Raw genomic sequence first — 56834 nt, 5'->3', positions numbered from 1 at the left:
ACAATTGAGTTAGCAAAACAGATTGTAGATAAATTTGTTAAGAACACGAAAAAAGAACTGTCTATTGATTACATTCAAAAAGTAGTATCGAAATACTTTGATATGGATGTGGCAACCTTACAGTCAAAAACACGTAAGCGTCATATTGTACAGGCTCGTCAGTTAGCGATGTACTTTGCTAAACGTATGACAAAATCATCGTTAGCAAGTATTGGAAGTCAAATAGGTAAAAGAGATCACGCTACTGTATTGCATGCGTGCAAAACTGTAGATAATTTGACTGAAACTGATAAGCAGTTTAAAAAGTATGTAGAAGACTTAACAAAAAAGTTAACTTTATAAACAACGAACCTCACCTAGTGAGGTTTTTTTATGAGTATGAAAAAAATATTAATGGTTTGTTTAGGTAATATTTGCCGATCTCCTCTTGCTGAGGGGATTTTGCAATCTAAATTATCATCTAAAAGTTTTATAGTTGATTCTGCCGGTACTTCGGGTTATCATGTAGGTGAATTACCTGACGGACGCTCTATTGAAGTAGCTAGAAAATATGGGATAGATATTACCAATCAACGTTCAAGAAAATTTACAAAAGCTGATTTTGATAAGTTTGACATGATTTTTGCAATGGATCAAAATAATTATGCAGATATTGTAGCTTTGTCTGAAAATGAAGAGCAACATGAAAAAGTAAAGATGATTTTGAACGAATTGTATCCTGATGAAAACAGGAGTGTTCCAGATCCTTACTATGGAGGAGATCAAGGTTTTGAAAACGTGTATAAAATGTTAGACGAAGCGTGTGAAATTATAGCTTCAAAATTAGAACAGAAATAATGAAAGGTAAATTATACTTGATTCCCACAACTTTAGGTGATACTGAGCCATTAGAGGTAATGCCATTATCAGTAAAAAAGGTAGTAGAACAATTAGATTATTTTATTGTTGAAAACGAAAAGTCTGCTCGAAGGTTCATTAAAAGAATTACACCAACAAAATCACAACCTTCATTGGAGTTGATGTTGTTAGATAAGTATTCTGATGATTTAGAAACTAAGAATTATTTAGATGCTTGTGAAAGAGGGGTATCAGTAGGTTTGCTTTCTGAAGCAGGAGTGCCAGCAGTAGCAGATCCAGGTGCAAGTATTGTTAAGTTGGCGCATCAAAAAGGGATTCAAGTAGTTCCGTTAGTGGGGCCTTCATCTATTTTATTGGCAATTATGGCGTCTGGTATGAATGGGCAAAGTTTTGCGTTTAATGGATATTTGCCTATTGATAAATCAGATAGAAAAAGGGCTATTAAGGACTTAGAAAAGCTTTCAAAAGAAAAAAATCAATCACAACTTTTTATTGAGACTCCTTATAGAAATGAAAAAATGCTGGATGATTTACGTGCTACTTTATCACCAGATACAAGAGTTTGCGTGGCGTGTGATATTACACTTCCTACAGAATATATTAAAACACTAACGGTAAAAGAATGGAAGCATGTAAAGACTGATTTACATAAGCGACCAGCAATTTTTATCATTCATAAATAAAAAAGCATCGATTTAATCGATGCTTTTTTAATATCTTTAGTTATTGGTTAAACCGTTGGTTTTTTATTGGCTTTGATGTTGGAAACATCATAACCAGCAAACTTTTTAAGGTATGATTGTATAGAGGTTCCGTAAGCATCGTTAAAACGGATAGATCCATTTGAACGTAAGAACTTTTTTACATTACCGGCACCACTTAAGTGTGCTGCTGCTAAAATACCAGATTCGGTTATTTTAACTCCATTAATGGTCTTTCCAACACTTCTCTTAATATCTTTTCTTAAAATCCATTTGTTTAATTTACAATAAGCAACAAATGTGCGTTCTTGTAATTCTGGGGTTCTAAGAAAATGAGTGGTGTTGTAAATTCTAAATCTCTTTAGGGTTTCTTTACCAAATTGGTATTTCCCTAAATATCCAAGTGTGTTAACTACTCTATACTTACCTTGTGATTCTTTAAAAGCTAAGGCTTCTTTAAATCCTACAAAATCATTTAATAAAAAAGGAATGTTTACCTTTTCTACCTTGTGAATTGGTATTGGCGTTGTTGTAGTAGTTTTTTCTTTTTTAGCTGTAGTCTCTGTAAAACTGGTTAATAATACAAATCCTAAAAATACTAATACTAAATGTCTGATAATTAAAATACTTTCTGTTTAGCGCAGCAAAGATACGGTAAATTTTTATAACAGACTATAAATCAATAATTTACAGTTTTTTAACTATTGATGATAAAGTTGTTTTCCTGTGTTTTTTTTAGGTAAAAAACAAAAATAATTATCTTTTATTAATCTTTTGGTAATGTTTTGTTGAAAAAGATGAGAATAAAATTTTGTTAATTTATCTCTTTATGCCTTGTTGATTTATCCATTGTTGATATTTCACAGCATTTCGATTATGCTGAGCTAAAGAGTTAGCAAACTCATGAAAACCAATCTTGTCAACACTTGCACACATATAGTAATAATTGTGTTTTTGATGGTTTAAAACAGCATCAATAGATGAAATATCTGGCATTGCAATCAAAGTAGGAGGAAGTCCTGTGTTTTTATAAGTGTTGTAGGGAGAGTTTATTACTAAATCTTTGTTTAAAACCCTTTTTACAACAAAATCTTGCCCTTTAATTTCTTTAATCGCATATATAACTGTTGGGTCAGCTTGTAAAGGCCAATTATCTTTTAATCTATTTAAATATAAACCAGCAACAATAGGACGCTCTACTTTTTTAGCTGTTTCTTTCTGAACTATAGAAGCTAATGTAATTACCTCTTCTTTTGAAAGGTTTAGCTTTTTAGCTTTTTCTAATCTAGCAGAAGTCCAAAAACGACTGTATTCGCGTAACATTTTATCACGGAAGTTTTCAGCAGAAGTATTCCAATAAAACTCATAGCTATTCGGAATGTACATTCCTAATGCAGATTTTTCAGTAAATTTATTGGTAGCTAAAAAAGCAGGATCTTTCATAGCCTGTAATAAAGCAATAGAGTCTGCTTCAATTTGTTCAGCTATTCTTCCTGCTAATTTTTCTAAAGTATCTTGATTGTTGAATGATAGGGTGATAGGTGTTTGATTTCCACTGCGTAAAAGATTTACAACATCATTCATGTTCATCCCTTTTTTTAATAGGTACTTTCCTCCCTTAGGTTGTGTGAATTTTTTCTTTTCTGCAACCCAAACAAAATTTTCAGGATTTTTAACAAACTCAGAAAGTTGTTTTTTTACATCTATAAAAGAAGCGTCAGAGCTTATATAGATAGCGCCATCTTTAGTAACAGCTTTACCAAAGATTTTTTGATAGTAGTTAAATCCAATAATTCCGCCAATTAAAAAAATAGCAGCAATACCTCCTAAAATAATTTTCTTATTCATTTATTAATTGAAATAATAGTTCGTCTTTATATGTTCCGTTATGAAATATCCAATCTTTTTTAATACCAGTTTGCTTAAAATTTTGTTTTTCAAAAAGATGTAAGCTACTAGTATTATCTCTAGTGATATTTGCATATAGTTGATGTAAATGCAAATGTGTAAAACAGTACTTTATTAGTAACTGTAAAGCTTCAGAAGCAAATCCTTTCTGTTGAAAGTCAGGATGAATTAATATCCCGATACCAGCTCTTTTATGTTGCGGGTTAAAATCGAACAAATCTATCATCCCAATAGATTTACCAGTCAATTTATCATCAATAACTAATCGTAATTGTTTAGCTTCATAAATATCTAAGTGAGCGTTTTCTAAATATTGCTTCAGTAAAAATTTAGAAAAAGGAGTCTGTGTATGACTCACTTCCCAAAAAGATTCATTATTTTCAATTTGAAATAAAAACTCTAAATCTTCAGGTTCTAAAGCTCTTAACTTGATATGTGTTCCATTTAACGTGTGCACTAAATATTTATTTTACCTTCAAATACAAATGTAGCAGGTCCTTTTAAAAATACATTCGAATAAACTCCGTCTTGTTCTTCAAAAGAAACTTCTAACTCTCCACCTTCAACAGGCAAGGTTATAGATAAACTGTTTGTTTTTTTAGTTGCATGCATGGCTATAGCAACGGCAGTAACACCAGTACCACAGGCTAAAGTCTCATTTTCTACACCACGCTCGTAAGTGCGTACTTTAAAAATGTTATTTGTTATTTGTTCTACAAAATTAACATTGCTACCTTCGGTACCATAAATTTCATTCCTGATTTTTTTTCCATTTGAAAACACGTCATAATTAGCAAGATCGTTTACCAACTGAACATGGTGTGGAGATCCTGTGTTGGTAAAAACGTATTTGTCAAAAATATTCACCTTGTTAACATCAATCATTTGTAAAGAAACAAGGTTGTTAAAAATAGAGGCATGATGCAGCCCGTCAATAGCAATAAAAGTAGTTTCAGTTTCAAAAAGTCCAAGTTTATGTGCAAAAGCTACAATACAGCGTCCACCATTACCACACATAGTACTTTCATTACCATCAGAGTTATAATATACCATTTTAAAATCGGTAGTATCATCTTCTTCAAGTAATATAAGACCATCAGCTCCGATACCAAAGTGTCTATCACATAATTTTGCAATTATGTCAGTTTTATTTTTTGGAAAGGTTTTTGAACGATTATCAATTATGATAAAATCGTTACCAGTTCCTTGGTATTTGTAAAATTCTAAATCCATAATAAAGGACAAAGATACATATTTTATGAAGTAAAGAGGACTGTTAAATAGCGGTTAAAATCAGTTAAATAGAAGTTAAACACATTTACTTGAAATGTTAAAATTGTATATTTGAAGTATAAAATTTTGTAAGCATATGAAGAAAATTATTGGAACTTTAGGAATTGCGATTTTAGGAGGCGCAATAGCACTTGCAGGATATAAAACATTGATAGAAGAGCCGCAAGTGATTGTAGAGAAAGCGGTAGAACCAACAATGCAAACTGTAAAGGCAAGTTACACGCCAACAGTAATAAACTCAACATCAACACCAACTGACTTTACGGAAGCAGCAGATAAAACAGTACATGCAGTGGTGCATGTTAAAAATACATCAATAAGAACACAACAAAACCCGTTAGCAGAATTATTTTATGGTAGAGGAAGTGGAACAAGAAAGTACCAGCAAGTAGGTACAGGAAGTGGTGTAATTATTTCTCCTGACGGGTATATTGTAACGAACAATCATGTGATTGAAGGAGCTAGCGATATTGAAATTACATTGAATAACCAAAAAAAGTTAAAGGCAACTTTAATAGGAGCAGATAAGAGTAACGATATCGCTTTGTTGAAAGTTGAGGCAGACTTTGAATTGCCTAATTTACCTTTTGGAAACTCAGATAATATTAAAGTAGGAGAATGGGTATTGGCAGTAGGAAACCCATATAACCTAACATCTACGGTTACTGCAGGTATTGTAAGTGCAAAAGGACGTGACTTAGATGGAAATACTAATATCGACTCATTTATTCAGACAGATGCAGCTGTGAATCCAGGGAATAGTGGAGGAGCGTTAGTAAATACTAGAGGAGAGTTGATAGGAATAAATACAGCTATTTCATCAAGAACTGGTTCTTTTATTGGATATTCGTTTGCAGTACCATCAAACATCGCTAAAAAAGTGGTAGATGATTTACTAGAGTTTGGAATGGTACAACAAGCTGTTTTAGGAATTAATGTAGATATTGAAGCAATAAATATTGAAGGAGTAAAAATAGGAGAGGTTTTAGAAGAAGGAGGTGCTAAAAAAGCCGGTTTAGAAGAAGGGGATATCATAACGAAAGTAAACAATGTAAAGATTTCTAAGTTTTCTGATTTAAAAGGGCAGTTAACGGCAAAAAGACCTGGAGAATATGTGAATGTGACAATTGATAGGGATGGAGAAGAATTAACTAAAGTGGTTAAGTTAACCAAACTTATAAAATTACCAGTAAGTAAAGTTTTGCAAACCGAGTTTGAAGATCTTACAAAAGAAGACAGAAAGAAGTTTAAAATAGAAGGAGGAGCTAAGATTAAAAGAACACAAAATATAGCATTCAAACAGTTTGATGTTGGGGAAGGGTACATCTTAACCAAAGTTAATGGAAAGAAAGTTAGCTCAGCAAAAGAAGCTGTTACCATGTTAGATGGTATGTATGGAAGTGGAAATAGGCTTTTATTGGAGATGATTAGTCCATCAGGTCAAATAGAAAGATTTAGATACTAGATTAATGTATAAAAAGTTTCCCAGAAGAACAAAGTATATATCTTAAAATAAAAAGCCTTGTTAAAATCGTTTTAATAGGGCTTTTTTCTTTTGTAAAACCAACAAGAAATAAAGAAGAAATACCTATTTTTGCACAAATTTTTTAATTTTAGTTAACACACAACTATGTCAACAATAACAAATTACGAAAAAGAAGTAGTAAATCAAGCGCAAGTTCGTAGAGCAACGGTTGAGTTTATTAATATCGTTAACGATTTATGGTACGATAAATCTATCGAGTTAGTATTATTTAGAAATCCATTAGTAGATAAAAGAGCTAGTGAGGTTTTAAACTTAATCGATTACGCTAAAGAGTTTGTAGCGAAGCCAATAACAATAGAAGATGCTTTAGAAATAGCTAAAGCAATTCAATCAATTGATTTACCACCATCAAAATTAGATATAGGTAAATTAGCGTACGAATACCATTTGCAGGATGATGCATCGGCAGATAAAATAGCTTTTGTAAAAGAGCAATTAAAAGATGCTACAGAAGCAGATAATATTCAGCCAAAAGACGTAGTGTTATACGGTTTTGGACGTATTGGTCGTTTATTAGCTCGTGAGTTGAGCAGCAAAATGGGTAAAGGTTCTCAATTACGATTAAGAGCTGTAGTAACTCGTGGTAAAATAGATCAAACAGTATTAGAAAAAAGAGCTTCTTTATTAAGTGTAGATTCTGTACATGGAGATTTCTTAGGAACAGTTCAGGTAGATGCTGATAACAACGCTTTAATCATTAACGGTACAACTGTTTACATGATTTCTGCTGCACAACCAGAAGATATTGATTATACGCAATATGGAATTAACGATGCGTTAATTATTGATAATACTGGTGCTTTTAGAGACGAAGAGGCATTAAGTCGTCATTTAAAAGCAAAAGGAGCTAGTAAAGTGTTATTAACAGCTCCAGGTGCGGGTGTGCCAAACATTGTTCATGGAGTAAATCATGAAGAAAATAATCCTGATAATATCGATATTTTCTCAGCAGCTTCATGTACTACCAATGCTATTACACCAGTATTAAAAGTGTTAGAAGATAACTTCGGAATTAAAAAAGGACACTTAGAAACAATTCATGCATATACAAACGATCAAAACTTGGTTGATAATATGCATAAGAAGTACCGTAGAGGTAGAGCTGCTGCGTTGAACATGGTAATTACTGAAACAGGAGCAGGAAAAGCAGTAGCAAAAGCATTACCTGCATTAGCAGGTAAGTTAACTTCAAGTGCTATTCGTGTACCAGTACCTAACGGGTCGTTAGCAATCTTAAACTTACAATTAAATACTCCAGCAACAGTAGAATCTGTAAATGCAATTATGAAACAGTATGCGTTAGAAGGAGATTTAGTAGAGCAAATTCAATATTCATTAAGTAATGAATTAGTGTCTTCTGATATAGTAGGAACAACAGCGCCATCTATTTTTGATAGTAAGGCAACAATTGCAGACGGAGATACTATCGTAATCTATGTATGGTATGATAATGAGTATGGTTATTCACACCAAGTAATGCGTTTAGCAAAGCATATTGCTAAAGTACGTCGTTACACTTATTATTAAAATAAAAAGTTAAAAACAGATAAAAAAAAGCCGAAGCATTGATTTGCTTCGGCTTTTTTGCTATATTTGACTAAGAGTAACCCCTTAAATAATGTCCCCTCAATGAAAAGAGTAATAATATTACTATTCTTAATGCTTGGTACAACTTCACTAAGCTATTCTCAAGAGTTAAAAACGCTAGTTTCTGGTAAATGGTTTGTCGATTCAATGAAAATTGGAGACGAAAAATTTGAATTCTCAGATGGAAAGAACTGGTTAGAGTTAAGTCCTGACGGAAGATATCAGGTTATGATGAGTAATAAAGAAGAAAGTGGGACTTGGAAGTTAATAGCGGGAGCAAAGGAGCTTGAGTTCGATAATGAAAGCTTTGAAGAAAATTTAAAAATTGAAAAAATAACCGAAACAATGTTGTTAGTTTCAGCAAGAAATAAAGAAACCATCTATACTATGTGGTTAAAAAAATAAACTATCATACATAGTTTGTTTTTTAACGACCGAGGTAAGGGATTGCCTCGGTTTTTTTATTTTTAATAGATAAGTATTTTGCTTATACTACATAAATCTTTTCCTTAAATTAGCGTCAAAAAATAAAATTAAATGAAGGCAGTACTTACACCTATGCTGTTGCTATTTGCAACAATAACAACAAATGCACAATCTAAATTACCATACTACGAAATACCAAAAGAAGCCAAAGAATTTACTACGGGATCTGTAATTAGTAGAATGATAGATGGATTAGGTTTTCGTTATTATTGGGCAACTGAAGGTTTAACAGAAAAAGATTTAAAGTATAAGCCAAGTGCAGAAGCAAAAACTGCAGGAGAAACAATAGATCATGTGTTAAGTTTATCGCAAGTAATTAAAAATGCTGCATTAAAAATTCCTCATAAAGAAGCAAAATCAGGAATGACATTTGTTGAAAAAAGAAAAACAACTTTAGAAAATTTAAAACAAGCTAGTGATATTTTAAGAAGTAGTGATAATGTGTCACAGTTCAAAATAATCTTTGGAGAAAAAGAGTTTCCATTATGGAATGCAATTAATGGTCCAATAGCAGATGCTATTTGGCATGCAGGTCAGTTAGCTTCATTCAGAAGAGCATCAGGAAACCCAATCAATTCAAAAATAAATCATTTTACAGGTACCGTTAGAAAATAATTTAATGACAGTTCAGGAGAAGATACAACAATTAAGAGAAGAGTTACACAAACATAATCATAGTTATTATGTGTTGGATGCACCAACCATATCAGACTATGAATTTGATATTAAGTTAAAAGAGCTTCAGCAGTTAGAAGACGAAAATCCAGAATATTTTGATCCAAATTCCCCAACGCAACGAGTAGGAGGAGAAGTAACTAAAAACTTTGAAACGGTTACTCACAAACATAGAATGTATTCGTTAGACAATTCGTATTCTAAAGAAGATTTGTTAGATTGGGAAAAACGTGTCCAGAAAATTTTAGGAACCGATGAAGTTGAATATACCTGTGAATTAAAATACGATGGAGCTTCAATAAACCTTACTTATGAGAATGGTGAGTTTGTACAAGCAGTTACTCGTGGAGATGGTTTTCAAGGAGATAATGTAACAACCAATATTCGTACAATAAAATCCATTCCACTATTGCCAAATAGTGATTTTGTGAGAGATTTTGAAATGCGAGGAGAAATCATTTTACCGTTAGACGGATTTAATAAAATGAATGAAGAACGTATAGCGAATGATGAAGAACCATATAGAAACCCGCGTAATACAGCTAGTGGAAGTTTAAAATTACAAGACAGTGCAGAAGTTGCAAAACGACCACTAGATTGTTTATTGTACCAAGTTGTGACAAATGAACGAAAATATAGTTCGCATTTTGAAAGTTTAGAAGCAGCCAGAAAAGTTGGGTTTAAAGTTCCAGGTACCATTGTTTTAGCTAAGTCGATTGAAGAAGTGTTAGATTTTGTAAACGAGTGGGATGTTAAACGTCACACATTACCTTATGAAACAGATGGAGTAGTGGTAAAAGTAAATTCGTTTCAGCAACAAGACGAACTAGGTTATACTTCAAAAGCACCTCGTTGGGCAATTGCTTACAAATTTAAAGCAGAGCAAGTTTCAACAGTATTAAATGAAATTACCTATCAAGTAGGTAGAACAGGAGCAATAACACCTGTAGCAAACTTAGAACCTGTACAATTAGCTGGAACGATTGTAAAAAGAGCTTCATTACATAACGCAGACCAAATAGCAAAGTTAGATGTACGAGTAGGAGATACTGTTTTTGTAGAAAAAGGAGGGGAAATTATCCCGAAAATTATTGCTGTTGATTTAACGAAAAGACCAGTAGATTCTGTTCCTACGCAATATGCAACCCATTGCCCCGAATGTAATACTGAATTAGTTAGAACTGATGGAGATGCAAAACATTATTGTCCGAACGAATTTGGATGTGCGCCTCAAATTACAGGTAGAATCAAGCATTTTATCAGTAGAAAAGCCATGGATATTGATGGCTTAGGTGGAGAAACTGTTGATTTATTACGCAAAGAAGGACTGATTAAAAACTATGCGGATTTATATGACTTAACGGTAGAACAAGTTATTCCGTTAGAGCGAATGGCTGAAAAATCAGCACAAAATATGATTGAAGGAATTGAAAAATCAAAAGAAATTCCGTTTGAAAAAGTGTTGTTTGCTTTAGGAATCCGTTTTGTTGGCGAAACTGTAGCTAAAAAGTTAGCAAAACACTTTAAGTCAATCGATAATTTAATGAACGCTGATTTTGAAACACTTGTTGCAGTTGACGAAATTGGAGATAGAATTGCACAAAGTATTATTGACTTTTCGAATGATTTAGGAAATATTGAATTGGTTAACCGATTAAAATCACATGGAGTTCAACTAGAAGTTTCAGCAGAAAGTTTAGAAGGGCAAACTGATAAGTTATCAGGTAAGGTATTTGTGGTTTCAGGAGTTTTTCATCAAATGAGTAGAACAGAACTTAAAAAAGCAATTGAAGACAACGGTGGTAAGGTATCGAGTTCCATTTCTAAAAAAACGAGCTATATTGTAGCAGGTGATAATATGGGACCGAGTAAGCTTACTAAAGCTGAAAGTTTAGGTATTCCAATTATTTCTGAACAAGATTTTATTGATATGATAGCTTAATTTTTAATTAAAAAAGGAAAACATGACCAAACAAACTAAAATAACCCTAGCTTCCATTATTTTTTTATTGGTTGCTATTGCTGACGTATATGCAGTAATAACACAAACTAAAAACATAGAAATGATTTTTAAACCGTTACTAATGACATCACTAGCGGTAGTGTATTTGGTATCGGTAAAAAAGCCTAGTTTTTGGTTGTTGTCAGCCTTGTTTTTTTCGTTTTGGGGTGATGTTTTCCTGTTAGATAAAACAAACTTTTTTGTGTTTGGTTTAGCCTCGTTTTTAGTAGCACATGTTGTTTATATTAAAATAACGACAAGCTTTTTGTATAAAGATTCAGTAGTTAAAATACTAACATCAGCAATTCCCTTTGTATTGTTATTTGTGGTACTCTTAGGTTTAATTTATAATAATTTAGGCGAGATGTTACTACCTGTATTGGTGTATGGAATAGCTATTTCAACATTTGGAACAGCGTCATTACTAAATTATCGTCAGCAAAAAAATACAGCGAATTCATGGTTGTTGTTAGGAGCTATTTTGTTTATTGCTTCTGATAGCCTTATAGCATTGAATAACTTTTATACACCAAAAAGGTTGTTTGATATTGCTATAATCATTCTGTATATCGTTTCTCAATACTTAATTGTTAAAGCAATCATAGCTAAAGAAAATTAAAAACTACTGACATAGGGTTGACATAGTGAGGTTTTAATTTTGTTGAAAATAAAAAAACAAAAGATGAGTACAGGAGAAAATGAACCGTTTTACGTGATAGGAATTTCAGTAAGAACTACTAACGAGAATCAACAAGCTGCAAAAGATATACCTGCTTTATGGCAGCGATTTATGTCAGAAAATATAGCTGAACAAATACCTAATAAACTTTCAAGTGAAGTATACGCTGTGTATACGGATTATGAATCAGATTACACTAAGCCATACACAACAATCATCGGTTGTAAGGTAAGTGAAATAGGTAATGTTCCAGAAGGTTTTATGAGTAAAAAAATAGCAGCACCAAATTATAAAACATATGTAGCAAAAGGAAGCTTAGTCGAGAATATTGTCTATAACAAATGGTTAGAAATTTGGGATGAAGATATAAATAGAGCTTATACATCCGATTATGAGGTATATGGAGCGAAATCTACAGACCCAACAAATGCAGAAGTAGAAATATTTATAGGAATAAATTAACCAAAAGGGCAGTTTTAAAACTGCTCTTTCTAATTTAAATTAATGTTTACTTCTAACAAAAGGTATATTATTTCTATTAAAAATTAATAGAATAACTCCAGAGATAAAAGTTACGATAGCGCTGATAAACAGAGTGCCACCATCGCCATCATGTTCAATACCTAAAATAGTTAAGTGGCTCATAATTGCTCCACCCATTAAACCAATAGTTAACAAGGCACCTAGCCAAGTTTTTTTAGGGATAAACAAAAGTACGGAAGCAATTAATTCAAAAACACCTGTACCTATTCGCATATAAGTCTCATTATCTCCAGCTATTTTAGTAAACAAATCAATACTTTCTTGAGCTCCAGTAAATTTAAAAAATAGTGTTTGAAGCATTATAAAGGCAGCTATCAACTTTAAAAATAAAAGAATATATTTTTTCATGATTAATTAAATCTACTTGATTAGACGTTACAATTTTTAATGCTTACATAAACTAAAAACAATACTTTTGTAAGTATGAAAAAAATAGTACTAGCCCTATCAGTTTTTGGTTTATTAGCCTGTAAACAACAAAAAACAACACTTAAGTTTTTAGATGAGTATTTGGTAAAAGATTCTTTAATTGTTAATAACACTGTTATCGGTGGAATTTCTGGAATTGATTATTACAATAACAACTACTATATGGTAGTAGATGATGCTACAAATCCAAGAATTTTAGTAGGAGATATTACTGTTAAAAATGATTCGATACAATCGGTAAATTTTGAAGATGTTATTATAGTTGATACTATAAGTCAGTTTACTAAAAACCACGTATTAGATTTAGAGTCTATTTTTGTAGATAAGGGAACCATAAATTTAGTAAGTGAAGGGTCTATTCAATATAAAAAAGACCCAAGTATATTTGAAATAGACACAAAAGGAAACTTTAAAAAAGGAGTAGAAATACCTAATTATTTCAAAGCAACATCCAAAGCGAAGCCAAAGCATAACGGTGTTTTTGAAAGTTCTTCAAAAAGTTTTGACGGAAAAGGTTTTTGGGTAGCAATGGAAGCTCCTTTAGAAGCAGATGGAGAAGAGCCTACATTTCACGAAACACAATCTCCTATCAGAATTACCTATTTTGATAACGAATCAAAAAAAGCGACCAAACAATTCGCGTATCAATTAGAAAAAATTGATAAACCAGCTAAAGGAAAAATAAATCTAAATGGAACTACGGCTATTTTAGAATACCGAAAGAATCAGTTTTTTATAATTGAAAGAGCATATCAAAGTGGTTATGGTAGCCATGGAAATGTAGTTAGAATTTTTAAAGCAACTATAGATAAAACTTCAACAAATACATTAGAAAATCAATCTTTAAAAAACGAAAAATATACACCATTAAAGAAAGAGCTGTTATTTGATTTTAGTACTGTTAAAAATCAATTAACCGATGGGATAATAGATAATATTGAGGCGATTACTTTTGGTCCAATATTACAAAACGGAAATAAATCGTTAATCTTGGCTGCTGATGATAATTTTCAGCTGTATGGAAGGCAATTAAATCAATTTTTATTATTAGAAATTGATGAGAAATAATATAAATTAGCTACTCGTAATTTTTACAGATGATAAGTACCCTAAAGAAGAAATCTATTCAGAAAGTATACGACAAACTAGTTGTAAAAAAAGAGAATATCCCTCATAAAGAAACCAAAGTTAAAAGTGTAGCAATATTGCTAGATAATGAAGCTTTAGTAAATGTAGTAATAGCCAACTTAACAAACATTTTTCCTTTTCAAAAAACAGACATAAGAGTACTAGTTTGTAAAGAGTACTCAAAAAAGGAGGAACCCTCTCCAGAGTTTTTTACCGAAAAAGATTTTGGTTTTAAAGCGAGTTTAAAATCCGACAATTTAAAAGATTTCGTTAAAAACAAATACGACCTACTTATAAACTATACAAAAACGTCAAACTTATTAACGAATATGGTAACTTTGTTGTCACAAGCAGATTTTAAAGCAGGTTTTGCAGAAATTGACGATAGATTGTACGATATAGTAGTATCTGATGCTAGTTTTAACGAAGCTGTTTTAAACCAAGAATTAAAAAAATACCTAACGATTTTAAATAAAATATAATGCAAAAGTTTGTAGGAACTGGAGTAGCTTTAGTAACTCCTTTCAATGAAGATTTAAGTGTAGACTTTGAAGCACTTAAAAAGTTAGTAAATTACAATATTGAAAACGGTACAAACTATTTAGTAATAAATGGAACTACTGGAGAAAGTGCAACAATTACTAAAGAAGAAAAATTAGAAATAATAAAAGTAATTGCTGAAGAAAATAAAGGACGTTTACCTTTAGTTTTAGGAGTTGGAGGAAACAACACACAAACTGTTGTTGAAGAACTACAATCTTTAGACCTATCGGAAATAGATGGAGTTTTATCAGTAGCTCCATACTATAGCAAACCAACGCAAGAAGGATTCTATCAGCACTATAAAGCAATTTCTCTAGCGAGTCCTAAACCAATTATTATGTATAATGTTCCTGGTAGAACAGCAAAAAACATGGAGCCAGCAACAACGTTACGATTGGCAAAAGATTTTGAAAATATAGTTGCAGTAAAAGAAGCGGGAAACAATCAACAACAATACTATGAGTTGTTAAAAGATAAGCCTGAAGACTTTTTAGTAATTTCTGGTGATGATGATTTGGCTGTTGGAGTAACTTTAGCAGGTGGAGCAGGAGTTATTTCTGTAATAGGGCAAGCATTACCAAAAGAGTTTTCAAAAATGATTCAATTAGGATTAGAAGGAAAAGCAAAAGAAGCTTATGAACTTCACTATAAATTAATGGATATAGTAAGCCTAATTTTTGAAGAAAACAATCCAGCAGGAATTAAAGCAGTATTGCAAAAATTAGGAATTTGTTTAGATGAAGTACGTTTACCATTAGTAACAGCTTCAGAAGAATTACAAACAAAAATATCAGATTTTATAGATAATTTATAAAAGAGTTATATATAAAAAAGGAGTTAAAGAGACCATAGTTTTATCATGTACTATGGTCTTTTTTTAGTTAGAATATTATTTCCATTGTTTTTAAAAACTATAAATTATTAAATAAATAAGTTTTTATTTTTTTAATTACTAATTAAAAAGCCCCTAAAAAGGGGCGTTTGAAACTGTAAAATATAGAATAGGATTAGTTTGGGTTGTCTTCACAAACTACTTCCATAACCCAACCCCAACCGTTATGAACCATTCTTTCATAACAACATACAGATTCGTCACAAGCTTTTTTGAGGTTATCTAAACCACCATACACGGCTTTTTGCTCATTACTGTTTAAAATTTTCCCTAAACTTTTTAAATTTTTCATATTAAAGTTTTTATAATTAGATATACTTTGGTCATTTTAAGGCACCCAAAGTTTATGCCTATAATTTTCAAAACCCATTTATCATGAAATAAATAAGTTTTGCTAGGTTATTCTTTTATTAAAATTTGTTTCCAGAAAATAATTTTTGATTATTTATTCTTCAAGAATGCAATTTTATTGCAATAAATGTATGGAAACAAAATGAAAGTTTTTCTTTTTTTAATAAAATTTAACGTTTGTTTAAAAGATTAAATTACTTTTTATTTTTAAGCCAATACAAAAGGTATAATAACAGACATATTTTAAAAAAACAGCATACTTTTTATAATTGTAGAGTATGGTATTTGCTTTTTATCTAAGCATTTTTTTAGCATCTTTGTATAAAGAGTAATTTTTAAAGTAGAAAATATGTTATCAAAAGTAATAGAACAAGCATTAAATGATCAAATAAGAGTGGAAGCAGAGTCTTCTCAAATATATTTAGCTATGGCATGTTGGGCAGAAGTTCAAGGTTTTGAAGGTGTATCACAATTTATGTATGCACATTCAGATGAAGAGCGTATGCATATGCTAAAATTAATAAAGTTTGTAAACGAACGTGGCGGACATGCTCGTGTTTCTGACTTAAAAGAGCCTCCAGCAAAATTTGGGTCTTTTAAAGATATGTTCCAAACATTGTTTGATCATGAGGTAATGGTATCTAAATCGATAAACGATTTAGTACATATCACGCTACAAGAAAAAGACTATGCAACACATAACTTTATACAGTGGTATGTATCTGAGCAAATAGAAGAAGAAGCATTGGCACGCAACATTTTGGATAAAATCAACTTAATTGGAGACGATAAAGGAGGATTGTATTTATTTGATAATGATGTAAAGCAAATAGTAGCTCAATCTGCATCAGGAGCACAGGAATAAGATTAACAAACATTTAGGAGTTCTTTGGAAAAATTATAACAGATTTTGTAGTTTCTTGTAAATCTCATTTATGAGATAAAAAATCGTTTTAATAATCCATAATTAATCACTAATTTTGCCAGATGCAAAAAATGAAAAATCTAGCGTATATTGCTGTAATGCTTTTAGTACTTTCTTCATGTGGAGAGTATCAAAAAGTATTGAATAAAGGAACTGTAGAAGAACAATACAAAATGGCTGTAAAAATGTACGAAGCTCAAAAGTACGGTAAAGCTTTACGTTTGTTCGAAAAAATAACACCTTCATACAGAGGTAAACCTCAAATGGAGCGTATTCAATTTATGGTTTCTCAATCTAACTTTAATGAGAAAAATTATGGGTTAGCAGGATATTACTTTAATAGATTTACAGGGAATTATCCAAAAAGTTCAAAGAGAGAAGAGGCCGCTTTTTTATCAGCTTTAAGTTATTACAAAGCAGCACCAAGCTTTAGTTTAGATCCAACAGATACAAACAAAGCCTTAGAGGCTTTTCAGAAGTTTATAGATAATTATCCAGATTCAGATAAGATAGAAGAAGCTAACAAGTATCATGCTGAGTTAAGAGCAAAACTAGAAAAGAAATCTTTTGAGATAGCAAAAACATATTATAGAACTGCAGACTATGATTCTAGAAATTACAAAGCAGCAATCGTTGCTTTTGATAATTTATTAGAAGATTATTTAGGAACGAAGTATAAAGAAGAAGCTTTGTACTACCGTTTAAAAGCAGCTCATGATTTTGCAATGAAAAGTACGCAACGTAGAAAAGCAGAAAGAATTAAAGAAGCAGTTAAAGCGTACGATAAGTTAAAAAGAAACTTTCCTGAATCAAAATTCATGGAAGAATCAAACGAAATGTTAGCAACATTAAACAAAGAACAAGAACAATTAGCTAAAAGTTAAAAAATGGATTATAAAGAAACGAAAGCGCCGTTAAGTACCGTAACTTATAACAAAGAAGCTATCGAGGCTCCAACACATAATATTTATGAAGCTATTTCTATCATAGCAAAGAGAGCTACACAAATTAATTCTGATTTAAAAAAGGAATTAGTTGATAAGTTAGATGAGTTTGCTACTTACAACGACAGTTTAGAAGAAGTTTTTGAAAACAAAGAGCAAATCGAAGTTTCTAAATTTTATGAGCGTTTACCTAAACCACATGCTATTGCAGTAGAAGAGTGGTTAAACGACAAGGTATATTATAGAACTCCAGAGACAAAATAATATGTCTGTACTAAGCGGTAAAAAAGTTTTACTTGGTGTTACCGCCGGTATAGCGGCATACAAAACAGCGAGCTTAGTTCGCTTATTTATAAAATCAGGCGCAGAAGTCAAAGTAATTATGACTCCTGCGTCTAAAGATTTTATAACACCTCTTACACTTTCCACCTTATCAAAAAATCCAGTTCATTCTACTTTTTATGATAAAGAAGATGAAAATGAACTGTGGAATAATCATGTAGATTTAGGTTTGTGGGCAGATTTAATGTTAATTGCCCCAGCTACAGCAAATACCTTGTCTAAAATGACAAATGGTACTTGCGATAATTTATTATTGGCAACCTATTTATCAGCAAAATGTCTAGTGTATTTTGCACCTGCAATGGATTTAGATATGTACCAACATCCATCAACAAAAACTAGTTTAGAAAGTTTACAAAGTTTTGGGAATATCTTAATTCCTGCTACTTCAGGTGAATTAGCAAGTGGATTGGTTGGAGAAGGTCGTATGGCTGAACCAGAAGATATTGTTGACTTTATAGAGAAAGATATTGTATCTAAATTGCCACTTCGTGGGAAAAAGATGCTAATTACTGCAGGTCCAACCTACGAAGTGATAGATCCTGTACGTTTTATTGGAAACCATTCCTCTGGTAAAATGGGATTTGAAATTGCAAAAACAGCGGCAAATTTAGGAGCAGAAGTGTTTTTAGTAGCAGGACCTTCTCATCAACAAGTAAACCATTCATTTATTCATAGAATAGATGTGAAGTCAGCACAAGATATGTATGAAGCGTGCCATAAGTATTTTGATGAGGTTGATATAGCTGTGTTATCGGCAGCAGTTTCAGACTATCGACCAAAAAATGTAGCTACTCAAAAAATAAAAAAGAAAGAAGCAGCGTTAAGTATTGAGTTAGAACCTACTAAAGATATCTTAAAATCTCTAGGAGAAATTAAGAAAAAACAGTTGTTAGTTGGTTTTGCATTAGAAACGAACGATGAGGTACAAAACGCAAAAAGTAAGCTTACACGCAAAAATTTAGATTTTATTGTATTAAATTCGTTACGTGATAAAGGTGCTGGTTTTGCAACCGACACCAATAAAATTACAATTATTGATGCTGACTTTAATGAAAAATCATTTGATTTAAAGTCGAAAAAAGCAGTATCAAAAGATATCGTTAACGAAATAATACAAAAATTAAATGCGTAAGTTTTTCTTTATAGTTTTTCTTCTTTCAGTTGCTTTTTCTTCTTATTCACAAGAGTTGAATGCTACTGTAATTATCAATTCAGATAAAGTACAGAGTAGTAACAAGCAAGTTTATCAAACGTTACAAAAAGCATTAACAGAGTTTATTAATGATAAACAATGGACGAATAGAAATTTTAAGCAACAAGAACGAATTAACTGCGCATTCAATATTATTATAAACGAACAAAACGGAAGTAATTTTTCGGGAACTATACAAGTGCAGTCAACACGACCTGTATATAACTCAACTTACGCTACACCTGTTTTAAATATTAATGATACAAATTTTAACTTTCGTTATAATGAGTTCGATCCGTTAATTTACAATCCAACTATTTACGAATCTAATTTAATTTCTACAATTGCTTTTTATGTGTATACAATCTTAGGAGTTGATGCAGATACCTTTGCTTTGAAAGGAGGAGAGACTTATTTAAAGCAAGCGGAAAACATTATGTTGTTAGCACAATCTAACGGAGAGTCTGGTTGGCAAAATCAAGTAGGAAAACAAAATCGTTTTGCTTTAATAGATAATTTATTGTCTTCTAAATTTAGTGCCTTACGAAGTATTTACTACAATTATCACCGTAACGGTTTCGATAATTTTGCTGATAATAAAAATTCAGCTAAAGAAGCAATTGAAAAAAGTGTTTTAGATTTAGACAAACTACACAATATTACTATTGGTAATTATATGATTCGCGTTTTCTTAGATGCTAAAGGAGATGAAATAGTAAATATTTTTTCTGATGGAGGTGCATCGAGAAATCAATCACAAATGATAACAGTTTTAAATAAAATTGCTCCTACTTATAAAGATAAGTGGAAGAATTTACAGTAATATTAGACTTGTTATAGGTTTAAATGTAACGTTTATAAGCTGTTGAAAAATCAATAGACTTCCTTTGTTTTAGTTTGACTTAATTCATTCAAAATCCTTACTTTTATTTTTTACAAAAGAATAGAATTTGCTTACACATTTATCTATACATAATTACGCATTAATCAATCAGTTAACGATTGATTTTACGAACGGTTTATCTATCATAACAGGTGAAACTGGAGCCGGAAAATCCATTTTATTAGGTGCTTTAGGGCTAGTAATGGGGAACCGTGCAGACTTGGCTGCTTTAAAAGACACTGAAAAAAAATGTGTTATAGAAGCACAGTTTTTGGTGGAAGGATATGCTTTACAAGAGTTATTTGAAGAGTTAGACCTCGACTATGAACAAGAAACCATAATTCGAAGAGAAATTTTGCCCTCGGGCAAGTCGAGAGCTTTTGTTAATGATACACCAGTTACTTTATCGGTATTAAATGCTTTAAAAACAAAGCTAATTGATATTCATTCGCAACATCAAACGATGCAGTTGTCAGATGTGTCTTTTCAATTCTCTGTGATTGATGCCTTAGCAAAAAATCAGGCTAAAATAGCATCGTATAAAAGAGGTTTACGTACGTATAACAAATTACGAAAAGAGCTGAAAGTACTTCAAGAAGAAACTGAGAAATCGAAAGAACAATACGAGTACAATTTACACTTGTTTAATGAGTTTGAAGAGGCTAATTTAAAAAATGGAGAACAAGAAGTTTTAGAAGAAAAGTTAGATAAATTAAACAATATTGAAGAGATAAAGTTGAATTTATCTGAAGCTTTAGGTGTTTCGATTAATGAAGAAATAGGAATTCAAACGTTGCTAAATTCTTTAGAGAGCAAACTGCAAAAAATCAGTTCTTTTTCAAAACAGTATGAAGAATTAGCAAACCGTGTCACAAGTGTAAAAATTGAGTTAGATGATGTAGTTACTGAGTTAGAAAGTGCGAATGAAGAAGTTGAATTTAATCCGAATGAAATTGAAGAGTTAAATGATAGGTTGCAACTTATTTACAATCTTCAAAAAAAGCATTCAGTATTAACTATAAATGAATTGCAAGAAATTCATGTGTCGCTAGCAGAAAAAGTAGCACAGGTTGAAGATGCAGGAGGAGTAGTGACTCAAAAAGAGGCAGAAATTAAAGAGGTAGCTAAGAAGTTAGATGACGTAGCGAAAATGATTACGACATCTAGAAATAAAGTAATTCCGAAGTTGAAAAAAGAGTTAGAATATCTTTTGTCAGAATTAGGAATGCCAAATGCTCGTTTTGCTATTGAATTACTATCATCTGAAGAATATTTATCAAACGGAAAAGACAATTTACAATTTTTATTCTCAGCAAACAAAGGAGGTAATTTTGGAGAATTGAAAAAGGTAGCATCAGGAGGGGAATTATCTCGTATCATGTTGTCGATTAAAAAAATACTATCAGAAAATATACAATTACCTACCATTATTTTTGATGAGATTGATACAGGAGTTTCAGGAGAAGTATCTAATAAAATTGCAAAAATAATGCAAGATATGAGTGCTCATATGCAGGTAATTACCATAACACACTTACCTCAAATAGCTTCAAAAGGCGTGCAGCACTATAAAGTGTTTAAAGGAGAGGAAAAAGGAGTAACAACCTCTAATTTAAAGTTATTGTCAGAAGACGAACGTATCAGAGAAATAGCGGAGATGTTAAGTGGAAAAGACGTTTCTGAAAGTGCATTGACTCATGCAAAGGAATTATTAAATTAAGAGTATATTTGCTTTCAAAACAAACAACGATAGACTAAAATATTTTAAATATGTATAATTTATTAAAAGGAAAAAAAGGAATCATTTTTGGAGCATTAGATGAGAATTCTATTGCATGGAAAGTAGCAGAACGCGCTCATGAAGAAGGAGCAGAGTTTGTATTAACCAACGCACCAATAGCAATGCGTATGGGAGGTATTAAAGACTTAGCAGCAAAAACCGGATCTGAAATTATTCCTGCTGACGCCACTTCTATGGATGATTTAAACAATTTGGTTGAAAAGTCTATGGAAATTTTAGGAGGGAAAATCGATTTCGTTTTACACTCTATCGGTATGTCAGTTAATGTACGTAAAGGTCGTCATTATACAGATTCTAAATACGATTTTACTACGAAAGGATGGGATGTTTCAGCGGTGTCTTTTCATAAAGTAATGAACGTTTTATATAACAAACAAGCCATGAACGAGTGGGGAAGTATTGTTGCATTAACGTATATGGCAGCGCAACGTGTATTCCCAGATTACAATGATATGGCTGATAACAAAGCGTATTTAGAGAGTATTGCACGTAGTTTTGGATATTTCTTCGGAAGAGATCACAAAGTACGTGTAAACACAATTTCTCAATCACCTACACCAACAACTGCAGGTCAAGGAGTAAAAGGGTTTGACGGATTTATTTCGTATGCTGAGAAAATGTCTCCATTAGGAAATGCAACAGCTTTGGAATGTGCAGATTATACAATCTCATTATTCTCAGATTTAACTAAAAAAGTAACTTTACAAAACTTATTCCACGATGGAGGTTTCTCTAACATGGGAGTGAGTGATGCCGTAATGGAAAGATTTATTGAAGAATAAGATCTTTACTGAAATAGAATATAGATAAAATGCAAATCGTTAGATTTGCATTTTTTATTGATAGCTACAAAATGAACAATATTTTACAGATAGAAAAGGAGTTAGCACCATTAAGACAACAGTTAAAAGAGCACGAATTATACAATTCGTTAAAGCATATTGACGATGTAAAACTATTTATGGAATCACATGTGTTTGCTGTATGGGATTTTATGTCATTGCTAAAAGCGCTACAGCGAGAGCTTACTTGTGTAACCTTACCTTGGTTGCCAGCTGTGAATACCAAAACAGCACGTTTTATCAATGAAATTGTGTTAGGTGAAGAAACAGATGTAAATGAATTAGGGGAGCCTAAAAGTCATTTTGAGATGTATATTGACGCCATGCGTCAAGCTGGAGCTAGTACAATTCAAATTTCAAGCTTTATTTCAGATATTATTGACGGAAAACCTGTTGAACAAGCAATAGAAAATTGTTCAATTATTGAAGAGGTAAAAGATTTTGTAAACTTTTCTTTTGAAGTTATCAAAACAAGACAACCACATATCATAGCATCTAGTTTTACCTTTGGAAGAGAAGATGTGATTCCAGATATATTCTTAGAAATTGTAAAAAACACAGAAGAGAAAGAAGGAAGTTCATATAGCAAGCTTACTTATTATTTGAATAGGCATATTGAGTTAGATGGTGATGAACATGGACCGTTATCATTACAAATGATTGAAGAATTGTGTGGTGAAGATCAACAAAAATGGGATGATGTGTTGTTTTATGCCAAAGAATCTTTACAGAAAAGAATACAACTTTGGAATGGAATAGCTCAACAAATTAAACAAAGAGCTTAAGTTATAATGGACTTGAAGTTTTCAATAATAGTACCTGTTTATAATCGACCTCAAGAGATTGATGAGTTGTTAGAAAGCTTGACTAAACAAGAGTTGAAAGACGACTTTGAGATACTTATTATTGAAGATGGTTCTGAAAACTCATCCGAAGAAGTAGTAAAGAAATATACTTCAAAACTTAATATAAACTACTTTTATAAAGAAAATAGTGGAGCAGGAGCAAGTCGTAATTACGGAATGGAAAGAGCATCAGGAAATTATTTTATTATTCTAGATTCTGATGTTATTATTCCATCACAGTATCTTTCCGAAGTAAAAAAAGCACTAGAATATAAATATACGGATGCTTTTGGAGGTCCAGATGCTGCACATCCTAATTTTTCTGCTTTACAAAAAGCAATTAATTATTCAATGACTTCGGTATTAACTACAGGAGGAATTCGTGGAAAAAAGAAATCGGTTGGTAAATTTCAACCCAGAAGCTTTAATTTAGGCTTGTCAAAAGTTGCTTTTGAAAAAACAAATGGTTTTTCTAAAATGAAAGCAGGAGAAGATATCGATTTAACTTTCCGCCTTTGGGAAAATAGTTTTGAAACACAATTAATAGAAAAGGCTTTTGTGTATCATAAACGTAGAAGCACAATAAAACAGTTTTTTAAGCAAACTTTTGCTTTTGGTACAGCTAGACCTGTTTTAAATAAAAAGTATCCTGAAACAGCAAAATTAACCTATTGGTTTCCGAGTTTGTTTATTATAGGAATTGATATTGCCATCATCGTGGCTTTTTTCGGGTATTGGCAATTATTGGCTTTTTATGGATTTTATTTTACCTGTATCTTTTTAGATTCTCTATTTCAAAATAAAAATCTACAAGTAGCTCTGTTGAGTATAGTTACAACTATTACTCAGTTTTATGGTTATGGATTGGGTTTTTTAGAATCTAAATTTTTAAAAAAATAAAAGCTCCCAATTTCTTGAGAGCTTTTGTTAATTATAATTTCTTTAAAATTATTTTTCAGGGTTTAAAACACCTAAAATATATCCATTAGTTAAATATTTCTTAGCTACTTTCTGAATATCTTTTATAGTTAAAGAATTTACTCTGTCTTCAAAAGAGGCTATGTCAGAAACATCATTGTTTTGATAATCTACATTTTTAATAGTTCTTAACCAAAAACGGTTCTTTTTAAGGTCTTCTTTGTAGTCAGCAATCATTCCTTTTTGAGCTTTCATTAAGTCTTCTTTAGTAGGCCCATTTTTAACAACAGAAGCAACTTCAGCAACAGAAATATTTTTTAGTTTTTCAACATTTTCAGGAGCACAAGGGTATGAAATGGTAAAGTTATACCACCCATAAGGCATTTTAGAAATGCTACCACGAGTTCTTGAAGAATATACACCGCCTTCTTGTTCACGTAACTTTTCTGTTAATTTAATACCAACAACTTCACCTAAGATTTTAAAAGCTAAAGCATCTTTTTTGTTGTATTTAGCTTTTCCTTGATAGGTAATACGAACATTACTTTTAGGGTCTTTACCTTTTGTAACTGTTTTAGAATGAGAACCAGATAAAGGTCTGAAATCTGAAACCTTATATGTTTCATTAGAGTTTTTTCCTGGTAATCCAGCAATATATTTAGTTGCATACTCAGCAAGTTTCTTTTCATCAACATTACCAACAAAATAGAAGTTGAAATCACCAGCATCAGCAAAACGCTCTTGATACTTTTTATATGCTAAGTTGTAATCAGCTTTTTCATATTTTTCAGGAGAAGGAAAACCTGTATAACGAGGATCTTTTGCGTAAACAAATTCACTCATTTCTTTTTGGAAAAAGAAATTAGGACTAGCTAGTAGATTTCCTAAGAAACTTTTTTGTTTATTTACATAAGAGTTAAATGCTTTTTCATCTTTATTTAAAGAGGTAAAGTATAAATACACCATTTGGAATAATTCTTCTAGGTTTTTAGGAGTTGCAGAACCTTTAAAGCCTTCACTTAACCCAGAAATATAGGGAGAAACACGAACAATTTTACCAGACATCATTTTAGATAAATCTGTTTTAGAAAAACCATTAATTCCAGCTTCAGAAAGTCCTCTGTTAGCAAAAGAAGTAGCTTTTAATTCTTCATCAGAGTATAAAGAAGTTCCTCCGAAGCTAAATGCTTCAAATAATACTTCATCATTTTTAAAATCGGTTTTTTTGTAGGTAACTTTTGCTCCGTTACTTAAGGTCATGGTTTTTGTACCTAAATTTTTATTTTCAGTAACGTTTACTATAGATCCAGGTGTTGGTTGTTTTGTTATTAATGAAGCCGCAACAGCTTTGTCTTCATAAGGTTTTAACTCTTTTGTTTTAACATTATTTAAAGCATCTATAACTTGTTGCTCGGTAACAACTTTTTTAGGACCTGTAATAACAACTACACGATTGTCATCATGTAAATAACTTTCAATAAGTTTGTTTACTTCTTCTAGTTTTACTGAAGGTAATAGTGTTTGATGAGCTTTGTACTCCCATTCAATACCAGGAATTGGCTCTTGTTCTAAGTAGTTGTTTACATATTCACCAACTATTCTTCTAGATTCTCTTTTATCTTTGTCTTTAAATGCTTTTTCCATACGAGCAGAAATATTCATTTTTGCTCGATCTAATTCACCTTGTTGGAAACCGTATCTTTTAACACGCTCACTTTCATCTAATAAAGCTTGTAAACCTTTTAATTGTCCGTCGGCACTCACACCAGCTCTTGATTGGTAAGCTTCTTTACCGCGAGCCCAAGTTCCTCCGTGATAACTAAATCCGTATACAAAAGGTGGATTTTCGCTATTACGTAACTCATCTAAACGATTGTTAATCATCTGAGCAAATAAAGACTTTACAATTGAATTTCTGTAATCAGTAATGGTAATATCTGGGGTAGCTTCACCATAATCTTTGTACATTAATTGGACACTAGAAAAAGGAGCTTCTTTATCAGCTTCAATAGCGATGAAAGTTTCTTTATGGTTTTTTAATGGGGAAACTTCTCTTTTACGTGGGTTTTTAACAGCTGGTATTTTATTAAAATGTGATTTGATTTTTTCTTCTAATACATCAACACTAACATCACCTACAGCTACTACAGCCATTAAATCTGGACGATACCAATCTTTGTGAAAACGACGAATACTTTCATGTTTGAAGGTTTCTAAGTTCTCTTTAGTACCGATAGGTAATCTTTCAGCATACTTTGAGCCGTGCATTACTTTTGGTAAGTATTTCTCTAGCATGCGGCTATCAGCCCCTCTACGAGAACGGTACTCTTCTAAAACAACACCACGTTCTTCATCAATGTCTTTCCCTTCCAATAAAGCACCGTGAGCCCAATCTTCAAGAATTTGAAACCCTTTTTCAAGCTTTTCTTTATCATCACTAGGGATAGGTAAGATGTATACAGTTTCATCAAAACCAGTATAAGCATTCAAGTGGGCACCAAATTTAACTCCGATAGATTGTAGGTAATCTACTAGTTCGTTCTTTTTAAAATTTTTGGTACCATTAAAGTTCATGTGTTCCATGAAGTGAGCTAAACCTAATTGATCATCATCTTCTAAAATTGAACCTGCATTTACAACTAATCTTAATTCTACTTTGTTAGCTGGTTTCGGGTTTTGTTTGATGTAGTAGGTCATCCCATTAGATAGCTTCCCTATCTTAACCGAAGGATCGGTTGGGATTTTCATAGCACTTACTTTTCCTTTTTTTGGTAGCTTTTGTTGTGTTTCTTTTAAAGCTTGACTATACCCTGTAGATATAAAGAAGGCCAGGGATAGTCCTAATAATGTTTTTTTCATAGTATATGAATTTTAATTTGTAGGCAATTTACGGTGAATTATTAATAAACTAAAGAATTAGTTATTTAAATTGTGTTAAAATAAAAAAGCTCCCAAATTTTTGAGAGCTTTTAAGTAGTTAAATAATTTCTTTAATAGTTTCTGGCGGACGACCAATCACTGCTTTATTACCATTGATAACAATTGGTCGTTCTATTAATTTAGGATTGTCAACCATAGCTTTAATGATTTCAGCATCTGATAGTTCTTTTCCTTTATATTCATCTTTCCAAATTTTTTCATTTTTACGAACTAAGTCGATTGGAGAAATATCTAATAAACTGATAATTTCTTTTAACTCTTCAGTAGAAGGAATACTTTCTAAATACTTTACAGTTTCAAACTCTTTACCAGAGTTTTCTATAATTTCTAAACCTTGTCTTGATTTAGAACAACGTGGATTGTGGTATATTTTAATCATTATTAAGAGTTTTATTGTATTAATCTTCTTTTTGCCCCATCATCATTAAATAGGCTTTTAAAAACGGATTGATATTTCCATCCATAACAGCATCAACATTTCCTGTTTCATGAGAAGTACGGACATCTTTTACCAGTTTATATGGATGCATTACATAGTTTCGAATTTGACTTCCCCATTCGTTCTTCATCTTATTTGCTTCAATTTCATCTCGAGCAGCTAAACGTTTTTGAAGTTCAATTTCGTATAGTTGGGACTTTAACATTTGCATTGCAGTAGCCCTATTATCGTGCTGCGAACGTGAGTTAGAACACTGAATTTGAATTCCGGTAGGTTTGTGTACTAATTGAACTTTTGTTTCAACTTTGTTTACATTTTGTCCTCCAGCACCACTTGAGCGTGCTGTTGTTATTTCAATATCAGCAGGGTTTACTTCAATCTCGATAGAATCATCGGCTACAGGGTACACATATACAGAGGCAAATGAAGTATGGCGTTTTGCATTACTATCAAAAGGAGAAATACGTACCAAACGGTGGACCCCATTTTCACCTTTTAACCACCCAAAGGCATAATCTCCTTCAAATTCTAAAGTAACCGTTTTAATACCAGCAACATCGCCTTCTTGGTAGTTTAAGGTCTTTATTTTATAGCCTTGTTTTTCTGCCCACATAGTGTACATTCGAGTTAACATTTCTGTCCAGTCACAACTTTCAGTTCCACCTGCACCTGCTGTAATTTGTATTGTTGCACTTAAACTATCACCTTCTTCTGAAAGCATGTTTTTAAATTCAATATCTTCTAAAAAAGTAGCGGCTTTATTAAATTGTTCTTCGACTTCGTTTTCATCAACATCACCTTCTTTATAAAAGTCAAAGAGTACAGTTAAATCGTCATTCATAGCTACAACAGTATTGTAATCTTCTACCCATTTCTTTTTAAATCGAAGAGATTTCATTACAGCTTCTGCTTCCTTCGGATTGTTCCAAAAATCAGGATTTGCTGTTTTTTCTTCTTCATTTGAAATTTCAATTAACTTCTTGTCAATTTCTAAATATCCTTTTAACTTGCCAATTCGTTCAGCGATATTTTTAAGCTGTTCGTGTGTAATCATAGATGCAAAAATACATTTTAAAAATCGTAGTTAGAAATGGAAATAAACTTAATAAGTGATACTGTAACTAAGCCAACTCAAGGAATGTTGGAAGCAATGATGAGTGCTAAGGTAGGAGATGATGTTTTTAAAGCAGATCCGACAGTGAATTTGTTACAAGAAAAAGTAGCGGATCTGTTTGGAATGGAAGCTGCGTTATTTTTTCCTTCGGGAACCATGGCAAACCAAACAGCGATAAAGATTCACACACAACCAGGAGACAGAATGTTTTGCGATAAATGGGCGCATGTATATAACTATGAAGGTGGAGGAGCTGCGTTTAATGCAGGAGTTACTTCTTGTTTAATTGATGGAGATAGAGGAATGTTTACAGCGAATCAGTTAGCAAGTGTGGTAGGAGGAAGAAATGATATTCATACACCATATAGTAGATTAGTTTGTGTTGAAAATACAACGAATAAAGGTGGTGGTGCTTGTTGGGATTTTGAAGAATTACAAAAGATTCAAAAAGTAGTTAAAGCTAATGATTTAGCATATCATTTGGATGGAGCACGTTTATTTAACGCATTGGTAGAGAAATATGAAATTCCTAAGCAATATGGAGAATTATTTGATACCATTTCAATCTGTTTATCAAAAGGGCTAGGTGCTCCAGTAGGTTCTGTTTTGGTAGGTAGCAAAGCTCATATGGAAAAGGCATTACGTGTACGAAAGTTGTTTGGTGGAGGAATGAGACAAGCTGGTTTTTTAGCAGCTGCTGGGATTTATGCTCTGGATAATCAAGTAGAGCGTTTAGCAGAAGATCATCAAAAAGCAAAAGAAATAGGTAAGGTATTAGAAAGTTGTTCGTATGTGAAGAAGGTGGAACCTATAGAAACGAATATTGTTATTTTTTATGTAGAAGATTCTATAAATCCAGATGATTTTATGAAAAAGATGGCAGATAAAGGTATTTTGTTAATATCTATGGGGGAAGGAAAAATACGAATAGTAACTCATTTAGATTATACAAATGAGATGCATGAAAAATTATTACAAGAACTGAAATCATTTTAAATATAAACTAAAAAAAGCGGTTGTTTTTACAACCGCTTTTTTTAGTTTAATTCTTCAAGTTTAGCTAATTCTTTGTAGTTTTTGTTAAGCTTTCTAAGTAAAATACCATATAAAAGTTGATAAAAGCACCATATAATTACAAGCATAATTATTAATGTTATTACAGTAACAATTATTGAAATTAAAACTTGCTGAGAATTAAATTCTGGATGAGCTTTTAGTGATGCAATTGCAACTATAATTCCAAAAGTAAATACATATAACAAGTTAAATATAACGTAGTACTTTACAGTTTTTCTTGTTTTAATAATTTTTGTCATTAAAGTTTTAGTAGAGTCTACAACAGAAATGCTTTTATAATTAAGGTAAAATTTAATCAAGAAATAGAGTAGTACAGGGTATATGATAAATTGAGAATAAATCATAAAGTTATATAACCCAAGTTTTTTATATTCCTCATAAGCTTCTTCCATGTCAAAAATAAAATAGAAAGAATTCAAGAAAATAAACTCTAAAATTCCAATAATAAAAATCCACTTTACTATTGATGATGACTTGGAATGCGCCATTCTATAAATGTCGATTTTAGAAACTTTATTTGTTTCTTCAGACTGGTTTCCCCAAGCTTTTTTATATTTATCTAAATCCATTTAAATTATGGGTTTAATATCTTTTTTAATTTATCTTTTGCTCTGTTCATTTTAACTCGAGCATTTACTTGACTAATACCTAAGGTTTCAGAAATTTCTTTATAGGGCTTGTCTTCTAGGTATAAAAAAATTAGCGCTTTATCAATATCATTTAGTTTACGAATAGCACCATATAAGGCTTTTAATTGTATTTCTTCAGTGTCGTCATATTCTTCTGCTTTAATTTTAAAAGAATAGTCTGTAAAGTCTTGTGTTTTTATACTTCTTGTTGATTTTCTATATAAAGAAATAGCAGTATTTAATGCTACTCGATACATCCAAGTACTAAATTTTGCATCTCCTCTAAACTTACCATAGTTTTTCCATAACTGAATGGTGATTTCTTGAAACAAATCGTTATGTGCATTTTGATTGGTTGTATAAATCCTACATACCTTATGCACAATGTTTTGATTGGCTTCGAAATCAGTTAAAAATCTATTTTCTAATTCTTTTTTCACTAAGTTTAGTAGAGTTGTTATGTTATAAGTAGCTCAAAAATACAAATTGTTACAACTCATCCTAAAAATAATACAATTCAGTGTGTTTTTATTTTAGAGATAAAGCATCTTATGAATATTTGTGTCATAATTAACTATAAAAAATAAATAAAATGAAACTTGTAATCCATATTGTTATTACAGTCGTCTTGTTTACAATTGAAACAATTTCAGCTCAAGACAAAACAATTGCAACGACAGTTGTAAATGTCACTTCAGATAAAGGAAAAATAAAATTTGCCTTATATACTAAAGAGAACTTTAGAAAAGAACCACTACAGGCAAAAGAATCAGTAATAATAAAGGGAAAAAGTACTGTAATTTTTGAAAAAGTATCAGAAGGAGAATATGCTATTATTTGTTTTCATGACGCAAACAATAATAATAAGATGGATTTTGAACCTAATGGAATGCCAATAGAAGACTATGGAGTATCAAACAATAAATTATCACGTTTTGGACCGCCTGTGTTTGACGAAGCAAAGTTTTTGGTTAAAGATAAAAATGTATCTTTCGATATTAAATTTTAGAATGAAGAGGGTAAACCTTTAAATATAATAAGCATAAAGAATGAAAACACCAGTAAAAAAAACATTTAATAGTTTGAAGAATGATATTTGGATTTGCTTAAAGCTTACAATTATTTTTGGTGTTGTTTTTACTATAATAAATCAGGCTTTTACATTAAAAGAAGCTGGATTAGTGTTTTTGTTTTCAGGAATGTATTCTTTTGTTCTGGGGTTAGGTAATGGAATTATTAATGGTTATTTAAGTAAAAAGTGGGATTGGGTTTTGCAAACCAATCAAAGAGTTTGGGCAGGAATCATAGCAACAATAAGCTATACAACTGTAGCTGTATTATTAATCCATTACGTACAGTACTTTGTAATTTTTAATAATAATATAGATAACTTCTTTAATGGACGATTTTTATGGATGCATTTATTTGCAATCATATTATCGTTAGCGATAGCCGTTTTTTTTCATGCCAAAGATTTTATGGTAAACTGGAAAGCATCGGTAAAACAAGAAACAACACAGCATGAAATAGTAGCTAAAACAGAAACAGCAAAATTTGAAACATTAAAGAATCAAATAGACCCACATTTTTTGTTTAATAGTTTAAATGTACTAACCTCTTTAATTAGCGAAAATCCAAAACAAGCAGAGAAGTTTACAACAAAGTTATCTAAAGTGTATAGATATGTACTAGAACAACGTAATAAAGAATTGGTGCCTATACAAGAAGAATTACAATTTGCTAAGACGTATATGGAGTTATTACAAATGCGTTTTGAAGAAGCTATTCAATTTAATATTCCAGAAGAAGTAAGTAATTCAGATTTAAAAATAGTTCCTCTATCTCTTCAATTATTATTAGAAAATGCAGTAAAACACAATGTAGTTTCTTCAAATAAACCCTTAGAAATAAACATTTTTGAAGAAGAAGGTTTTTTAAAGATTCAAAACAACGTTAATCCGAAAGAAGCTATAGGAAAAAGTACAAAAGTAGGATTAAGAAATATAGCAGATCGTTACGGTTTAATAACCGATAGAAATATTCAAATAATTAATAATAATAAAATATTCACAGTGTGTTTACCGCTGTTAATTAATATAAAAGATAGTATCATGGATACAAAAAGTTTAGAAAACAGTAATTATGTAAAAGCAGTAGAAAAGGTAGAAAAACTAAAAGAGTTTTATCAAAACTTAGTTTCGTATTGTATAGTTATTCCTTTTTTAATTTTTATAAACCTCAAAACATATTCAAAGTTTCAATGGTTTTGGTTTCCTATGATAGGTTGGGGGATAGGATTAATTTTTCATTATTTAGAAGTAAATAATTATAATTTATTCTTAGGTAAAAATTGGGAAGAACGCAAGATTAAGGAGTTAATGAATGATGATAAAAAATTATAAATGAGATGGAAAAAGAATACACAACAGCTTACAAATATGCAAAAGCAAAAAAGAGAGTAGAGAAAATCAAAGGGTTTTACATTCATCTTATAGTCACTGTATTAATCATTCCAGTTTTAATTTTTATAAACTTAAAGTTTGTGCCAAGTTATCATTGGTTTTATTATCCAATAATAGGAATGTTAATTGGAGTTTTTTTTCATTGGTTGGGCATTTTTGGAATAGAAAAAATAGGCTTAGGAAAAGATTGGGAAGAACGTAAGATTAAAGAATTTTTAGAAAACAATAACAATGGAAGGTAATTATAGAGAAGAAAAAAAGTATTTAGAGGCTAAAAAGAAAGTAAAACAAGTAAAAGGGTTTTATGCTCATGCTTTAGTAAATATCATTTCAGTGATTATTATTGTTTTAGTGAATTTAAAATTCTCACCTTATTATCATTGGTTTTGGTTTCCTGTTATAGGAATAGTACTAGTGACTTTTATTCATTGGATGCTAGTTTTTGGTGTTAACATTTTAGGACTTGGAAAAGATTGGGAGGAGAAGAAGATAAAGGAATACTTAAATAAAAAAGACTAATATGAAAAGAGGTTATACACAAGAACATAAATATTTACTAGCCAAAAAAAGAGTAGAAAAAATAAAAGGATTTTATTGGCATTTAGCAGCGTATATAATTGTAAATATATTCATTTCAGTTGTAATTATTATGGGGTTGATGAATGAAGACAAGTTAACTTTTATCAAAGCAATAAGTAATTTTGGTGTATATGCTACTTGGCTTTTTTGGGGGATTGGAGTTTTTTTTCATTGGTTAGGAGTATTTGGAACCAATATTTTTTTTAATAAAGATTGGGAACAACGCAAAATACAAGAGTATCTAGATGAACTAAAAAAGAGAGAAAATGGAAAGTTTAAATAGAGAACAGCAATATATAAGAGCTCAAAAAAGAGTAGATGAAATAAAAAAGTTTTATAAGTATAATGAAGAATATGAGTGTTTTTCTTGTGGTAAGATATAGTTTGAATATGTAAAAATAAATGTTAAAATTTTAGGGAGCGTTCAGTTAATTTGTATTTCAATTGTGTGTTTTATATGTTTTACATATACTTGCAATATGAAAAAGAATTGAAAAATGAAATTAAATTTACCTTCAACTTTATCTTCTTTGCTTTTTACCTCTTTTTTATTAGTTTCATGTGGGGCTGTTAAAAAAAACAACAGCCTTGAAACTTTTAAACATTCCTACTCTACTTATTATAGTAATGTAGCAAAAGCGGATTCTTTGTTTGCTGTAAAAAAATACTCAGAGGCTTACTCTGTTTTTAATGAAACATTTAGTAAATACAAACCTTTAAACACTTTTAGTTTTAGAGAATATACTAGGTATGTTATTTCTAAGCATTTATCAGGAAAAGAGGTTTCTAAAAATGAAGTTGAGCGTTTAATTAGCGAATATGGAGGAACTTCTTCTATGTATCTCCATAGAGACCCCTCTTTACAATACTTGCTTGGAAAATATAAGATTAGCAAGAGTGATATTGATTCTTTGAGTGATTCTCATGTTAAATCTTTAGATATGGATTTGCGAAACAAATTGTTTAAGGCTATTGAAGAAGATCAATATTATAGAACTTATTATGATGGAAAAGATAAACAAAAATTGTGGGCTCAGAGTGATTCAATTAATGAAAAAATTTTAGTTGATTTATTTGATAAAAATATATTTCCAAATGAAAAAATTATTGGTCCTAAATTTTATAAAGGTGATGTTGTAGATGTTGAAGTTCTCTTGTTACATACAAACGATAGTATGAGAATAAACTATTTTTTACCAAAAATTAAAGAGTTTATTCACAAAGGAAAATGTACTCCTCGTATCTATGCAATGATGGTAGATCAATACCATTTGTACAATGATCGACCACAACTTTATGGAACATATAACACAGAAAAAATCTTACCAGAAAAATATAGCTATTATAACGAAAACAGAAAGAAGCTAGGGATTGGTTTACCGTCTATTGAATTTGATGTTTTTTGGCAGAACTATCTTATAAACTTGTGGGATTAAAGTTGTAACCTAATTTTTATTTATATGAAAAGCAATTTAAAATCAATCGGAGCTTTTGCTCAAGAAAACAAAACGTTAAACAACCAAACGATGGGATCAGTTAAAGGAGGAAAAGGAGGTCCATATGAAGAACCATTATTTACCTTTAAAGAATATTCTACTTCTGCACGTACTGAAGGAGGAGATACTGATTGTGTAGACTATTTTTAATGAAATACTTTAACCAGTTCCGCAACTTCTTTATGGAGAAGTGGAATTAAAATAAATCCGTAACCTATTTATTAATTTTAAATATTTTTTTTATGAAAGGATCATTAAAATCGATCGGAGCTTTTGCTCAAGAAAATCAAACGTTAAACAACCAAGCAATGACTTCTGTTGTTGGAGGTAAAAATGGTCAGTACACTTTTGGGGATACAATAAAGTATTCAACTAATGCTCGTACAGAAGGAGGTGATACTGACTGTAAAGATATTACATCTTGGGGACCTACTACTTATGGCTACTAGTTTTTTTAGTAGAAATTAAGGTTTGGTGAAATTAAATTAAATTAAATTATGGTTTTAATAATTTCAAAAGAAAACGAAGCTTCTACTCTAGATATTATTAGTTGGCTAGACAAAAAAAACACTCCTTGGGTACGAATAAATAAGGAAGATGAAGTAACTGTAACTCCTATTGCTGATGATTACATTTTTGAATATAATAATACATCTTTTAAGCTTTCTAAAATTAAATCGGTTTGGTATAGAAGAGGAGAAATTAAAACTTCTTTTTTTTCTACAGATAAAGATTATGAAAAATTACCAGAACCTCTTTTTACTTTTTTAAAAATAGAAAGTAGATTCTTAAAAGATTATTTGTATTTCTTGATATTTCAAAAAAAACATTTAAATACGTTTTCAACTGCAGTTATAAATAAATTAATTGCAACAGATATAGCAGAAAGTATAGGTTTTAAAGTTCCTGAAAGCTATGTTTTAAACTCTAAAAAAGAATTCTTAAAGCTAAAAGAAGAAAAAGGGTCTCTAATAACAAAAACGATTTGTGGAAATCCTATAATAAGAGTTAAAGAAAGGAAAGGATCAATGTATACTACTCAAGTTGAAAGTGTAAAAGAAGATAATTTTTTCCCTTCATTGTTTCAAACAACAATTCCAAAAAAATACGAACTACGAGTTTTCTATTTAGATGGTAAAACTTATTCTATGGCTATCTTTTCTCAAGATAACGAATCAACCTCTATAGACCTAAGAAACCATGACTTTGATATAATACAAAGAACTGTTCCTTTTAAACTACCTGGAGAAATTAATAATAAAATCGATCTATTAATGAATAAGTTAAAATTGAATTCAGGTTCAATCGATATTCTCGTATCTCCTGATAACAAATACTATTTTTTAGAAGTAAATCCAGTAGGTCAATTTGGGATGCTGTCTTACCCGTGTAATTATAGAATAGAAGAAAAAATAGCCGATTATTTAGCTAGTTAAAAAATAAAAATGAAAGATAAACAACACTTATTACCTGTTATAACTAAGTACATAACTTATGCAAAAAATGATTCCTATTTAGAAATACCTCAAGAGATTAGAAATGTACCTGAATGTATGTCAAATTCTCACAAAGAAATTATAAGATTATGAAAAACAAAGATTATTTTCAATTATTTGCCAATTGCCTAATAGTGAAAGGAGCCAGTAGATCTACTATTTGTGATTTACAAACAAAAGAAGTATTTATTTTGCCAAATGAGATAGCAGATATAATAGAGAAGCTTAACAATAGAAAGAGTATTTCCTCTATAAAAAAAGAATTTCTTCCTGATGAAGGAAAAATTATTGATGAAGCGTTGCTTCATTTAGAGAGTAAAAACTTTGGTTTTTTTTGTGAATTGGAAGAATTCGACTTGTTCCCTGATCTAGATACTACTTACAAAACAGCTAATCAATTAAATGATATTATTGTAGAATTAGATTTTTTTGATTTTGAAAAACTTCAAAAAATAAAAGAGCTTGCAAGAATTACAAGTTGTAAGTCCTTACATTTTGTATGTTATTTTTCTTTAAGTAAAACGGAATTAAAGAAACTTTTACAGCTCTTAAAATTAAAAACCTTATCTACTATCGAAATTATTATGAAATACCATAATAATCAAGATAAACCCCTTTTTGAAGAAGCTCATTTAAGTAATCCAAGATTTAAAAAAGTTGTTTTACATGGAAGTCCTTTTTCAAAAGATAACTATTTTCAAATTCCTTTTTTTAGCTCCAAACACCTAGAAGCAATATTTACTGACTTTTCTTTTTGTGGTAATGTTTCTCAAAAATATTTTACTCTTAACCAGGATAAATTTTTAGAGTCTCTAAATTTTAACTCTTGTTTAAATCAAAAACTAGCAATTGATAGAATAGGGAATATTAAAAATTGCCCAGCTCTCGATGTAGCTTTTGGAAATATTAAAAATACTCAGGTAGAATTTATTACAAATGAACTATTGAATAGCAAAGATTACACAAAGCTTACCTCTATAAAAAAAGAAAATATAAAGGACTGTAAAGTATGTGAATTTAGACATGTTTGTACCGATTGTAGAGCCTTTCTTTCTGATCCAAACAATCCTCTTTCTAAGCCTCTGAAATGTACATACGACCCATATACAGGGGAATGGTCTTAAGCATTACTTAAAAAGACAATTGAAAAAGAAAGATTAAAATTATATATTGTTACATAACTAATTGTTTTAAATAAGCATAAGAAATAGGACAATACATAACATTCTCTCCAGATGTTTGGGAAAATGAGATTTATTATGTGAAAGAGTTTAAAAGCAAGATATTACATTTTGTAATAACCCTTTAAAAAGATACGAATCTAAATGTTCAGTTTGAATAGATAAAGATGAGTGTGAAGTGTTTTTTAGTGAAGATGGGAGCAATTATTATTAAAATTATAAAACCTAATTTTGTTATGCTAGTGTTTTACATACTAATAAACTTAGTTTTTATAGGAAGAAGAATATATAAAGATATAGTTTATAGAGACGAATCAGTAATGGAAGCTTTTTTAGATGTAAACAACTATAATTTGTTCTTTTGGTGGGGAGTTATAGTATTTTTACACGGATTTAATGTTTTTTCAAAAGGAAAACTTTTTTCTAAAAAATGGGAAGAGCGAAAGATTAAAGAATACATGAACAAGTAATTGCTAAAAATAGACCAAACTAAACTATGAATGTTATAATTATTGAAGATGAAAAGCCAGCTGCAAGAAGGTTAAGTAGAATGTTAGCGGAACTAAACATAGAAGTTCAACAAATGTTGCACTCAGTAGAAGAGTCGATTAACTGGTTTCAAAGCAATTCTCATCCTGATTTAATTTTTTTAGATATTCAACTTTCAGATGGATTATCATTCGAAATTTTTGAAGAAGTAACTGTAAAATCAGCTATCATTTTTACAACGGCTTATGATGAGTATGCATTAAAAGCATTCAAGTTAAATTCTATAGACTATTTGTTAAAACCCATAGATGAAGATGAGTTAACAATAGCAGTAAATAAATTTAAAGAGCATCAACCTATACAAAGTAATATACAGGTTAATATAGATGACATTCGTAAGCTGTTGATTAACCCAGTTGATAGAAAATATAAAAAGCGATTTACTATAAAAGTGGGACAGCACTTAAAAATTATCAATACAGAAGATATTGAATGTTTTTACTCAGAAAATAAAGCAACTTACATACATACAAATGCTAATAGAAATTATTTAATAGATAACTCTTTAGAATATTGGCAAGAAGAGTTAGACCCCGAGCAATTTTTTAGGGTAAATAGAACATTTATAGTACATATAAATGCTATAAAAGATATTGTGTCTTATACAAACTCACGCTTACAACTAAAATTAGAATCTTATGAAGACTCAGAAATAATTGTAAGTAGAGAGCGTGTAAAAGATTTTAAAAACTGGATTGACTAGCTTAAAGGTTTATAATAAAAGTGGTTTTCAAAGTTTTTAGTTACAAAATACTGGGAAGGTTTAAGATTTGTAAAACTTTGAAATTCTTTAATAAAATGACTTTGGTCGTAATAACCATTATCTAAAGCAGTAGACAAATAATGTTTGTTACTCGATAGCAATACTTGTTTTACAGTTTTTTGAAGCCTAGTGATTCGTTGAAATTTTTTAGGAGAAACGCCAAACTTTTGTTTGAACAGACGTTCAAATTGACGGTAACTTAGATTACTTTGAGAAGCCAATTCATGGAGAGGTATTGAATTGAAGTTTTTGTATAGCGTTTTAATTATCAAATCCCAATTAACTATAGTAGAAAAATGATGTTTTTTTAATTGATTATATAGAAAGAAATCAATTAGTTTAATTTTTTCATCTACACTAGGTAATGAATAAAGAATTTCTAAAAACTCTCTACCTTCATTTTGCCATATTTCTTCTACAGATAAATATTGATTAACAATTTGTGTATGCGGAATAGAAGCAAAATGTCTAAAACCACCACTATGAAAACGTACAGAAATATAATGTACATGGTTAGTTGAATCAAAAATTAATTTTTCTCTCGGACAAATAACATGAGCAATATCTAATTTTTCATTATTGATGGATAAGGGAGTGTCTATATGAAAAAGTACTTCTAAACCAGTGCCTGGTAAAATTAAAGGAAGACTTTTAGTTTGAGAACAAACAAAATACCTATCAATATAAGGAGATAGGTATTTTGATGGCTTATAGTGTTTTATACTCATTTAAATTAATAAATATTTATAATAGGCTCTCTGGTAATTAAAGGAGTAATATCTTTTATAAATTGATGAAAGTGTGCAGAGTTATTATGTGCCTCTACAGCTGTTTTATCAATATACTCTTCATAAAACAAATAATTACCTTCACTAAATAGGTCTTTATGTAATTGATAGGTAATACATCCTGTTTCAGCGTTACTCGTTTTTACCATTTCTACAGCCAATTTCAAAAAATCGTTTTCTTTTCCTTGTTGAATTGCTATTTGAGCTATAATTACTTTTTGCATTGTGATGAATTAAAATTAAAACTCAAAAATACTGTCAAAGGTTTCTTGTAAATTGTAAAAAAACGACATCTTAAAATTCTAACGGGTTAAAACATCCTTAAAATTTTTAGTAGCTAAAATATTTCTAAATTCATTAATTTTAACTTTAGCATCAGGATGTATGTCGTTTCCGTCTTCAGTAAACCAAGCATGGGTACTACCAAGATAGTTCATACCTAAATATTTAGCACTTTCAATAAAAGGCATTTCAAAACCATTTCTACGGTCATTAGCACCAGAATTACTAATCATAGCCATGTTTTTGCCTCGCAACTGTCTACCTAAATCTTTTTTATAATGTAACAAGTCTGACAATCTATCAAAAAATATTTTTAGCGTAGCACTCATACTATACCAATATACAGGGGTGGCAAATATTAGTGTATCGTATTTATTGATAAGATCTTCCATTAACGGAATAAAATCATCATCAGCATTGGTGAAATCGTATTCAAATACACCAATGTTCTTCTTTTTTAAGTCAACAAAGTCAAAAGACTTGTTATTATTAAGGTAATTAATCACTTTGTTGGTATTTCCTGTGCTTTTAGAGCTCGCTTGTATAATAATTGTTTTATTCATCTGTTGTTTATTTGGAAGTAAAGCTCAAAAAAATATATAAAAAAAGAATTTAGATTTAATTGTAATTATTGATAATAACCAAGAAAAAATCAATAGAAGAAGTCTATATTTTTGTACTTTTATGCTATAAAAAAAGCGGATGAACACAAATGCCTACATATTTTCTAAAAAAAGAAAGTTAAATGAATTTTCTACTAAAGAAGTTGTTGATAATGCTAAGAAGAAGCTGAAAAAATCAAGAAAAAAAATTAGTGATTTACAAGACACAATGTACGCAGAAGGTAAGTATAGTGTTTTATTGTGTTTACAAGGAATGGATACAGCCGGTAAAGATAGTTTAATTCGAGAAGTTTTTAAAGATGTTAATGCACGTGGAGTAGTAGTGCATAGCTTTAAAGTACCAACAGAATTAGAATTAAAACATGATTTTTTATGGCGTCATTATATAGCCTTGCCTGCTAAAGGAAAAATAGGAGTTTTTAATCGTACACATTATGAGAATGTTTTGGTAACAAGAGTGCATCCAGAGTATGTTTTTGCCGAAAATATTCCCACAGTAAATAACGTTGATGATTTAAATGATACTTTTTATCATGATAGAATGGAGCGTATTAATCAGTTTGAAAGGCATATATCTGAAAACGGAACAATTATTTTAAAGTTTTTTTTAAATATATCTAAAGAAGAACAGAAAAACAGGTTATTACGTAGGTTAAATATTCCAGAAAAAAACTGGAAATTTTCTGCGGGTGATTTAAAAGAACGAAAGTTATGGGATAAATATCAAGAGTGTTATGAAGATATGTTGTTGAGAACATCAACAAATTATGCTCCTTGGTATGTAATACCTGCAGATGATAAAACTACAGCACGTTACATTGTAGCAAAAACATTAGAAAAAGAATTAGAAAAATATAATTTTAAAGAGCCTACACTTCCAAAGAAAGTGTTAGACCAAATAGATGAATTTAAAAAAGAATTAACGAACGAATAATATATAGAAAAGACAATAATAGATATATGTAAAGTAAATAGAATATTGTCTTTAAGCACTACAAAAAATGAATTTAAATTTAACAAAACCAATCGTATTTTTTGATTTAGAAACAACAGGAATAAACATTGCTAAAGATAGAGTAGTTGAGATATCTATTTTAAAAGTGTTTCCTAATGGAAATAAAGAAAGTAAAACATGGTTGGTAAACCCAGAAATAGAAATACCCAAAGAAGCTTCAGAAATTCACGGAATTACAAACGAAAAAGTAGTTACTGAGCCAACTTTTAAAGAATTAGCACCGCAAATTAATGAGTTAATAGGTGATGCAGATTTAGCAGGATTTAATTCTAACCGATTTGATATTCCTTTATTAGCAGAAGAACTGTTAAGAGCAGGAATTGATTTTAATATGAATAATAGAAAAGCAGTTGATGTACAAACCATTTTTCATAAAAAAGAACAGCGAACACTAAGTGCTGGATATCAATTTTATTGCGGAAAAGAATTAGTAGGAGCACATGGAGCAGAAGCGGATACAAAGGCAACCTATGAAATTTTATTAGCACAGGTTGAAAAATATGAAGATTTAGAAAACTCAGTAGAAGCATTGAGTGAATTTTCAACCCACGGAAAAAGAGCAGATTTTGCAGGGTTTATTTTATTTAATGATAAAGATCAAGAAATTTTTTCTTTTGGAAAGTATAAGGGAAGAACTGTTGAAGAAGTATTTAAAGAAAACCCAGGATACAATGCTTGGATTCAGAATGCTGATTTTCCTTTGTACACAAAAAAGGTTTTAAAAGAAATAAAAGAACGAATGTCGGCACCGAAAGATACGATGACTGATGAAGAAAAGCTACAAGCTTTACAACAAAAGTTTAATTTACGTTAAGTGTTTGAAAATTAACAACTACTTAAGAGCTCTTATAATTTTCAATTTTTACATTCGTTAAAAATTAAGTTATGAGAGTTTTTCTTTTTCTATGTTTTGTAAGTATTACAGCATTTTCACAAACAGTAGTTTTAAAAAATAAAGTAATAGATGCATATACAAATGATCCTGTTGCTTATGCGAATATTAGTTTTTTAAATGAAAATGTAGGGGTGTCTTCCGATGAAAATGGTCACTTTTCATTACAGATCAATAAAAAAATATTGAAAAGTAAAGTACATGTTTCTTGTTTGAATTATAAAGACACTGTTGTATTAGCATCGGTTTTACAGAGTGAATCTCTTAAACTTCAACCAAAATTATATGAGCTAGAGGAAGTAATAATTTCAAAAAAAGCGGATAGAGAGTTAGTTGTTGATGAGTACAAAAGAAGAGATATAAAAGCTAGTTTTGGAGGAAGAAAAGGATCACCTTGGATAGTAACCAAGTATTTTCCTTATAAAAGTGAATATAAAAATTTCCCTTTTTTAAAGAGTGTAACGATTTATTTTACAAGTTTTCTTTCTAGAAAGAAAGCAAAATTTAGGGTTCGTTTCTTTAAAGTTGATGAAAAAACAGGTAAACCATCAGAAGATATACTAAAAGAAAGTTTAATTGTTGATGTAAAAAAGACAAATGGGAAGACTGAAGTTGATGTATCTAAGTTTAATATAGAATTTCCAAAAGAAGGTTTTTTTGTAGGATTAGAAAGAATACATATACCATATAATTTTCATAAAATAAAATACACTAAGCAAGGGAGTAGAAAAAAGTATAAAGATACTATAGTTGCCCCAGATTTTGGGGCAATATACACGAAAGATTCAACTTGGGTAAAATCAAGTGGAAAATGGGTAAAACACTATTTTCCCCAAGAATTTTATAAAGGAAATGCGCTAAAACCAGCAATTTCCGTAACTTTGAGTAACTAAGAAATTACATATTCAAAAACTTAAATATAAAGAACAACAATGTTTACAGAATATAAAAAACTACCTCAAAACTCAAGAGTTTGGGTGTATCAATCAGATAGAGAGTTTACACAAGAAGAAATAGAATTAATCAGTGCAAAAGCATTGCTTTTTATTGATAATTGGACGCGTCATGGAGACGATTTAAAAGGATCATTCACTATTAAGTACAATCAATTTTTGGTGTTGGGTGTAGATGAGAACTTTAATAATGTTTCAGGATGCTCAATAGATGCTTCTGTACGTTTTATTCAAGAGTTAGAAAAAGAGTTAGAATTAGATTTAATGGATAAAATGAATATTTCTTTTAAAGATGGAGATAATATTAATATCGTAAAACTACCAGAGTTCCAAAATTTTGCCAAAGAACAAAAAATAACCGCTAAAACGGTTGTTTTTAATAATATGATAAATACTAAAGAAGATTTTGAAACAAAATGGGAAGTGCCAGCAAACCAGAGTTGGCATGCACGATTTTTGGTATAACTATTGATTTTATAAAAAAAGATGTTAAAGCCTTACATGTTTTTTGTAAGGCTTGTTAAGGGATAATATATGAAAAGAAAAGTATTAACATTACTAACGTTTGTTTTTATACAAATAATTCAAGCCCAAGTCCAAGGAGTAAACCCTTTATTGGCAAAAGATTCTATAACACAAAATGTATGGGTAGATAGTATCATGAAAACTATGTCTGTTGATGAAAAAATAGGACAGTTGTTTATGATACAAGCATATTCAAATAAAGATAAAAAACACGAAGATTTTATTTCTAATATGGTTACAAAATACCATGTAGGAAATATTATTTTTATGCAAGGAACACCTGATAAACAAGTAGTTTTAAACAATAAATATCAAGAATTAGCAAAAATACCTTTAATGGTTGGTTTTGATGGCGAATGGGGCTTGGATATGCGTTTGAAAAACACGTATCGTTTTCCTTGGAACATGACATTAGGGGCTATTCAGGACACGGTTTTACTTCAGGAAGTGGGTAAAAGAATTGGAGAACACTGTAAGCGAGTCGGAATTCATGTGAATTTCGCTCCAGTGGTAGATGTAAATACTAATCCTAATAACCCTATTATAGGAAACCGTTCTTTTGGAGAAAGTAAAGAAAACGTAGCAGAAAAATCAATAGCATTTACTAAAGGAATGCAAGGAGTAGGGGTGTTAGCAAATGCAAAACACTTTCCAGGACACGGAGATACGGAAGCAGATTCGCATCACACATTGCCAACAATTAATTTTAGCAAGCAACGACTAGATTCAATAGAGTTATATCCATTCAAAAAAATATTTGGAGCAGGTGTAGGAAGTGTAATGACAGCACACTTGAGTATTCCAGCTTTAGAAACAAATCCAAAATTACCATCATCATTATCAAAAAGTGTTGTAACTAATCTGTTACAAGACCAATTAGGTTTTAAAGGGTTAGTTATCACGGATGGTTTGAATATGAAAGGAGCTGCAAATTATTCAACACCAGCAGAAATAGACTTAGCGGCTATTTTAGCAGGAAACGATATGTTATTAATTCCTCAAGATGTTCCTGGGTCAATTAGGTTGATTAAGAAAGCCTTAGTAGAAGGAAAATTAACGGAAGAGCGATTAAATCACTCAGTTAAAAAGATTTTAAAGGCAAAATACTTAGTAGGATTAAATAAGTATAAGCCTATTGCTACAGAAAATGTGGTAAAAGATATAAATAGTCCTTATGATGAGGTTTTACACCGCAAATTGATAAAGAATTCTATTACAGTTTTGAAAAACGAAGGAGGAATTTTACCGATTAAAAATCTTAAAGATAAGAAAATCGCTTATGTTTCTTTGGGAAGTGATAGTGGTTCAGATTTCTATGAAATGCTTAAAAACTATACGAAAGTAGATAAGGTTTCTGATAAGCATTTAAGTGTATTAAACAAGAAGTTAGAAAAGTATAATCTTATAGTTATAGGGTTTCATAAATCAAATAAAAATCCTTGGAAAGGTTATAAGTTTTCTAATAAAGATCTTGTATGGTTACAAGAAATAGCAAGGAATCATAAAGTTATTTTAGATGTTTTTGCTAGTCCATATAGTTTACTTCAAGTTTCTTCTTTTTCTAACATAGAAGGAATTGTGATGTCATATCAAAATAGTAAGTTAGCGCAAGAGCTCTCAGCACAAGCTCTTTTTGGAGCTTTCGATCTAAAAGGAAAATTACCAGTATCTATACAAAATGAGTTTAAAGTAGGGCATGGGCTATTGGTAGATGGGTTAGATGTATTACAATATACAATTCCTGAAGAGGCTGGAGTTTCATCAGAAAAGCTTTCAATTATAGATAAGAGAATTGATACTATTTTACAAGAGAAGATGTCTCCAGGAGGACAAATTTTAGTTGCTAAAGATGGAATGGTAATTTATAATAAGAGCTTTGGATATCATACTTTAGATAAAAAGCTACCTGTTAAAAATTCTGATATTTATGATTTAGCTTCTTTAACCAAAATATTGGCATCATTACCCATGATAATGAAAGCTGAAGAAGAAAGAAAAATTAGTTTATTCTCAAATTTGGGAGATATTTTACCAAGATATAGTAAGTCAAATAAAGATACTTTATTGTTAAAAGAGGTATTATCTCATTATGGACGTTTACGTTCTTGGATTCCTTTTTATTTACATACAAAAGATAGCATAACAGGAGAAAACTCTACAAAATTCTACAGGAAAAAACGTACACCTAAGTTTAGTATAAAAGTAGCTAAAAATTTATACTTAGCTAAAGAATATAAAGATTCGATATATAAACAGATAGTAGATTCGGAGCAACGTAAAAGAATAGGGTATAAGTATAGTGATTTAGGTTATTATATTTTTAAAGAGATTTTAGAAAGAAAGTATAAAAGACCGTTAAACAAACTAGTAGAAGAGCAGTTTTACCAATCTATTGGAGCCAATAGAATGACCTATTTACCTCTGAACAAGTTTTCAAAAGAAGAAATAGTTCCAACAGAAAGAGATAACTATTTTAGGCATCAGTTAGTTCATGGTTATGTTCATGATATGGGAGCAGCAATGCTAGGTGGTGTAGGTGGACATGCTGGTTTGTTTGCAAATGCAAATGATGTAGCTAAAATTATGCAAATGTTTTTACAAGATGGTTCTTATGGAGGAAAGAAGTATTTAGAACCAGAAACCGTGCACAAGTTTAATAAACGTTATTACGAAAATAAAAAAGTACGTAGAGGTTTAGGTTTTGACAAACCACAATTAAACCCTAAGGTAAAAGCTACTTGTGGTTGTGTGTCGGATGTAAGTTTTGGACATAGTGGTTTTACTGGAACATATACTTGGGCAGATCCTGCAACAGGTGTAGTATACGTGTTTTTATCAAACAGAATTTATCCAACAATGAGAAATTATGGTTTAGTAAAAAGTAATATACGTACCAAAATTCAACAAGATATTCAAGATGCTATTTTGATGGCGGAGTAGGTGATAATTTGGTATATAAAAGAATAAGTAAAAAGGAAGTGAAAAAGTAGATTAAAGCCATTTTCCAACCCCAAAATATATATATTATCCAACTTTGTATACAATAAAAGAAAGGAAATAAAATAGCATTTACACCAAACCTAAAGGTATCTATAAACTCTACTTCATCGATTTTTCTGCTTAAAAATTTCCAAAGTGAATATGGAATTAAACTATTTAAAACAATTAATAAAAATAAAGGAAGAGTGTAGTTAATACTACGCTTTTTTTGTACAAGTATTTTTTTATTTCTTATAAGACTGTTTACTTCATTAACTTTAGTAAAATCTACTTGAGCATTATTTAAATTAGCTAAGGTAGTTTCATAACTTTCATTTTGTTCTATATGAACAGATAAGTTTTCTAATTGATTTGAAACAAGCTCTTTTATGTGTTTTACAGATTTATTTATGTTTTGTCTGTCGTAATAATCGTTAGCCAAAATTGGAGAACCAAAATGGATAGCAGTTTTTGAAGGGTAGCTAGATACGTTTTGATATGTAATTCCTACAGGAATAATATTGATTCGAGTGTCAGGGAAATTATCTAAAGTTTTAAAAATAATTCTTGTAAAGCCTTTACTAAGTGGTCTAATTGCTCTGTCTTTTTTGTGTGTTCCTTCAGGGAAGATTAGTAAAGTTTTATTATTTTTTAGAAGGAGCTGACACTTATTAAAAATTTCTTCATTCTTACTAAGTTGCTGTACACCGTCTCTAATACGATAAATAGGCATCATTCCAAGCGAGTTGAAAAACTTAGCAATAATAGGGTTGTTAAATACAGCTGCACGCACTAAAAAGTTTGTTCTCCTTTTTATATGTGTAGCTATAAGTATAGGATCAATTAAGCCGTTTGGGTGATTAGCTGTAAAGATTACGGCTTCTTTTTTGGGAATATGCTCACTTCCAATAATCGTTGTCTTTTTAGAGTAAAAGAATAAGCCAGTTTTTACAAAAGCTTTAAAAAAGTAGTACAACAGTGTTTTCATGTATTATTTATTTCTTCCCCAGTAAGTAGCTAACATCATTCCTGAAAAAATATCCCAAACACCCCAAAATGCAGCAAGAAGGGCCATTCCTCCTAGTCCATCAAAAAAGCTAAAAATAAGTAGTAACCCTAAACCACCATTTTGTATTCCTGTTTCCATAGAAATAGTTTTAGAGTCCTTTTTATTTAATTTAAAAGATTTAGCAGTTACATAACCTATAATAAACGCATAAATATTATGAAATATTACAAGAAATAAAACTAGATGTATATAGTCTTTAAAAACATCAGCGTTATCATAAAGGGCTATTACAATTAATAAAAGGAAAAAGAAAATAGAAAATGGACGTAAAAGTTTATTGATTTTTTTAGCCATTTCATGATGATAGTGATTAACTAACATTCCTAAAACTATCGGAATTCCTAAAATAAGAAGGGCAAGTTTAAAAAGTTCAAAAGGGTTTAAGGAAACACTTTTTAAAATCTCGTTAGTAGGCCCATATAAACTACCCCATAATTGTAAGTTTAACGGGGTCATTACTAAACAAATTATCGTTGAAAAAGCTGTTAAACTAACAGATAAAGCAGCGTTACCTTTTGCCATTTTACTAAAAAAGTTAGAAACATTTCCTCCAGGACAAGCAGCAATCATAATCATGCCTAAAGCAAAACTAGGGTATGGGTTAATAATATTGATAAGAATAAAGGTTAAAAAAGGAAGTAAAATAAACTGAGATAATAATCCGACAAATAATATTTTAGGTTTATTAATAAGTCTTTTAAAATCCTCTACCTTCATATCTAGAGCAATACCAAACATAATGATAGCTAGAGCAACATTAAGCATCCATAAAGCTTCAGTATCAAAATTAATCTTAATACTATCAATTTGTAAAGTGTTAATGTTTAAAAGCATATTCTATTATGTTGGCTCCCATTTGTAGAGCTTTTATTCTAGTTTCTTTTGGATTGTTATGTACGGCAGTATCTTCCCATCCATCACTTAAATCACTTTCGTAATCATAAAAAACTATAAGTCTACCTTCATAGAACAAACCAAAACCTTGAGGAGGTTTTTTATCATGTTCGTGAATTTTTGGCAAGCCTTTAGGAAAGGAAAAAGTTTGATGATAAATAGGGTGGTTGTTGGGAATTTCTTGAAGTTGTAATTCAGGAAAAACTTTTTTTAATTCTCTTCGTATGTATTTATCAAGACCATAATTATCTGATACATGTAAAAAGCCTCCTGAAATAAGGTAACTTCTTAGTATTGAGATTTCGTCATTTGTAAACAAAATATTACCATGTCCAGTAATGAAAACTATTGGATAGTCAAAGATTGTCTCGTCGTCAAGCGTAATGTTTTGTATGTTTTTATCAATCTGGGTTTTCGTGTTTAAGTTAGTAAACTTTACAAGGTTAGGTAAAGCTGTAGGATTTGCATACCAATCACCACCTCCTTTATATTGTATAACAGCTATTTCTTGAGAAGAAATATTTAGACTTAATAGAAAAATAAAAAGCAGGGTGAGGTTTTTCATGAATTAACTTGAATTTAAAAGCAATATAGTAAAACAACAATAAAAAACACCAACAAATTTGTTGGTGTTTTTTTCCCCTTAAAAAATAAATTATGCTTTTAATTTGAAAATCCCCAATTTTTCAAAAAGCGTTTTTATTCTATGCGATAAAAATATCGTAAGCTTTTAAATCTGTGGTTCAATTACGTCCAAAAAGGTGTTTTAAAACCAACTTTTTATAAAAAGCATGATTATCAATGTTTTATAAGTAGTTTTGTTTGGCAGGTAAAAGGTAAAAAACACCAATATTAATATTGGTGTTTTTAAGCTATAGCTCTTCCTTTTTCGTATTGAGAATAAGCGTTCTCAATAATTTTATTAGAAACCTTAATTATAAATTGAAAACCCCTTCAACTATTTTCAATTACTAATTTTTTAATTTCATTAAGTAAATATACTTTAGAATAAGGAGTTAAAGGTTCGAAAACATCCAAAATGGACGTTTTCGAACTGTCTTTTTATAAAAAGACAGTGGATTTTAATTTTAAACGGCTAGTGATAAGCTTTTGAATTGAACAGGAGTGTGTCCAGTATGCTTTTTGAAAACTGTATAGAATGTAGATTTAGAATTGAATCCAGACTCAAGTCCTATAGAAGTTATTGTATAACTAGTATAGTCGGGGTCTAATAAAAGTGTTTTAGCTAAATCTATTCTCATTTCATTTAAGTAATCTGTAAAAGATTTTTTAGCAATATTATTAATAATAAGAGAAAGTGTGCTAGAACTTAGCTCTGTGTCTTTTGATAGATCTTGTAGAGTATATTTGTTAAGTAAAAATTTCTTTTTAGATCTAATGAACTTATCTATTTCTATAAATTGTTCTTTTTGTTTTTCTACTTGATTTTTAGAGAAGTTTTTTTCAGTGTTCAAATTAATTGTATCAACACTAAAATCACCATTTAAATCAATTAAAAGTGACTCTCTAATTCTTTCACGCTCCTTTAATACACGAATTTGTTTTAGCCCTTGGTAACCTAACCAATAAATTAAGACGGTAGTATAAACTCTTAAAGGATAATAAGAGAATAAGAAACCAGTGAAGTTCATTTTTACTTTAACAATTAAAGCTAAAATCCAAAGAGCATACCCAATTGAAGTTAAAATGAAGAATGTATAAATCCATCTAAGATTATCAAAAGATAGAATTTTAGGAAACAATTTTTCTTTTTTGTATAAAATGTAAAATGAATAAACAAAAATACTTAGTGAAGTAACTAAACTAAAAATCTCTTCAATAGAAGTATACCGTTCATAAATAAAATTTAGGTACTCTCTAGATGCTGAATCGCTGTAGTAAAGAACAAAACTAATTTGACCTATAACAAGAATTAAAAAGAGAGGTATTATAATCTTTAATATTTTGTACGACTTTTCAGCAAGGTTTAAATAATGAATTAAAAACATGTACAAAAAAGGCATTGCTAAAAAGTGCCAAGGCACTTGTACATAGTCTAAAGCAAATTTATGTTGAACGAGCTCTTTTTCTAAAGCCCAAGATTGTATGTTATTTAATGATATTGCAAGTATTAATAAGTTTAGGTATATCATACTTTTTTCTCGTCCATTTTTAGAACAAAAAAGTATTATACTAAAAGCAAAACCATGAATGGCACTAATTAACAAAAAGAGATTAAAAAAATCTGCTGTAGTCAAAATAAAACACTTTAAAAGAGCTAAATATACGAAAAATGAATTATTGATGTAAATAGGATATGCTTTGAACTACATTTAAGCCTGCGGTTTCTGTTCTAAGTCTATTCTTTCCTAAAGAAATAGGGATGAATTTCTTGTTTAATGACTCTTGTATTTCTTCAGGAGAAAAATCACCTTCGGGTCCAATAAGCACGGTATATTTTGATGTTAGAGAAGCAACGTTTTTTAAAAACTTTTTTTCAGTATCATTTTCACAATGAGCAATAAAAATTTCTTCTGAAAAATCATTTTTTATGAAGTTAGAAAAATTTATTGGAGGGTTAAGTTTAGGCAATGTAAATTGTAGTGATTGTTTCATTGCAGATTGTATAATTCTTTCTAAACGGTCAACTTTTACAACTTTTCTTTCTGAGTTTTTACAAATAATAGGGGTTATTTCATCAATACCAATTTCTGTAGCTTTTTCCAAAAACCATTCTAAGCGATCGTTGTTTTTCGTAGGTGCTATAGCTACGTGTAAATAATAATCTCTTGTACTAGGTTTTTCTTCGTATTTAATAATTTTGGCAATACACTTTTTATCATTTCCAATAATTATTTCAGCAAAAAAAAGAATACCATTTCCATTAGTGATATGCAATATATCTCCTTCTTTTTTCCGCAAAACACGAATTATATGACGACTTTCATCTTTGTTGAAAGTAATTTCTTTTGAAGTGATTAATAAATCCGGATTATAAAAAAGTTGCATTATAAATCGAGTTTGTATGTTCTTCTTCTTTTGTGAATTTTAGGACTAAAATCTTTCCAAATTTGATGAATTGCATGATTTTCTTCAAGTTCAGGTGTTCTAATACAGTTTTGAATTCCTTTAGCCAAAAATATAGGATGAAATTGCTCAAAAATAATGGCTGTAACTCCTTTGTTTTGATATTCGGGATCAACTCCAATTAAATAAAAAGTAACATCTTTAGAGTTTTTTCTTGCATTCAACAAGTGGAAAATTCCGAAAGGAAAAAGTTTTCCTTTTGCTTTTTGTAAAGCTTTAGAAAAAGAAGGCATAACAATAGCAAATGCGACTAGTTTATGATTTTCGTCAACAACAAATTTTATATACTCAGGGTTTATAAAGCTTATATATTTCTTTTTAAAATAAGCTATTTGAGCATCTGAAATAGGCACATAAGTTGATAATTTGGAATATGTTTTACTAAACAAGTTAAACATTTCATCAACATAAGGCATAATTTTATCTGTAGAAGTAAAGTTTAAAGGAGTTAAGTTGTATCTCCTTTGAATTATATTACTAGCCTTTCTATATTTCTTAATATCAACGTTACTGAAAGAGAATATACTTTCGATGTATTCTTTTTCTTTTGTAAACCCTAAATACTCTAGGTGTTTCGCATAATAAGGATGATTGTACCATGTAATCATAGTTCCAATGTGGTCAAACCCTTCAATAAGAACTCCTGTTTTATCTAAATTATTAAAACCAACAGGACCTTCTATGTATTCTAAGTTATTTTCGCGACCTATTTCAGCAACTTTATTTAGTAAAGCTTTAGATACTTCAATATTATCAATAACATCAAACCAGCCAAAACGTATTTTTTTTATATGCTGCTTTTCTACTTCATAAGAATTGATAATAGCTACAACTCTACCAACTATTTCATTGTTTTTTAATGCTAAGAAAAAACGAGCTTTGGCATGTTCAAAAACAGGATTTTTATTTTTGTCAAAGCTTTCAATTTCACCCTTAATAATAGGAGGAACCCAGTACTTATTGTTTTTATAAAGAGAAAAAGGAAACTTAACAAATTGTTTCATTCCCTTTTTGGTAGTTATTTCTTTAATTTGAATCATTTTACAAATTTAAGGCTTTTAATTATCCTCCTTTTCTTTTTCCTTTTCTTTCTCTTGTTGTTCTTCTTTTTTAATTTCTTCTTCTAGCTTTTTTATTTCTTTTTCAAGCTTTAAACGTTCTTTTTCTTTACGCTTAGCCTCTTTTTCTTCTTCTTTTTTAATTTGTTTCTCAAGTTTTAAGCGTTCTTTTTCTTTACGCCTCGCTTCTTTTTCGGCTTTCTTCTTAGCTTTTTTAGCAGCTTTTCTTTCTTCTTTAGCTGTTTTTTTCTTTTGTTTTTTATCTTCTTTAACAATCATATCAACCAAAGACCCTTGGCGTTCTCTCTTAGGTTTTTCGTTTAAAAGCTCTCCATTACCTGAGTCATTATCTAAATCAACTTTTCTCTTCTCTTTTTTAGAAAATAGTTTTCCTACTTTACTAAACATTCGACCAAAGAAATTCCTATTCTCGTCATACTTAACAGGTTTTTCTTCTTCAATCTTGTTTCCAAATTCATCTATTTCAACAAAATCGTCTTTATGTCTATTAAGTCTGTATGATACTCCTAAAGAACTATATATACCAATTTCATCTTGTTGTAAGTTTGCCCTTAAAGAAGCATTGAACTGTAAGTTTTCACTAAAAAGATAGGCGGCACCTGCTCCTATATTAGTTTTTTTCTCATATTCTTCAAAAATACCTTGTATTTCAGCAAAACCAGACCAATAATCATTAAAGTTATAGGTACCCGTTACTATGTAAGAAAGTTGAGAAAAATCAGTTCCAATATAATCATAATGTAGGTTAGTAATTACATTTAATTTGTCAGAAAATTCATTTTGTAATAAAATACCAACTTTAGGACTAAACCCACCTCTTTCATGATAATCAGTTAAAAAACTTCCAATATTTATACCAGCAGAAACACCAATGTGTGGTATCCACCTTTTCCAGTCGAAAGAATGTCTTTTTTTCCAACTTCTTATTTCTTTGCTCTTATCATCATATTTAGGAGCATAAATCAAATATTTTGCACCTAGACTAAATTGACTTAACCCTGTTTTATTATATGATGACTCAAAAATGTTTTTAAATGCTATTTTATCTCTTTGTAAAGAAGTATTAAAGTTTACTTCTAATTTTTCAGAAATAAAGCTGGTTCTAAAAAACAAGTTTAATCCTAAGGCTTCAGGATTGCTAAAAGTTGGTGTAGCATTCATTTTTCTATAAAAAATACTTGTTTCGAACTGATAAACACCCGAGCCAACACTATAAGGGCTTTCAGAAAAACCTGGCTTATTTGAATTTATAACAGGTGTATATTGCGCGTTAGTAGTTAGAATAGAGCAAAAAACAAAAAGGATAAGAAGTTTCTTAATCATATAATAAATCCAAATTTTCAGGTTGTACAAACATACGTAAAAATACAATTACCTATATAATATAAGTTTTGTAAACTCTTAACGCTTCCTTTTGCTTCAAATTGTTATTTTTGATTGATTTTTTTATTTTAAGAAAAAGATGACTTATTTAAATGAAGCTGGACCTGTGAATTTTTTAAAAACCATATTAATTATTCTGTTAGTTTATTACGTTATTAAGTTTTTAGCGAAACTTTTTGGACCATACTTAATAAAAAAAGCAGTAGACAAAGTACAAAAGAAAGCTGAACAACAGTATAGAAACCAACAACAAGCATCTGATGTTGAAGTAGGAAAAACTGTTATTGATAAAAAGCCAAGTAATTCTAAAGAAAGTAATAATTCTGTTGGCGAGTACGTTGACTATGAAGAAATAGACTAACCATGAACTTAAAGAAATTTTTACCGTTTGCAATAGCAATTATTGTTTTTGCAATAGCATCTGTATTGTATTTTAACCCGGTTTTAAGCGGAAAACAAATTAAACAAAGTGACATTACTCAGTTTATAGGAATGTCAAAAGATGTAAAAGAATACAGAGCTGAAAAAGGAGAAGAGCCTTATTGGTTAGATAATGCTTTTAGTGGAATGCCAGCATATCAGGTAAGTGCTTATTATCCGAATGACTTTGTACGTTATGTTGATAAAGTTATTCGCTTTTTACCTAGACCTGCGGATTATCTTTTCTTATATTTTTTAAGTTTTTTCTTATTATTAACTGCCTTAAAAGTTGATTGGAAACTAGCTGTTTTAGGAAGTTTGTCCTTTGGGTTTTCTACCTATCTGATAATTATTTTTGGAGCAGGACACAATGCGAAAGCACATGCTATAGGTTATATGCCAATGGTGATTGCAGGAGTAATTTATATTTTTAGAAAAAGATATTTACTTGGGTTTATTTTAACGGCTTTAGCAATGGCTTTAGAAGTTTATTCAAATCATCCACAGATGACTTATTATTTAGGATTTTGTTTGTTGATTTTGGTAATTGTTGAAGGTGTTGAAGCTTTTAAATCGAGAACATTACCTGTGTTTTTTAAACAATCAGCTATTTTGGTTGCAGCAATGTTAATTGGTATTGGAGCTAATTCTACTAGGTTGTTAGCAATGAAAGAGTATGCTGATTATAGTACGAGAGGAAAATCAGAACTAACAATTAACCCTGATGGAACATCAAAAGAAAAGTCTACTGGGTTAGGTAAGGAGTATATAACTGAATATAGCTATGGAATAGCCGAAACATTTAACTTGATGATTCCTCGTTTTATGGGAGGAGGAACAGTTGAAGAGTTGGGAGAAGACTCAAACTTTTATCAAGTTTTAGAGCAAAATGCTGGTAGAAGTGTAGCAAAAGAGTATTCTAGTCAAGTGTTGACTTATTGGGGGAAACAACCTATTGTTGAAGCACCAGCTTATATTGGTGCGATAGTTTTTTTCTTATTCTTTTTAGGAATTTTCCTAGTAAAAGGACGATTAAAATATTGGTTGGTGGCAGCTACCATTTTTTCTATCGTATTAAGTTGGGGTAAAAACTTTTCTATAATAACGAACTTCTTTATCGACTATATACCTTTATATAATAAATTTAGAGCAGTTTCGTCTATTCAAGTAATAGCAGAATTATGTGTTCCATTGTTAGGAATTCTGGCATTAAAAGAATTTTTCTCTTCTGAGAATTCTTCCGAAGAAAAAGAAAATGCAGTAAAGAAAGCTTTTTACATTGTCGGAGGTATTTCTTTATTGTTCTTATTGTTTGGATCTAGTTTGTTCGCTTTTGAAGGATTACGTGATGCACAATATCAGCAACTTCCAGAGTTAATTGATGCTTTAATTGCAGATAGAAAATCAATGTTATTTAACGATAGTTTACGTTCTCTTTTATTGGTTTTAGCTGTTGCAGGAATGTTGTGGTTTTATTTGAAAGGAAAATTTAAGCAAGTACCTGTGTTAATTGTATTGGGAGGATTAATAATTTTTGATTTAGTCTCAATAGATGCTAATTATGTTAACAAGGAAGATTTCACTTCAGCTAGAAGAGTACAAAAACCATTTACAGCAACAAAAGCTGATGCAGAAATTTTAAAGGATAAAGGATATTATAGAGTTGTTAATTTTAGCGTAAGTCCTATGCAAGACGGTAGAACTTCTTATTTTCACAATTCGATAGGAGGGTACCATGCTGCCAAGATGAAACGTTATCAAGAGTTGTTTGATTATCAAATAGCTAAAAATAATATGGAAGTGC

Annotated in this window: 64 protein-coding genes (2 of these 64 only partly in view); 43 read left to right on the top strand and 21 right to left on the bottom strand. The window is 30.3% G+C overall.

Translation table 11 applies throughout. The annotated features are described in order from the left end of the window. The 3 genes in view from dnaA to D6T69_RS12035 are tightly spaced (at most 36 nt apart) and all read left to right on the top strand, a layout consistent with a single transcriptional unit that may run on beyond the window. Positions 1–342, top strand: the 3' end of a protein-coding gene (gene dnaA, locus D6T69_RS12045) for a chromosomal replication initiator protein DnaA (RefSeq protein WP_047789195.1). The gene continues 1083 nt to the left of window position 1, outside the view; only the last 342 of its 1425 coding nucleotides appear in the window; its start codon lies beyond the left edge, outside the window; it ends in the stop codon at positions 340–342. A gap of 36 nt (positions 343–378) precedes the next feature. Continuing rightward, positions 379–837, top strand: coding sequence for a low molecular weight protein-tyrosine-phosphatase (locus D6T69_RS12040; RefSeq protein WP_125067960.1), 459 nt, complete (start codon positions 379–381; stop codon positions 835–837). After that, a complete protein-coding gene (locus D6T69_RS12035) occupies positions 837–1541 on the top strand; it encodes an SAM-dependent methyltransferase (RefSeq protein WP_125067959.1) in 705 nt (234 codons plus the stop codon). Before D6T69_RS12040 ends, D6T69_RS12035 begins: the two co-directional genes overlap by 1 nt. Before the next feature lie 47 nt (positions 1542–1588). Here the strand turns inward: D6T69_RS12035 and D6T69_RS16115 are convergent, their stop codons facing one another. The 4 genes from D6T69_RS16115 to dapF all read right to left on the bottom strand — a co-directional run bounded on the left by D6T69_RS16115 (position 1589) and on the right by dapF (position 4700). Further along, positions 1589–2185 carry a peptidoglycan-binding protein LysM gene (locus D6T69_RS16115; protein ID WP_125069291.1) on the bottom strand — a complete coding sequence of 199 codons (597 nt, stop codon included), beginning with the start codon at positions 2183–2185 and terminating at the stop codon, positions 1589–1591. Positions 2186–2378: 193 nt separating this feature from the next. Next, entirely contained in the window at positions 2379–3407 is a 1029-nt protein-coding gene (gene mltG, locus D6T69_RS12025) for an endolytic transglycosylase MltG (protein WP_125067958.1), read from the bottom strand. Continuing rightward, positions 3400–3924 carry a GNAT family N-acetyltransferase gene (locus tag D6T69_RS12020; RefSeq protein ID WP_125067957.1) on the bottom strand — a complete coding sequence of 175 codons (525 nt, stop codon included), beginning with the start codon at positions 3922–3924 and terminating at the stop codon, positions 3400–3402. The genes mltG and D6T69_RS12020 overlap by 8 nt, the downstream gene beginning before the upstream one ends. Further along, positions 3924–4700, bottom strand: a complete 777-nt coding sequence (gene dapF, locus D6T69_RS12015) for a diaminopimelate epimerase (protein ID WP_125067956.1) — start codon at positions 4698–4700, stop codon at positions 3924–3926. The genes D6T69_RS12020 and dapF overlap by 1 nt, the downstream gene beginning before the upstream one ends. Before the next feature lie 136 nt (positions 4701–4836). On the opposite strand from dapF, the gene D6T69_RS12010 reads away from it, so the two are divergent. From D6T69_RS12010 to D6T69_RS11980, 7 genes are all read left to right on the top strand, one after another. Further along, positions 4837–6225, top strand: a complete 1389-nt coding sequence (locus tag D6T69_RS12010; protein WP_125067955.1) for a trypsin-like peptidase domain-containing protein — start codon at positions 4837–4839, stop codon at positions 6223–6225. Positions 6226–6390: 165 nt separating this feature from the next. Beyond that, positions 6391–7833 (top strand): glyceraldehyde-3-phosphate dehydrogenase, encoded by a 1443-nt coding sequence (locus D6T69_RS12005; RefSeq protein ID WP_125067954.1) that lies wholly within the window; start codon positions 6391–6393, stop codon positions 7831–7833. Positions 7834–7935: 102 nt separating this feature from the next. Beyond that, positions 7936–8298, top strand: coding sequence for a hypothetical protein (locus D6T69_RS12000; protein WP_125067953.1), 363 nt, complete (start codon positions 7936–7938; stop codon positions 8296–8298). Between the two features lie 132 nt (positions 8299–8430). Beyond that, positions 8431–8994 (top strand): hypothetical protein, encoded by a 564-nt coding sequence (locus D6T69_RS11995; RefSeq protein ID WP_206197814.1) that lies wholly within the window; start codon positions 8431–8433, stop codon positions 8992–8994. A gap of 4 nt (positions 8995–8998) precedes the next feature. Further along, positions 8999–10996, top strand: a complete 1998-nt coding sequence (gene ligA / locus D6T69_RS11990) for an NAD-dependent DNA ligase LigA (protein ID WP_125067952.1) — start codon at positions 8999–9001, stop codon at positions 10994–10996. A gap of 22 nt (positions 10997–11018) precedes the next feature. Then, the gene (locus tag D6T69_RS11985) at positions 11019–11675 is read left to right on the top strand and encodes a lysoplasmalogenase (protein WP_125067951.1); all 657 of its coding nucleotides are present in this window, start codon (positions 11019–11021) and stop codon (positions 11673–11675) included. Positions 11676–11738: 63 nt separating this feature from the next. Continuing rightward, positions 11739–12197 (top strand): GyrI-like domain-containing protein, encoded by a 459-nt coding sequence (locus D6T69_RS11980; RefSeq protein WP_125067950.1) that lies wholly within the window; start codon positions 11739–11741, stop codon positions 12195–12197. Between the two features lie 39 nt (positions 12198–12236). On the opposite strand, the gene D6T69_RS11975 is transcribed toward D6T69_RS11980, so the two are convergent. Then, a complete protein-coding gene (locus tag D6T69_RS11975) occupies positions 12237–12626 on the bottom strand; it encodes a DoxX family membrane protein (protein ID WP_125067949.1) in 390 nt (129 codons plus the stop codon). 75 nt (positions 12627–12701) lie between these two features. On the opposite strand from D6T69_RS11975, the gene D6T69_RS11970 reads away from it, so the two are divergent. Genes D6T69_RS11970 through dapA form a run of 3 tightly spaced genes read left to right on the top strand, consistent with a single transcriptional unit; the run spans position 12702 to position 15192 of the window. After that, entirely contained in the window at positions 12702–13775 is a 1074-nt protein-coding gene (locus tag D6T69_RS11970) for an esterase-like activity of phytase family protein (protein WP_125067948.1), read from the top strand. 29 nt (positions 13776–13804) lie between these two features. Continuing rightward, positions 13805–14317, top strand: coding sequence for a DUF6913 domain-containing protein (locus D6T69_RS11965; protein ID WP_125067947.1), 513 nt, complete (start codon positions 13805–13807; stop codon positions 14315–14317). Further along, entirely contained in the window at positions 14317–15192 is an 876-nt protein-coding gene (gene dapA, locus D6T69_RS11960) for a 4-hydroxy-tetrahydrodipicolinate synthase (protein WP_125067946.1), read from the top strand. Before D6T69_RS11965 ends, dapA begins: the two co-directional genes overlap by 1 nt. Before the next feature lie 193 nt (positions 15193–15385). On the opposite strand, the gene D6T69_RS16015 is transcribed toward dapA, so the two are convergent. After that, entirely contained in the window at positions 15386–15562 is a 177-nt protein-coding gene (locus D6T69_RS16015) for a hypothetical protein (protein ID WP_164506723.1), read from the bottom strand. 408 nt (positions 15563–15970) lie between these two features. Here D6T69_RS16015 and D6T69_RS11955 point away from each other — a divergent pair, with 408 nt between their 5' ends. From D6T69_RS11955 to D6T69_RS11915, 9 genes are all read left to right on the top strand, one after another. Beyond that, positions 15971–16486, top strand: coding sequence for a ferritin (locus D6T69_RS11955; RefSeq protein WP_125067945.1), 516 nt, complete (start codon positions 15971–15973; stop codon positions 16484–16486). Between the two features lie 131 nt (positions 16487–16617). Next, a complete protein-coding gene (locus D6T69_RS11950; protein WP_240628306.1) occupies positions 16618–17430 on the top strand; it encodes an outer membrane protein assembly factor BamD in 813 nt (270 codons plus the stop codon). Between the two features lie 3 nt (positions 17431–17433). Beyond that, complete coding sequence (locus D6T69_RS11945) at positions 17434–17754, top strand: DNA-directed RNA polymerase subunit omega (RefSeq protein WP_125067943.1); 321 nt, start codon at positions 17434–17436, stop codon at positions 17752–17754. A gap of 1 nt (position 17755) precedes the next feature. Continuing rightward, positions 17756–18967, top strand: a complete 1212-nt coding sequence (gene coaBC, locus D6T69_RS11940) for a bifunctional phosphopantothenoylcysteine decarboxylase/phosphopantothenate--cysteine ligase CoaBC (RefSeq protein WP_125067942.1) — start codon at positions 17756–17758, stop codon at positions 18965–18967. Further along, positions 18960–19850: a type IX secretion system protein PorD gene (gene porD, locus D6T69_RS11935; protein ID WP_125067941.1), complete on the top strand. Its 891-nt coding sequence runs from the start codon at positions 18960–18962 to the stop codon at positions 19848–19850. The genes coaBC and porD overlap by 8 nt, the downstream gene beginning before the upstream one ends. 127 nt (positions 19851–19977) lie before the next feature. Continuing rightward, complete coding sequence (recN, locus tag D6T69_RS11930; protein WP_125067940.1) at positions 19978–21630, top strand: DNA repair protein RecN; 1653 nt, start codon at positions 19978–19980, stop codon at positions 21628–21630. Between the two features lie 50 nt (positions 21631–21680). Beyond that, the gene (locus D6T69_RS11925; protein ID WP_125067939.1) at positions 21681–22493 is read left to right on the top strand and encodes an enoyl-ACP reductase FabI; all 813 of its coding nucleotides are present in this window, start codon (positions 21681–21683) and stop codon (positions 22491–22493) included. A gap of 71 nt (positions 22494–22564) precedes the next feature. Next, a complete protein-coding gene (locus tag D6T69_RS11920; protein ID WP_125067938.1) occupies positions 22565–23338 on the top strand; it encodes a DUF3050 domain-containing protein in 774 nt (257 codons plus the stop codon). Positions 23339–23344: 6 nt separating this feature from the next. Beyond that, positions 23345–24298 carry a glycosyltransferase gene (locus D6T69_RS11915; RefSeq protein WP_206197813.1) on the top strand — a complete coding sequence of 318 codons (954 nt, stop codon included), beginning with the start codon at positions 23345–23347 and terminating at the stop codon, positions 24296–24298. 48 nt (positions 24299–24346) lie between these two features. Here D6T69_RS11915 and D6T69_RS11910 read toward each other — a convergent pair whose 3' ends face one another. The 3 genes from D6T69_RS11910 to prfB all read right to left on the bottom strand — a co-directional run bounded on the left by D6T69_RS11910 (position 24347) and on the right by prfB (position 28749). Beyond that, entirely contained in the window at positions 24347–27175 is a 2829-nt protein-coding gene (locus D6T69_RS11910; RefSeq protein ID WP_125067937.1) for a M16 family metallopeptidase, read from the bottom strand. Positions 27176–27293: 118 nt separating this feature from the next. Next, complete coding sequence (gene arsC / locus D6T69_RS11905; RefSeq protein WP_125067936.1) at positions 27294–27635, bottom strand: arsenate reductase (glutaredoxin); 342 nt, start codon at positions 27633–27635, stop codon at positions 27294–27296. Positions 27636–27654: 19 nt separating this feature from the next. Beyond that, a complete protein-coding gene (gene prfB, locus D6T69_RS11900) occupies positions 27655–28749 on the bottom strand; it encodes a peptide chain release factor 2 (protein ID WP_125067935.1) in 1095 nt (364 codons plus the stop codon). Positions 28750–28785: 36 nt separating this feature from the next. Between prfB and D6T69_RS11895 the strand changes: the two genes are divergently transcribed. Continuing rightward, positions 28786–29805: a threonine aldolase family protein gene (locus tag D6T69_RS11895; RefSeq protein WP_125067934.1), complete on the top strand. Its 1020-nt coding sequence runs from the start codon at positions 28786–28788 to the stop codon at positions 29803–29805. Between the two features lie 41 nt (positions 29806–29846). Here the strand turns inward: D6T69_RS11895 and D6T69_RS11890 are convergent, their stop codons facing one another. After that, on the bottom strand, positions 29847–30455 hold the full coding sequence (locus D6T69_RS11890) for a hypothetical protein (protein ID WP_125067933.1): 609 nt from the start codon (positions 30453–30455) through the stop codon (positions 29847–29849). Positions 30456–30460: 5 nt separating this feature from the next. Further along, the gene (locus D6T69_RS11885; RefSeq protein WP_073183239.1) at positions 30461–30955 is read right to left on the bottom strand and encodes an RNA polymerase sigma factor; all 495 of its coding nucleotides are present in this window, start codon (positions 30953–30955) and stop codon (positions 30461–30463) included. A gap of 152 nt (positions 30956–31107) precedes the next feature. Between D6T69_RS11885 and D6T69_RS11880 the strand changes: the two genes are divergently transcribed. The 13 genes from D6T69_RS11880 (at position 31108) to D6T69_RS11825 (ending at position 38981) form a co-directional block, all read left to right on the top strand. After that, a complete protein-coding gene (locus D6T69_RS11880; protein WP_073183237.1) occupies positions 31108–31524 on the top strand; it encodes a DUF2141 domain-containing protein in 417 nt (138 codons plus the stop codon). Between the two features lie 40 nt (positions 31525–31564). Further along, on the top strand, positions 31565–32917 hold the full coding sequence (locus tag D6T69_RS11875; protein ID WP_073183234.1) for a 2TM domain-containing protein: 1353 nt from the start codon (positions 31565–31567) through the stop codon (positions 32915–32917). 5 nt (positions 32918–32922) lie between these two features. Beyond that, positions 32923–33219, top strand: coding sequence for a 2TM domain-containing protein (locus D6T69_RS11870; RefSeq protein WP_047789637.1), 297 nt, complete (start codon positions 32923–32925; stop codon positions 33217–33219). Then, positions 33209–33496 (top strand): 2TM domain-containing protein, encoded by a 288-nt coding sequence (locus tag D6T69_RS11865; protein ID WP_047789638.1) that lies wholly within the window; start codon positions 33209–33211, stop codon positions 33494–33496. The genes D6T69_RS11870 and D6T69_RS11865 overlap by 11 nt, the downstream gene beginning before the upstream one ends. A 1-nt stretch (position 33497) precedes the next feature. Then, positions 33498–33839 carry a 2TM domain-containing protein gene (locus tag D6T69_RS11860; protein WP_125067932.1) on the top strand — a complete coding sequence of 114 codons (342 nt, stop codon included), beginning with the start codon at positions 33498–33500 and terminating at the stop codon, positions 33837–33839. Positions 33840–34053: 214 nt separating this feature from the next. After that, positions 34054–34992 carry a hypothetical protein gene (locus D6T69_RS11855; protein ID WP_125067931.1) on the top strand — a complete coding sequence of 313 codons (939 nt, stop codon included), beginning with the start codon at positions 34054–34056 and terminating at the stop codon, positions 34990–34992. 24 nt (positions 34993–35016) lie between these two features. Continuing rightward, positions 35017–35202, top strand: coding sequence for a hypothetical protein (locus tag D6T69_RS11850; protein WP_125067930.1), 186 nt, complete (start codon positions 35017–35019; stop codon positions 35200–35202). Positions 35203–35294: 92 nt separating this feature from the next. Continuing rightward, positions 35295–35501, top strand: coding sequence for a hypothetical protein (locus D6T69_RS11845; protein WP_125067929.1), 207 nt, complete (start codon positions 35295–35297; stop codon positions 35499–35501). A gap of 48 nt (positions 35502–35549) precedes the next feature. Beyond that, positions 35550–36488 carry a grasp-with-spasm system ATP-grasp peptide maturase gene (gene gwsG / locus D6T69_RS11840; protein ID WP_125067928.1) on the top strand — a complete coding sequence of 313 codons (939 nt, stop codon included), beginning with the start codon at positions 35550–35552 and terminating at the stop codon, positions 36486–36488. Between the two features lie 9 nt (positions 36489–36497). Next, entirely contained in the window at positions 36498–36641 is a 144-nt protein-coding gene (locus D6T69_RS16010; RefSeq protein WP_164506722.1) for a hypothetical protein, read from the top strand. Next, positions 36638–37672: a grasp-with-spasm system SPASM domain peptide maturase gene (gene gwsS, locus D6T69_RS11835; RefSeq protein ID WP_164506721.1), complete on the top strand. Its 1035-nt coding sequence runs from the start codon at positions 36638–36640 to the stop codon at positions 37670–37672. Before D6T69_RS16010 ends, gwsS begins: the two co-directional genes overlap by 4 nt. A gap of 224 nt (positions 37673–37896) precedes the next feature. Beyond that, complete coding sequence (locus D6T69_RS11830) at positions 37897–38199, top strand: 2TM domain-containing protein (RefSeq protein ID WP_125067926.1); 303 nt, start codon at positions 37897–37899, stop codon at positions 38197–38199. 26 nt (positions 38200–38225) lie between these two features. After that, a complete protein-coding gene (locus tag D6T69_RS11825; protein ID WP_125067925.1) occupies positions 38226–38981 on the top strand; it encodes a LytR/AlgR family response regulator transcription factor in 756 nt (251 codons plus the stop codon). On the opposite strand, the gene D6T69_RS11820 is transcribed toward D6T69_RS11825, so the two are convergent. The 3 genes from D6T69_RS11820 to D6T69_RS11810 form a co-directional block, all read right to left on the bottom strand. After that, on the bottom strand, positions 38978–39769 hold the full coding sequence (locus D6T69_RS11820) for a helix-turn-helix domain-containing protein (protein WP_047789642.1): 792 nt from the start codon (positions 39767–39769) through the stop codon (positions 38978–38980). The genes D6T69_RS11825 and D6T69_RS11820 overlap by 4 nt on opposite strands. Before the next feature lie 5 nt (positions 39770–39774). Next, on the bottom strand, positions 39775–40053 hold the full coding sequence (locus tag D6T69_RS11815; RefSeq protein ID WP_047789643.1) for a putative quinol monooxygenase: 279 nt from the start codon (positions 40051–40053) through the stop codon (positions 39775–39777). Positions 40054–40131: 78 nt separating this feature from the next. After that, a complete protein-coding gene (locus D6T69_RS11810) occupies positions 40132–40674 on the bottom strand; it encodes a flavodoxin family protein (protein ID WP_125067924.1) in 543 nt (180 codons plus the stop codon). A 139-nt stretch (positions 40675–40813) separates the two neighbouring features. Between D6T69_RS11810 and D6T69_RS11805 the strand changes: the two genes are divergently transcribed. From D6T69_RS11805 to D6T69_RS11785, 5 genes are all read left to right on the top strand, one after another. Then, on the top strand, positions 40814–41668 hold the full coding sequence (locus D6T69_RS11805; RefSeq protein WP_125067923.1) for a PPK2 family polyphosphate kinase: 855 nt from the start codon (positions 40814–40816) through the stop codon (positions 41666–41668). A gap of 67 nt (positions 41669–41735) precedes the next feature. Then, positions 41736–42563, top strand: a complete 828-nt coding sequence (locus D6T69_RS11800; protein WP_125067922.1) for a 3'-5' exonuclease — start codon at positions 41736–41738, stop codon at positions 42561–42563. A gap of 71 nt (positions 42564–42634) precedes the next feature. Further along, the gene (locus D6T69_RS11795; protein ID WP_125067921.1) at positions 42635–43534 is read left to right on the top strand and encodes a carboxypeptidase-like regulatory domain-containing protein; all 900 of its coding nucleotides are present in this window, start codon (positions 42635–42637) and stop codon (positions 43532–43534) included. Positions 43535–43573: 39 nt separating this feature from the next. Next, the gene (locus D6T69_RS11790) at positions 43574–44059 is read left to right on the top strand and encodes an ABC transporter ATPase (RefSeq protein ID WP_125067920.1); all 486 of its coding nucleotides are present in this window, start codon (positions 43574–43576) and stop codon (positions 44057–44059) included. A gap of 69 nt (positions 44060–44128) precedes the next feature. Next, positions 44129–47059: a glycoside hydrolase family 3 N-terminal domain-containing protein gene (locus D6T69_RS11785; RefSeq protein ID WP_125067919.1), complete on the top strand. Its 2931-nt coding sequence runs from the start codon at positions 44129–44131 to the stop codon at positions 47057–47059. Here the strand turns inward: D6T69_RS11785 and D6T69_RS11780 are convergent. The 7 genes from D6T69_RS11780 to D6T69_RS11750 form a co-directional block, all read right to left on the bottom strand. Continuing rightward, positions 47040–48086, bottom strand: coding sequence for a 1-acyl-sn-glycerol-3-phosphate acyltransferase (locus D6T69_RS11780; RefSeq protein ID WP_125067918.1), 1047 nt, complete (start codon positions 48084–48086; stop codon positions 47040–47042). The two genes, D6T69_RS11785 and D6T69_RS11780, sit on opposite strands and share 20 nt — an antisense overlap. A gap of 3 nt (positions 48087–48089) precedes the next feature. Beyond that, a complete protein-coding gene (locus D6T69_RS11775; RefSeq protein ID WP_125067917.1) occupies positions 48090–49001 on the bottom strand; it encodes a bile acid:sodium symporter family protein in 912 nt (303 codons plus the stop codon). Then, on the bottom strand, positions 48985–49626 hold the full coding sequence (locus D6T69_RS11770) for a DUF4159 domain-containing protein (RefSeq protein WP_125067916.1): 642 nt from the start codon (positions 49624–49626) through the stop codon (positions 48985–48987). Before D6T69_RS11770 ends, D6T69_RS11775 begins: the two co-directional genes overlap by 17 nt. Before the next feature lie 523 nt (positions 49627–50149). Next, entirely contained in the window at positions 50150–51214 is a 1065-nt protein-coding gene (locus D6T69_RS11765) for a helix-turn-helix domain-containing protein (protein WP_125067915.1), read from the bottom strand. Between the two features lie 145 nt (positions 51215–51359). Then, positions 51360–52070: a 16S rRNA (uracil(1498)-N(3))-methyltransferase gene (locus tag D6T69_RS11760; protein WP_125067914.1), complete on the bottom strand. Its 711-nt coding sequence runs from the start codon at positions 52068–52070 to the stop codon at positions 51360–51362. Further along, a complete protein-coding gene (locus D6T69_RS11755; RefSeq protein WP_125067913.1) occupies positions 52070–53188 on the bottom strand; it encodes a GTP cyclohydrolase in 1119 nt (372 codons plus the stop codon). Before D6T69_RS11755 ends, D6T69_RS11760 begins: the two co-directional genes overlap by 1 nt. An 18-nt stretch (positions 53189–53206) precedes the next feature. Then, entirely contained in the window at positions 53207–54550 is a 1344-nt protein-coding gene (locus tag D6T69_RS11750; RefSeq protein WP_073183214.1) for a transporter, read from the bottom strand. Positions 54551–54689: 139 nt separating this feature from the next. Here D6T69_RS11750 and D6T69_RS11745 point away from each other — a divergent pair, with 139 nt between their 5' ends. Continuing rightward, entirely contained in the window at positions 54690–54971 is a 282-nt protein-coding gene (locus D6T69_RS11745; RefSeq protein ID WP_047789655.1) for a DUF4834 family protein, read from the top strand. 2 nt (positions 54972–54973) lie between these two features. Then, on the top strand, positions 54974–56834 hold the 5' portion of the coding sequence (locus tag D6T69_RS11740; RefSeq protein ID WP_125067912.1) for a YfhO family protein. Its footprint extends 533 nt past the window's final position; 1861 of the gene's 2394 nt are visible here — the first part of the coding sequence; the start codon lies at positions 54974–54976; its stop codon lies off the right edge, out of view.

This window comes from Tenacibaculum singaporense (genome assembly GCF_003867015.1).
Classification (GTDB): Bacteria; Bacteroidota; Bacteroidia; order Flavobacteriales; family Flavobacteriaceae; genus Polaribacter; species Polaribacter singaporensis.
The sequence above is the reverse complement of the archived record's forward strand: the minus strand, read 5'-3'. Positions and strand labels throughout refer to the sequence as shown.

Excerpts from the sequence above, each read along its gene's own strand:
- D6T69_RS12040 (WP_125067960.1), top strand. The coding sequence starts at position 379 with ATGAAAAAAATATTAATGGTTTGTTTAGGTAATATTTGCCGATCTCCT.
- D6T69_RS12035 (WP_125067959.1), top strand. The coding sequence starts at position 837 with ATGAAAGGTAAATTATACTTGATTCCCACAACTTTAGGTGATACTGAG.
- mltG (WP_125067958.1), bottom strand. The coding sequence starts at position 3,407 with ATGAATAAGAAAATTATTTTAGGAGGTATTGCTGCTATTTTTTTAATT.
- dapF (WP_125067956.1), bottom strand. The coding sequence starts at position 4,700 with ATGGATTTAGAATTTTACAAATACCAAGGAACTGGTAACGATTTTATC.
- D6T69_RS12010 (WP_125067955.1), top strand. The coding sequence starts at position 4,837 with ATGAAGAAAATTATTGGAACTTTAGGAATTGCGATTTTAGGAGGCGCA.
- D6T69_RS12005 (WP_125067954.1), top strand. The coding sequence starts at position 6,391 with ATGTCAACAATAACAAATTACGAAAAAGAAGTAGTAAATCAAGCGCAA.
- D6T69_RS12000 (WP_125067953.1), top strand. The coding sequence starts at position 7,936 with ATGAAAAGAGTAATAATATTACTATTCTTAATGCTTGGTACAACTTCA.
- D6T69_RS11995 (WP_206197814.1), top strand. The coding sequence starts at position 8,431 with ATGAAGGCAGTACTTACACCTATGCTGTTGCTATTTGCAACAATAACA.
- ligA (WP_125067952.1), top strand. The coding sequence starts at position 8,999 with ATGACAGTTCAGGAGAAGATACAACAATTAAGAGAAGAGTTACACAAA.
- D6T69_RS11985 (WP_125067951.1), top strand. The coding sequence starts at position 11,019 with ATGACCAAACAAACTAAAATAACCCTAGCTTCCATTATTTTTTTATTG.
- D6T69_RS11980 (WP_125067950.1), top strand. The coding sequence starts at position 11,739 with ATGAGTACAGGAGAAAATGAACCGTTTTACGTGATAGGAATTTCAGTA.
- D6T69_RS11975 (WP_125067949.1), bottom strand. The coding sequence starts at position 12,626 with ATGAAAAAATATATTCTTTTATTTTTAAAGTTGATAGCTGCCTTTATA.
- D6T69_RS11970 (WP_125067948.1), top strand. The coding sequence starts at position 12,702 with ATGAAAAAAATAGTACTAGCCCTATCAGTTTTTGGTTTATTAGCCTGT.
- D6T69_RS11965 (WP_125067947.1), top strand. The coding sequence starts at position 13,805 with ATGATAAGTACCCTAAAGAAGAAATCTATTCAGAAAGTATACGACAAA.
- dapA (WP_125067946.1), top strand. The coding sequence starts at position 14,317 with ATGCAAAAGTTTGTAGGAACTGGAGTAGCTTTAGTAACTCCTTTCAAT.
- D6T69_RS16015 (WP_164506723.1), bottom strand. The coding sequence starts at position 15,562 with ATGAAAAATTTAAAAAGTTTAGGGAAAATTTTAAACAGTAATGAGCAA.
- D6T69_RS11955 (WP_125067945.1), top strand. The coding sequence starts at position 15,971 with ATGTTATCAAAAGTAATAGAACAAGCATTAAATGATCAAATAAGAGTG.
- D6T69_RS11950 (WP_240628306.1), top strand. The coding sequence starts at position 16,618 with ATGAAAAATCTAGCGTATATTGCTGTAATGCTTTTAGTACTTTCTTCA.
- D6T69_RS11945 (WP_125067943.1), top strand. The coding sequence starts at position 17,434 with ATGGATTATAAAGAAACGAAAGCGCCGTTAAGTACCGTAACTTATAAC.
- coaBC (WP_125067942.1), top strand. The coding sequence starts at position 17,756 with ATGTCTGTACTAAGCGGTAAAAAAGTTTTACTTGGTGTTACCGCCGGT.
- porD (WP_125067941.1), top strand. The coding sequence starts at position 18,960 with ATGCGTAAGTTTTTCTTTATAGTTTTTCTTCTTTCAGTTGCTTTTTCT.
- D6T69_RS11925 (WP_125067939.1), top strand. The coding sequence starts at position 21,681 with ATGTATAATTTATTAAAAGGAAAAAAAGGAATCATTTTTGGAGCATTA.
- D6T69_RS11920 (WP_125067938.1), top strand. The coding sequence starts at position 22,565 with ATGAACAATATTTTACAGATAGAAAAGGAGTTAGCACCATTAAGACAA.
- D6T69_RS11915 (WP_206197813.1), top strand. The coding sequence starts at position 23,345 with ATGGACTTGAAGTTTTCAATAATAGTACCTGTTTATAATCGACCTCAA.
- D6T69_RS11910 (WP_125067937.1), bottom strand. The coding sequence starts at position 27,175 with ATGAAAAAAACATTATTAGGACTATCCCTGGCCTTCTTTATATCTACA.
- arsC (WP_125067936.1), bottom strand. The coding sequence starts at position 27,635 with ATGATTAAAATATACCACAATCCACGTTGTTCTAAATCAAGACAAGGT.
- prfB (WP_125067935.1), bottom strand. The coding sequence starts at position 28,749 with ATGATTACACACGAACAGCTTAAAAATATCGCTGAACGAATTGGCAAG.
- D6T69_RS11895 (WP_125067934.1), top strand. The coding sequence starts at position 28,786 with ATGGAAATAAACTTAATAAGTGATACTGTAACTAAGCCAACTCAAGGA.
- D6T69_RS11890 (WP_125067933.1), bottom strand. The coding sequence starts at position 30,455 with ATGGATTTAGATAAATATAAAAAAGCTTGGGGAAACCAGTCTGAAGAA.
- D6T69_RS11880 (WP_073183237.1), top strand. The coding sequence starts at position 31,108 with ATGAAACTTGTAATCCATATTGTTATTACAGTCGTCTTGTTTACAATT.
- D6T69_RS11875 (WP_073183234.1), top strand. The coding sequence starts at position 31,565 with ATGAAAACACCAGTAAAAAAAACATTTAATAGTTTGAAGAATGATATT.
- D6T69_RS11870 (WP_047789637.1), top strand. The coding sequence starts at position 32,923 with ATGGAAAAAGAATACACAACAGCTTACAAATATGCAAAAGCAAAAAAG.
- D6T69_RS11865 (WP_047789638.1), top strand. The coding sequence starts at position 33,209 with ATGGAAGGTAATTATAGAGAAGAAAAAAAGTATTTAGAGGCTAAAAAG.
- D6T69_RS11860 (WP_125067932.1), top strand. The coding sequence starts at position 33,498 with ATGAAAAGAGGTTATACACAAGAACATAAATATTTACTAGCCAAAAAA.
- D6T69_RS11855 (WP_125067931.1), top strand. The coding sequence starts at position 34,054 with ATGAAATTAAATTTACCTTCAACTTTATCTTCTTTGCTTTTTACCTCT.
- D6T69_RS11850 (WP_125067930.1), top strand. The coding sequence starts at position 35,017 with ATGAAAAGCAATTTAAAATCAATCGGAGCTTTTGCTCAAGAAAACAAA.
- D6T69_RS11845 (WP_125067929.1), top strand. The coding sequence starts at position 35,295 with ATGAAAGGATCATTAAAATCGATCGGAGCTTTTGCTCAAGAAAATCAA.
- gwsG (WP_125067928.1), top strand. The coding sequence starts at position 35,550 with ATGGTTTTAATAATTTCAAAAGAAAACGAAGCTTCTACTCTAGATATT.
- D6T69_RS16010 (WP_164506722.1), top strand. The coding sequence starts at position 36,498 with ATGAAAGATAAACAACACTTATTACCTGTTATAACTAAGTACATAACT.
- gwsS (WP_164506721.1), top strand. The coding sequence starts at position 36,638 with ATGAAAAACAAAGATTATTTTCAATTATTTGCCAATTGCCTAATAGTG.
- D6T69_RS11830 (WP_125067926.1), top strand. The coding sequence starts at position 37,897 with ATGAGTGTGAAGTGTTTTTTAGTGAAGATGGGAGCAATTATTATTAAA.
- D6T69_RS11825 (WP_125067925.1), top strand. The coding sequence starts at position 38,226 with ATGAATGTTATAATTATTGAAGATGAAAAGCCAGCTGCAAGAAGGTTA.
- D6T69_RS11820 (WP_047789642.1), bottom strand. The coding sequence starts at position 39,769 with ATGAGTATAAAACACTATAAGCCATCAAAATACCTATCTCCTTATATT.
- D6T69_RS11815 (WP_047789643.1), bottom strand. The coding sequence starts at position 40,053 with ATGCAAAAAGTAATTATAGCTCAAATAGCAATTCAACAAGGAAAAGAA.
- D6T69_RS11810 (WP_125067924.1), bottom strand. The coding sequence starts at position 40,674 with ATGAATAAAACAATTATTATACAAGCGAGCTCTAAAAGCACAGGAAAT.
- D6T69_RS11805 (WP_125067923.1), top strand. The coding sequence starts at position 40,814 with ATGAACACAAATGCCTACATATTTTCTAAAAAAAGAAAGTTAAATGAA.
- D6T69_RS11800 (WP_125067922.1), top strand. The coding sequence starts at position 41,736 with ATGAATTTAAATTTAACAAAACCAATCGTATTTTTTGATTTAGAAACA.
- D6T69_RS11795 (WP_125067921.1), top strand. The coding sequence starts at position 42,635 with ATGAGAGTTTTTCTTTTTCTATGTTTTGTAAGTATTACAGCATTTTCA.
- D6T69_RS11790 (WP_125067920.1), top strand. The coding sequence starts at position 43,574 with ATGTTTACAGAATATAAAAAACTACCTCAAAACTCAAGAGTTTGGGTG.
- D6T69_RS11785 (WP_125067919.1), top strand. The coding sequence starts at position 44,129 with ATGAAAAGAAAAGTATTAACATTACTAACGTTTGTTTTTATACAAATA.
- D6T69_RS11780 (WP_125067918.1), bottom strand. The coding sequence starts at position 48,086 with ATGAAAACACTGTTGTACTACTTTTTTAAAGCTTTTGTAAAAACTGGC.
- D6T69_RS11775 (WP_125067917.1), bottom strand. The coding sequence starts at position 49,001 with ATGCTTTTAAACATTAACACTTTACAAATTGATAGTATTAAGATTAAT.
- D6T69_RS11770 (WP_125067916.1), bottom strand. The coding sequence starts at position 49,626 with ATGAAAAACCTCACCCTGCTTTTTATTTTTCTATTAAGTCTAAATATT.
- D6T69_RS11765 (WP_125067915.1), bottom strand. The coding sequence starts at position 51,214 with ATGATATACCTAAACTTATTAATACTTGCAATATCATTAAATAACATA.
- D6T69_RS11760 (WP_125067914.1), bottom strand. The coding sequence starts at position 52,070 with ATGCAACTTTTTTATAATCCGGATTTATTAATCACTTCAAAAGAAATT.
- D6T69_RS11755 (WP_125067913.1), bottom strand. The coding sequence starts at position 53,188 with ATGATTCAAATTAAAGAAATAACTACCAAAAAGGGAATGAAACAATTT.
- D6T69_RS11750 (WP_073183214.1), bottom strand. The coding sequence starts at position 54,550 with ATGATTAAGAAACTTCTTATCCTTTTTGTTTTTTGCTCTATTCTAACT.
- D6T69_RS11745 (WP_047789655.1), top strand. The coding sequence starts at position 54,690 with ATGACTTATTTAAATGAAGCTGGACCTGTGAATTTTTTAAAAACCATA.